At 72.6% G+C, this 56928-nt stretch carries 49 protein-coding genes, 2 tRNA genes, 1 rRNA gene and 2 pseudogenes (1 of these 54 only partly in view); 28 read left to right on the top strand and 26 right to left on the bottom strand.

Annotation, left to right across the window (positions count from 1 at the left end; translation table 11 throughout):
• Positions 1-663: the 5' portion of an IucA/IucC family C-terminal-domain containing protein gene (locus tag ACGFZ2_RS30005; RefSeq protein WP_393260607.1), read on the bottom strand. Its footprint begins 117 nt before the window's first position; 663 of the gene's 780 nt are visible here — the first part of the coding sequence; the start codon lies at positions 661-663; the stop codon falls past the left edge of the window.
• Between the two features lie 282 nt (positions 664-945).
• Here ACGFZ2_RS30005 and ACGFZ2_RS30000 point away from each other — a divergent pair, with 282 nt between their 5' ends.
• Positions 946-2463, top strand: coding sequence for a peptide deformylase (locus ACGFZ2_RS30000; protein WP_393459354.1), 1518 nt, complete (start codon positions 946-948; stop codon positions 2461-2463).
• A 223-nt stretch (positions 2464-2686) separates the two neighbouring features.
• Here ACGFZ2_RS30000 and ACGFZ2_RS29995 read toward each other — a convergent pair whose 3' ends face one another.
• A complete protein-coding gene (locus ACGFZ2_RS29995) occupies positions 2687-3805 on the bottom strand; it encodes a globin domain-containing protein (protein WP_393259347.1) in 1119 nt (372 codons plus the stop codon).
• A gap of 144 nt (positions 3806-3949) precedes the next feature.
• On the opposite strand from ACGFZ2_RS29995, the gene ACGFZ2_RS29990 reads away from it, so the two are divergent.
• Positions 3950-4720, top strand: a complete 771-nt coding sequence (locus tag ACGFZ2_RS29990; protein ID WP_393259346.1) for a CPBP family intramembrane glutamic endopeptidase — start codon at positions 3950-3952, stop codon at positions 4718-4720.
• On the opposite strand, the gene ACGFZ2_RS29985 is transcribed toward ACGFZ2_RS29990, so the two are convergent.
• Positions 4681-6153: a hypothetical protein gene (locus ACGFZ2_RS29985; protein ID WP_393459351.1), complete on the bottom strand. Its 1473-nt coding sequence runs from the start codon at positions 6151-6153 to the stop codon at positions 4681-4683. The genes ACGFZ2_RS29990 and ACGFZ2_RS29985 overlap by 40 nt on opposite strands.
• A 170-nt stretch (positions 6154-6323) precedes the next feature.
• On the opposite strand from ACGFZ2_RS29985, the gene ACGFZ2_RS29980 reads away from it, so the two are divergent.
• From ACGFZ2_RS29980 to ACGFZ2_RS29965, 4 genes and pseudogenes are all read left to right on the top strand, one after another.
• Positions 6324-6414, top strand: a tRNA-Ser gene (locus ACGFZ2_RS29980).
• 36 nt (positions 6415-6450) lie between these two features.
• Positions 6451-6526, top strand: a tRNA-Arg gene (locus ACGFZ2_RS29975).
• Positions 6527-6896: 370 nt separating this feature from the next.
• Positions 6897-7196, top strand: a pseudogene (locus tag ACGFZ2_RS29970) (PadR family transcriptional regulator); the annotation flags it as partial.
• A gap of 198 nt (positions 7197-7394) precedes the next feature.
• Positions 7395-7625 (top strand): hypothetical protein, encoded by a 231-nt coding sequence (locus ACGFZ2_RS29965; RefSeq protein WP_393459440.1) that lies wholly within the window; start codon positions 7395-7397, stop codon positions 7623-7625.
• 801 nt (positions 7626-8426) lie between these two features.
• Here the strand turns inward: ACGFZ2_RS29965 and ACGFZ2_RS29960 are convergent.
• Positions 8427-9146: pseudogene (locus ACGFZ2_RS29960) on the bottom strand (BTAD domain-containing putative transcriptional regulator); the annotation flags it as partial.
• A gap of 183 nt (positions 9147-9329) precedes the next feature.
• On the opposite strand from ACGFZ2_RS29960, the gene ACGFZ2_RS29955 reads away from it, so the two are divergent.
• The 4 genes from ACGFZ2_RS29955 to ACGFZ2_RS29940 all read left to right on the top strand — a co-directional run bounded on the left by ACGFZ2_RS29955 (position 9330) and on the right by ACGFZ2_RS29940 (position 12109).
• Entirely contained in the window at positions 9330-9926 is a 597-nt protein-coding gene (locus ACGFZ2_RS29955; RefSeq protein WP_393259311.1) for a peptidase inhibitor family I36 protein, read from the top strand.
• 679 nt (positions 9927-10605) lie between these two features.
• Positions 10606-11454, top strand: coding sequence for a helix-turn-helix domain-containing protein (locus ACGFZ2_RS29950; RefSeq protein WP_393459348.1), 849 nt, complete (start codon positions 10606-10608; stop codon positions 11452-11454).
• A 69-nt stretch (positions 11455-11523) separates the two neighbouring features.
• On the top strand, positions 11524-11910 hold the full coding sequence (locus ACGFZ2_RS29945) for a VOC family protein (protein WP_393459345.1): 387 nt from the start codon (positions 11524-11526) through the stop codon (positions 11908-11910).
• 40 nt (positions 11911-11950) lie between these two features.
• A complete protein-coding gene (locus tag ACGFZ2_RS29940; RefSeq protein ID WP_393259306.1) occupies positions 11951-12109 on the top strand; it encodes a hypothetical protein in 159 nt (52 codons plus the stop codon).
• Between the two features lie 266 nt (positions 12110-12375).
• Here the strand turns inward: ACGFZ2_RS29940 and ACGFZ2_RS29935 are convergent, their stop codons facing one another.
• Positions 12376-12753, bottom strand: a complete 378-nt coding sequence (locus tag ACGFZ2_RS29935; protein WP_393259304.1) for a hypothetical protein — start codon at positions 12751-12753, stop codon at positions 12376-12378.
• Between ACGFZ2_RS29935 and sigJ the strand changes: the two genes are divergently transcribed.
• The gene (gene sigJ / locus ACGFZ2_RS29930) at positions 12752-13774 is read left to right on the top strand and encodes an RNA polymerase sigma factor SigJ (protein WP_393459342.1); all 1023 of its coding nucleotides are present in this window, start codon (positions 12752-12754) and stop codon (positions 13772-13774) included. The two genes, ACGFZ2_RS29935 and sigJ, sit on opposite strands and share 2 nt — an antisense overlap.
• Before the next feature lie 148 nt (positions 13775-13922).
• Here sigJ and ACGFZ2_RS29925 read toward each other — a convergent pair whose 3' ends face one another.
• Positions 13923-14501, bottom strand: a complete 579-nt coding sequence (locus ACGFZ2_RS29925; RefSeq protein ID WP_393259300.1) for a TetR/AcrR family transcriptional regulator — start codon at positions 14499-14501, stop codon at positions 13923-13925.
• Between the two features lie 88 nt (positions 14502-14589).
• Between ACGFZ2_RS29925 and ACGFZ2_RS29920 the strand changes: the two genes are divergently transcribed.
• Positions 14590-14961, top strand: a complete 372-nt coding sequence (locus ACGFZ2_RS29920) for a DUF4267 domain-containing protein (RefSeq protein WP_393459339.1) — start codon at positions 14590-14592, stop codon at positions 14959-14961.
• A 24-nt stretch (positions 14962-14985) separates the two neighbouring features.
• The gene (locus ACGFZ2_RS29915) at positions 14986-15480 is read left to right on the top strand and encodes a cupin domain-containing protein (RefSeq protein ID WP_357702244.1); all 495 of its coding nucleotides are present in this window, start codon (positions 14986-14988) and stop codon (positions 15478-15480) included.
• A 169-nt stretch (positions 15481-15649) separates the two neighbouring features.
• Here ACGFZ2_RS29915 and ACGFZ2_RS29910 read toward each other — a convergent pair whose 3' ends face one another.
• The 3 genes from ACGFZ2_RS29910 to ACGFZ2_RS29900 all read right to left on the bottom strand — a co-directional run bounded on the left by ACGFZ2_RS29910 (position 15650) and on the right by ACGFZ2_RS29900 (position 18152).
• Positions 15650-16009 carry a hypothetical protein gene (locus ACGFZ2_RS29910; RefSeq protein ID WP_393459336.1) on the bottom strand — a complete coding sequence of 120 codons (360 nt, stop codon included), beginning with the start codon at positions 16007-16009 and terminating at the stop codon, positions 15650-15652.
• A 277-nt stretch (positions 16010-16286) separates the two neighbouring features.
• On the bottom strand, positions 16287-17297 hold the full coding sequence (locus tag ACGFZ2_RS29905) for a LuxR C-terminal-related transcriptional regulator (protein WP_393459333.1): 1011 nt from the start codon (positions 17295-17297) through the stop codon (positions 16287-16289).
• Between the two features lie 285 nt (positions 17298-17582).
• Positions 17583-18152, bottom strand: coding sequence for a hypothetical protein (locus ACGFZ2_RS29900; protein WP_393459330.1), 570 nt, complete (start codon positions 18150-18152; stop codon positions 17583-17585).
• A 213-nt stretch (positions 18153-18365) separates the two neighbouring features.
• Between ACGFZ2_RS29900 and ACGFZ2_RS29895 the strand changes: the two genes are divergently transcribed.
• The gene (locus tag ACGFZ2_RS29895; protein WP_393459327.1) at positions 18366-18989 is read left to right on the top strand and encodes a DedA family protein; all 624 of its coding nucleotides are present in this window, start codon (positions 18366-18368) and stop codon (positions 18987-18989) included.
• A gap of 159 nt (positions 18990-19148) precedes the next feature.
• Here ACGFZ2_RS29895 and ACGFZ2_RS29890 read toward each other — a convergent pair whose 3' ends face one another.
• On the bottom strand, positions 19149-19661 hold the full coding sequence (locus ACGFZ2_RS29890) for a DinB family protein (RefSeq protein ID WP_393459324.1): 513 nt from the start codon (positions 19659-19661) through the stop codon (positions 19149-19151).
• A gap of 563 nt (positions 19662-20224) precedes the next feature.
• Between ACGFZ2_RS29890 and ACGFZ2_RS29885 the strand changes: the two genes are divergently transcribed.
• From ACGFZ2_RS29885 to ACGFZ2_RS29840, 10 genes are all read left to right on the top strand, one after another.
• Positions 20225-24454, top strand: coding sequence for an amino acid adenylation domain-containing protein (locus ACGFZ2_RS29885; RefSeq protein WP_393459321.1), 4230 nt, complete (start codon positions 20225-20227; stop codon positions 24452-24454).
• 151 nt (positions 24455-24605) lie between these two features.
• Entirely contained in the window at positions 24606-25289 is a 684-nt protein-coding gene (locus ACGFZ2_RS29880; RefSeq protein WP_357702258.1) for a class I SAM-dependent methyltransferase, read from the top strand.
• On the top strand, positions 25286-26734 hold the full coding sequence (locus ACGFZ2_RS29875) for a class I adenylate-forming enzyme family protein (RefSeq protein ID WP_393459318.1): 1449 nt from the start codon (positions 25286-25288) through the stop codon (positions 26732-26734). The genes ACGFZ2_RS29880 and ACGFZ2_RS29875 overlap by 4 nt, the downstream gene beginning before the upstream one ends.
• Complete coding sequence (locus ACGFZ2_RS29870) at positions 26734-27534, top strand: alpha/beta fold hydrolase (protein ID WP_393459315.1); 801 nt, start codon at positions 26734-26736, stop codon at positions 27532-27534. Before ACGFZ2_RS29875 ends, ACGFZ2_RS29870 begins: the two co-directional genes overlap by 1 nt.
• On the top strand, positions 27531-28529 hold the full coding sequence (locus tag ACGFZ2_RS29865) for a RimK family alpha-L-glutamate ligase (RefSeq protein WP_393459312.1): 999 nt from the start codon (positions 27531-27533) through the stop codon (positions 28527-28529). The genes ACGFZ2_RS29870 and ACGFZ2_RS29865 overlap by 4 nt, the downstream gene beginning before the upstream one ends.
• The gene (locus ACGFZ2_RS29860) at positions 28526-29686 is read left to right on the top strand and encodes an AMP-binding protein (protein ID WP_393259278.1); all 1161 of its coding nucleotides are present in this window, start codon (positions 28526-28528) and stop codon (positions 29684-29686) included. Before ACGFZ2_RS29865 ends, ACGFZ2_RS29860 begins: the two co-directional genes overlap by 4 nt.
• Positions 29687-31147, top strand: a complete 1461-nt coding sequence (locus ACGFZ2_RS29855) for an MFS transporter (protein ID WP_393259276.1) — start codon at positions 29687-29689, stop codon at positions 31145-31147.
• The gene (locus tag ACGFZ2_RS29850; protein ID WP_393459309.1) at positions 31144-31764 is read left to right on the top strand and encodes a disulfide bond formation protein DsbA; all 621 of its coding nucleotides are present in this window, start codon (positions 31144-31146) and stop codon (positions 31762-31764) included. Before ACGFZ2_RS29855 ends, ACGFZ2_RS29850 begins: the two co-directional genes overlap by 4 nt.
• 49 nt (positions 31765-31813) lie before the next feature.
• Positions 31814-33580, top strand: coding sequence for a 2-isopropylmalate synthase (locus ACGFZ2_RS29845; protein WP_393459306.1), 1767 nt, complete (start codon positions 31814-31816; stop codon positions 33578-33580).
• 223 nt (positions 33581-33803) lie between these two features.
• Entirely contained in the window at positions 33804-34754 is a 951-nt protein-coding gene (locus ACGFZ2_RS29840) for an alpha/beta fold hydrolase (protein WP_393259271.1), read from the top strand.
• On the opposite strand, the gene fxsT is transcribed toward ACGFZ2_RS29840, so the two are convergent.
• The 16 genes from fxsT to ACGFZ2_RS29760 form a co-directional block, all read right to left on the bottom strand.
• Positions 34748-38662, bottom strand: coding sequence for an FxSxx-COOH system tetratricopeptide repeat protein (gene fxsT / locus ACGFZ2_RS29835; RefSeq protein WP_393459303.1), 3915 nt, complete (start codon positions 38660-38662; stop codon positions 34748-34750). The two genes, ACGFZ2_RS29840 and fxsT, sit on opposite strands and share 7 nt — an antisense overlap.
• A complete protein-coding gene (locus ACGFZ2_RS29830) occupies positions 38659-39867 on the bottom strand; it encodes a TIR-like protein FxsC (RefSeq protein ID WP_393459300.1) in 1209 nt (402 codons plus the stop codon). The genes fxsT and ACGFZ2_RS29830 overlap by 4 nt, the downstream gene beginning before the upstream one ends.
• A complete protein-coding gene (locus tag ACGFZ2_RS29825) occupies positions 39854-40534 on the bottom strand; it encodes a TIR-like protein FxsC (protein WP_393259267.1) in 681 nt (226 codons plus the stop codon). The genes ACGFZ2_RS29830 and ACGFZ2_RS29825 overlap by 14 nt, the downstream gene beginning before the upstream one ends.
• 77 nt (positions 40535-40611) lie before the next feature.
• Positions 40612-41415: an aminoglycoside N(3)-acetyltransferase gene (locus ACGFZ2_RS29820; RefSeq protein WP_393459437.1), complete on the bottom strand. Its 804-nt coding sequence runs from the start codon at positions 41413-41415 to the stop codon at positions 40612-40614.
• A gap of 26 nt (positions 41416-41441) precedes the next feature.
• Positions 41442-43787 (bottom strand): FxsB family cyclophane-forming radical SAM/SPASM peptide maturase, encoded by a 2346-nt coding sequence (locus tag ACGFZ2_RS29815; protein ID WP_393459434.1) that lies wholly within the window; start codon positions 43785-43787, stop codon positions 41442-41444.
• 240 nt (positions 43788-44027) lie between these two features.
• Entirely contained in the window at positions 44028-44930 is a 903-nt protein-coding gene (locus ACGFZ2_RS29810; protein ID WP_393459297.1) for a DUF4231 domain-containing protein, read from the bottom strand.
• A gap of 64 nt (positions 44931-44994) precedes the next feature.
• On the bottom strand, positions 44995-45441 hold the full coding sequence (locus ACGFZ2_RS29805; protein WP_393459295.1) for a SitI3 family protein: 447 nt from the start codon (positions 45439-45441) through the stop codon (positions 44995-44997).
• A 12-nt stretch (positions 45442-45453) separates the two neighbouring features.
• A complete protein-coding gene (locus ACGFZ2_RS29800) occupies positions 45454-45876 on the bottom strand; it encodes a hypothetical protein (RefSeq protein ID WP_393260595.1) in 423 nt (140 codons plus the stop codon).
• A 151-nt stretch (positions 45877-46027) separates the two neighbouring features.
• Positions 46028-46555 carry a DUF6244 family protein gene (locus ACGFZ2_RS29795; protein ID WP_393459293.1) on the bottom strand — a complete coding sequence of 176 codons (528 nt, stop codon included), beginning with the start codon at positions 46553-46555 and terminating at the stop codon, positions 46028-46030.
• An 81-nt stretch (positions 46556-46636) separates the two neighbouring features.
• Positions 46637-47821, bottom strand: a complete 1185-nt coding sequence (locus ACGFZ2_RS29790) for a hypothetical protein (protein ID WP_393259259.1) — start codon at positions 47819-47821, stop codon at positions 46637-46639.
• The gene (locus tag ACGFZ2_RS29785) at positions 47818-48330 is read right to left on the bottom strand and encodes a SigE family RNA polymerase sigma factor (RefSeq protein WP_393259257.1); all 513 of its coding nucleotides are present in this window, start codon (positions 48328-48330) and stop codon (positions 47818-47820) included. Before ACGFZ2_RS29785 ends, ACGFZ2_RS29790 begins: the two co-directional genes overlap by 4 nt.
• A gap of 156 nt (positions 48331-48486) precedes the next feature.
• Positions 48487-51585 carry an FG-GAP repeat domain-containing protein gene (locus ACGFZ2_RS29780; protein ID WP_393459290.1) on the bottom strand — a complete coding sequence of 1033 codons (3099 nt, stop codon included), beginning with the start codon at positions 51583-51585 and terminating at the stop codon, positions 48487-48489.
• A gap of 108 nt (positions 51586-51693) precedes the next feature.
• Positions 51694-52167, bottom strand: a complete 474-nt coding sequence (locus ACGFZ2_RS29775; RefSeq protein ID WP_393259253.1) for a DUF6098 family protein — start codon at positions 52165-52167, stop codon at positions 51694-51696.
• Positions 52168-52287: 120 nt separating this feature from the next.
• A complete protein-coding gene (gene trpS, locus ACGFZ2_RS29770) occupies positions 52288-53346 on the bottom strand; it encodes a tryptophan--tRNA ligase (RefSeq protein WP_393459287.1) in 1059 nt (352 codons plus the stop codon).
• Positions 53347-53430: 84 nt separating this feature from the next.
• Positions 53431-53607: a hypothetical protein gene (locus ACGFZ2_RS29765; RefSeq protein WP_350712322.1), complete on the bottom strand. Its 177-nt coding sequence runs from the start codon at positions 53605-53607 to the stop codon at positions 53431-53433.
• Between the two features lie 43 nt (positions 53608-53650).
• On the bottom strand, positions 53651-54100 hold the full coding sequence (locus tag ACGFZ2_RS29760) for a PRC-barrel domain-containing protein (RefSeq protein WP_393459284.1): 450 nt from the start codon (positions 54098-54100) through the stop codon (positions 53651-53653).
• Between the two features lie 285 nt (positions 54101-54385).
• Here ACGFZ2_RS29760 and ACGFZ2_RS29755 point away from each other — a divergent pair, with 285 nt between their 5' ends.
• The 4 genes from ACGFZ2_RS29755 to ACGFZ2_RS29740 all read left to right on the top strand — a co-directional run.
• Positions 54386-54853, top strand: a complete 468-nt coding sequence (locus ACGFZ2_RS29755; RefSeq protein ID WP_393259247.1) for a hypothetical protein — start codon at positions 54386-54388, stop codon at positions 54851-54853.
• Positions 54854-55000: 147 nt separating this feature from the next.
• Positions 55001-55564, top strand: a complete 564-nt coding sequence (locus ACGFZ2_RS29750; RefSeq protein ID WP_393459282.1) for an alpha-ketoglutarate-dependent dioxygenase AlkB — start codon at positions 55001-55003, stop codon at positions 55562-55564.
• A 255-nt stretch (positions 55565-55819) separates the two neighbouring features.
• The gene (locus ACGFZ2_RS29745) at positions 55820-56080 is read left to right on the top strand and encodes an SCO4848 family membrane protein (protein ID WP_393459279.1); all 261 of its coding nucleotides are present in this window, start codon (positions 55820-55822) and stop codon (positions 56078-56080) included.
• 761 nt (positions 56081-56841) lie between these two features.
• Positions 56842-56928 (top strand): 16S ribosomal RNA (locus ACGFZ2_RS29740); the annotation flags it as partial.

The raw sequence follows: 56928 nt of genomic DNA, 5'->3' as shown, positions 1-56928 counted from the left end.
GTCGGCGAGGTCCAGCGCGCCGAGCAGGGTCTCGATCGTCTCGACCGAGGAGCCGGGCAGGCCGTCGGCGGCCCGGAGGATGCCGTGGGCGATGCCGGAGGCCACCGACCCGAGCAGGGTGCGCGCGCCGATCCGGACCTCGGCCTGGATCGCGGCGATCATCGGGGCCAGGTGGGCGTCGAGCAGCGAGGCGCGGAGCACCCGGAGCAGCTCGGCCTCGTCGGCGACGACCCGCACCTCGGGCAGCCCGGAGAGCGCCAGCGGGTCGCCCGGCAGCACCGCGACCGTGGTCGAGCGGCGCAGGCCCAGGGTGAGCAGCGGGCGGTGGTCCTCGAAGTGGATCAGCACGTCGGCCGGGTCGAGCAGCGGCACCCGGCGGGCGGAGGCCCAGCCGAGCACCACGGGCAGCGCCGTCCAGTAGCTGTAGGACTTCCAGGCCAGCGCGGCGCAGGCGTGCGGGGTGCCGCCCCAGCGCAGGGTGGCCGAGTGCAGGAACTCCGGCAGCCGGGTGCCGTCGACCAGGGTGCTGGCCCGACCCCAGCCGAACTCGTCGGCGACCAGCAGGCCGGGCGCGAGGCCGGGCACGTCGTCGGTGCCGAACATGGCCCGCAGGGCGGCGGTGACCGGGGCCAGCGGCGCGGCGGCGACCTGGCGCCCAGGCATCACCGCTGTCATCCGACTCATCCCCCGTTCGAAGCGCCCGTCGCTGAGCTAAGGCTAGCCTAACCACAGCTCGCGGGCTAAGGGAAGCCTCACCTACGCCGGATCGGGAGGTGCGGATCACTCCGCCGCGTGCGGCGTACTACCCGGGCGTCGGGGCGGGAAACGCCGGTGCGCAGTATCGAGAAACATCGCTTTGTCAAGGCTCGTGTCGGCAAGGCGGCACTTCTCGTGTGCGCGTGGCCACAGAACGTGAAACTGATACTCCCGGCCACGAGGAAGCTGATGACGACCTCACCGCTCGATCGGGCTGCCGACTCCTTCGCGGCCGAGCTCGCCCGGCACCGTACGGGGCGGGGGCTGTCCAAGAAGCAGCTCGCCACCCTGATGGGGTTCGACCCGTCGTACGTCAGCCACGTCGAGGGGCGGCGACACCGCCCCACCGAGGACTTCGCGCGCCGCGCCGAGGCCGTGCTGGAGGCCAGCGGCGCGATCTGGCAGCGCTTCCGGGAGTACGACGAGCTGCGCCACGCCCGCGCCGAACGGGCCCTCCGGGAGCCGCCCGTCCCCGGGCAGTGGATGCCGCCCGGCACCGGGCTCATCGTCGAGCGGGAACTCGCCACGCTCACCCATATCGGCGACGCGTACCGCTGCGTCATCCGGCGGGAGCTCTACAACGCCGGCACCGAGCCGGTCACCCGCTACCTGGTGCGGGTCGCCGTCGATCGCTACCCGAGCGACCCGGGGCGCTCCAACCGGCACCACCGGGAGCATCCGCTCACCTTCGCCGAGCTGCGGCTGCGGGCCGTCCGGGAGGACGCGGGCGAGCAGGAGGCGATGCACTGGCGGGCCAAGCACGACCGGGACGCCTTCAAGGAGATCTGGCTGCTCTTCGAGAACGCCGACCGACGCTTCCCGCTCTACCCCGGCGACCGCGCCACCATCGAGTACGCGTACTGCGTCGGGCACGACAAGTGGGGCCCGTGGTTCCAGCGGGCCGTCCGGCTGCCCACCAGGCAGATGGCCGTACGCCTGGATCTCCCGGCTGCCCTCGACCCGCAGGTCTGGGGCGCGGAGACCTCGCTCTCGGCGGAGGAGGGCCCGCTGCGCACGCCGGTGACCCGCCGCGACGACGCCGACCGGGTGATCTTCGACTGGGCGACCGACGATCCGCCGCTCAACGCGCGCTACCGGTTGCAGTGGCGGTTCCGCGGCCGGCCCGACGCCGAGCCGGAGGAGGCCGGGCGGGTCCGGCCCAGCGACCGGATGCGCGGCATCGGCATCGTGCAGCGCGGCGCCGGCCTGCTCCGCCAGCCGGCGCGTCCGTTCGACCTGCCCCGCGAGGAGCAGGCGGCCCGGGACGTGGTCGACCGCCTCTGCGCGGCCCTGGTCCGGCTCGACGAGCTGCACCCGTTCAGCAAGGGCGTGGGCATCGCCGCCCCGCAGCTCGACCTCGGCCGCGCCGCGGCGGTGGTCCGACCCCCCGACCGGTCGGCCGACCCGGTCGTGCTGCTCAACCCCCGGGTGGTCGACACCTCCCCGGACACCGACGAGCAGTACGAGGGCTGCCTCTCCTTCTTCGACCATCGTGGCCTGGTGCCCCGGCCGCTGCGGATCGACGTGGAGCACGCTCAGTACGACGGCAGCCGGATCATCACCTCGTTCGAGTTCGGCATGGCCCGGCTCGTCGCGCACGAGATCGACCACCTGGAGGGGCGGCTCTACGTGGACCGGATGGCGCCGGGCGTGCCGCTGGTGCCCGTCGAGGAGTACCGCGAGACCGGCCACCCCTGGCGCTACTGACGCCCATCCGCGCGTCGTGGCCCTCCCGCCGCCGTGCCCTCTTGCGGTGGTGGCGTGGTGGCGTGCCGGTCGGCTCCCCGGGGTGCGCGACCACGTCCGCCCGGGTGGGAAGGACGGCCGGGCGGACGTGGTCGGGCGGGGCGGTGCCGGTCCGCCCGTCGGGGACCGGGGCGCGTGCCCCAGGGGGCAGGGGCACGCGCCCCGGTTGGGGGGAGGAACGCTTCTAGAGGTCGCCGAAGGTGTCGTAGCGGGTGTTCTGCGGCGGGACGTCGTCCTCGGCGAGGACGCGCAGGGTGGCCCGGACCATCCGGGCGGAACCCGAGACGTAGCAGTCGTGCGCCGTCCACGGCCCGTACCGGCTGGCCACGTCGGAGATGTCGCCCAGCTCGCCGTCGAAGTCCGGGTCCTCGCTGCACGCCGGGGTCACCGACAGCCACGGGTGCGCCGCCACCAACTCCCGGAGCCCGGCCAGGCCGTACAGGTCCGCCTCCGTGCGGGCCCCGTAGAAGACGTGCACCCACCGGGTCCGGTTGTAGCTGGCCAGCTCCTCCACCAGCGCCTTCACCGGGGCGAGCCCGACGCCGCCGGCCACGCAGAGGACGTCCCGCTCGGAGGAGCGGTCCAGCGTCATCGACCCCATCGGCGCCGCCACCCGGAGCAGGTCACCCGGCTTCACCCGGCGGACCAGCGATCCCGAGACCCAGCCGGCGCCCGCCGGCGTACGGACGTGGAACTCCAGCACGTTGTCGTCGTTCGGGGCGTTCGCGATCGAGTAGGTGCGCCACACCCGGGGCTGGTGACGGGGTACCTCGACGCTCACGTACTGGCCGGCCCTCCAGCGCAGCGGGTGCTGCAACGCCCGGCAGGTGAGCACCGCCGTGTCCGTGCCGTACCGCTCGTGCGTCAGTACCTCCGCGTGCCAGAACGGCGGGTTGTCGTCGGCCGCCGCTCCGGCGAGCATCTTCTCCGAGATCGCCGCGTACGCGTCCCGCCACGCCTGGTCGTACTCCAGGTTCCAGCCGTCGCCGGCGGTGCTGCGCAGCGCGTCCAGCAGCGCGACGCCCATGGTCTCGTAGTGCGCCGCCTCGACGTGGTACTTCCGGTGGTCCCGGCCCAGCGAGCGCAGGTACTCGTCGAAGCTCTCCGGGTCGCCGACCGTCTGGCTGGCGGTGACGATCGCCTCCAGGATCCGGTCGCCCTGCCCGGCCATCTGCACCGGGAAGAGCTTCCGCAGCTCGGGGTCGAGGAGGAAGAGCCGGGCGTAGAAGTGACCGGCCAGCCGCTCCCGGTGCTCCTCGACCAGGGTCCAGCTCTCCTTCAGCAGCCGTGCGAAGTCGTCCACGGGGCGCGCTCCTTCTCCTGACGGCGGATCGGGCACCCATAGAATGTCCACGGAGCGTGTCGACCGGTCGCACAGAATGTGCGATCGGCTCGTGAGGTTCGTTCGGCGCTGCCGCCGACCGTCGTCGTCGGGCACAGTGGTGCGGTGACACTTGAGCTGGACCGCCCGGCGACCCGCCGGATGCTCGGCACCGAGACGCTGCTGGTGCTCGGCCTCTCCCTCGGCCAGTCCGCCGTCTACGCGACGGTGTCGATCATCGCGAAGCTGGCCGCCGACGGGCCGCTGTCGAAGCAGACCGCCGCGCTCAACACCTCGGTGTCGCCCCGGCCGTGGCTGGACCTCACGTACCAGCTGCTCGGGATCTTCTTCGCGCTGCTGCCGGTGCTGCTCGCCGTACACCTGCTGGCGCGGGACCCCGGTGACCCGGCGCGGACGCTCGGCCTGGACGTCCGGCGGCCCGGCCAGGACCTGGCCCGGGGCGCCGGCCTGGCCGCGCTGATCGGCCTGCCTGGCCTGGCGCTGTTCTGGGTGGCGGCCCAGCTCGGCGTCAACGCCACGCTGGTGCCGGCCGCGCTGCCCGAACTCTGGTGGACGGTGCCGGTGCTGGTCCTGGCCGCTGTGCAGAACTCGGTGCTGGAGGAGGTGATCGTGGTCGGCTACCTGGTCACCCGGCTGCGTCAGCTCCAGTGGCGGCTCGGTGCCGTCATCGCGACGAGCGCCCTGCTGCGCGGCTCGTACCACCTCTACCAGGGCTTCGGCGCCTTCCTGGGCAACGTGGTGATGGGCGTCGTGTTCAGCCTGTTCTACCTGCGCACCCGCCGGGTCATGCCGCTGGTCGTCGCGCACACCCTGCTCGACGTGTTCGCCTTCGTCGGCTACGCCCTGCTGCCCAGGGAGTGGTTCGACTGGCTGTGAGCCGCTGTCCGCCGGTAGGCGCTGATCGCGCGGGCGGCGAGCCGCTCGGCCCCCGCCGCGTCGCCGGCCGCTGCCGCGAGCACCGCCGCGCCCGGCAGCAGCCGGGACGCCGCCCGCAGCGCCAGCCAGCCACCGGCCTGGGCGGCGAGCGGCGCGGCCAGCCGCCACGCCGCCTCCGCCGCCCGCGGCCACGGCGCCTCACCGGGCCCGTCCGCAGCCCGGGCCGCCGCCAGTGCCGCCCCCGCGCTCCCGGCGTCCGGGTGCACGCGAGTCAGCACCAGCAGCTCCACCGCCCGGTCCGGATGGGCCGGGTCCCGGCCGTACGCCGCGGCCAGGTGCAGCACCAGGTTGGCCTGGGCCCACAGCACCGCAGCCAGCTCGGCCAGCGGCGCGAACAGCCCCGCCAGCGCGGCCGTCGCCCCGCCCGTTCCGGCCTGCCGGACGAACCGTCGGGTCGCGAGCCGGGCCAGCCCGTCGGCACCCGCATCGGGGTACGCGTCGCGCAGCCCCTGCGCCCAGTCACGGGCACGCGGGCCGAGCACCTCGACGGCGGCCAGGGCCAGCAGCTCCGGAGCGAACCCGGGATGGCCGAGCACCCGCGAGGTGATCCCCCGCAGGGCCGGTTCCGGCGTACGGCCCGACGGGGTGCTCGCCGGCCCGGCGTCGGCTGTGGTGCTCGGCACGCCGGCGGCGGACGTGTCTGCTGCTGCGGCCGGCGGCAGGTCGACGGCCTCTCGCGGCTGCTCGGCCGACGGGCTCTTCGTGGCGCCCGTCTTCCTCGCGGGAGTCTTCCTGGCGGTGGCCTTCCTGGCCCCGGTCTTCTCGGCCGGGGTGGCGGTGCCTGCGGTGGCCTTCCGGGCAGGGGCGGTGGCCCGCGCTGCGGTGGCTTCCTCGACCGGGGTTCCGGCGGCAGCCTTCTTCGCGGGGGGCTTGCTGGCGGGGGTGGCGCGGCGCGTTCGCTCCGCGGCGGCCGGCGCGAGCGACCCCTCGCCCGGCGCCTTTGCCGCCACCGGCCCCGCTGACGTGCCCTCGTCCGGGCCGTTCGTCCCCGCCGTCCCGGCAGGGACGTCGGTCGGTGTCCCCAGACTGGTGGCTCCGGTGGTCACGGGATCCGCGCCGCTCGTGTGTGGGACGCCACTCTGCCCGACCGCCCCGGCCCGGTCGGCGCGCTCGCGGGGCGCCGGACCGGCCGAACGATCGGCCTGGCGAGGCAGCGGCGGGTCGTCCGCAGGTGGCTGGAAGAGCACCGCCGGGGCCGGCTTCACCCGCCGGGGGCGCTCCTCGGCATCCTCCGCCGGCCGGGCCGGCGAGGGCGCGGGCGGTGCCGGCTCCGGTGGCGCGGGCGGCGGCGTGAAGGTCGGCTTCGGGGAGCGCCGCCGCGCCCCCTCAGCAGGCTCTCGTCGGGTCGGCTCGCGCGGCGGCTGCTCCTGCATATCGATGGAGCCTAGTCCCGATCGCGCTCGCGCACAGCCGGGATACCGACCGCCTGGCGGCCCCCGAGTGCTCCGGCCTGCCGGGCGGTCGGTCGTACGGGGGAAGTCGCTTTGCTCCCGATCGCTGCGGGCATGTATCCTCGGGCGCGGTGGTCTGCAGGGGCCACCAGGGAGACTTCGCCTAGTCTGGTCTATGGCGCCGCACTGCTAATGCGGTTGGGGTCTTAAAGCCCCTCCCGGGTTCGAATCCCGGAGTCTCCGCGCGAAAGCCGGTTGTGTAGACTGGCCGAGCACCAAGCGCCCGTAGCTCAATGGATAGAGCATCTGACTACGGATCAGAAGGTTAGGGGTTCGAGTCCCTTCGGGCGCACCAGATCGTAAGGGCCTGACCTGCGAAAACGCGGGTCAGGCCCTTCGCTTGTCCGTCCCTTGTGGACGCGTGGCTGCTCGGTGGCTGCTCGTCCGACGAGCATCCCCTACGTCCTGCCCTGTCCGGTGGGGTCCATGGCGTCCGGTCCGGTCCATCGGGGCCCGGGGCAGATGATCACCGGATCAACGCGAACATCGAGGTAGTGGCCGCGGTATTCACCGGGACGCGGCCGTTTGGAGCGTTACCGGCACGTGGTTGGCATGCGACCTAGATCAGCTGGGTTAGGACCTGATTGGCGATTTGCCCCTCCTATACCTTCGCGGTCGATATGTTGCGGGGCGTGGACATACCGCTGCGGGAACCGACCTTCTGAATCCTCACCGCTCTCGCCGGCCCGGCACTGCACGGCTACGGGATCATCAGGGAGGTGGCTGCCCTGTCCGAGGGCCGGCTGTCCATGCGGCCTGGCACCTTGTATGGCGCGCTCGACCGGTTGACGGAAGCGGGCCTCATCGAGGTCGACCGGGAGGAGGTCGTCGACGGCCGCCTGCGCCGCTACTACCGCCTCTCCGCCACCGGTAGTGCCACCCTCGCTGGTGGGACCGAGCGCCTGCGGCGCAACGTGGAGGCAGCGACCGCCCGCCTGGGCAACCCGACGCGCGCCGCCCGGCCCATCGCCGCCCACGGACCTGAGCGCGGCGCTCGACCAGTTGCGACTCGCCGTCGAGCGGATCTGGTGATGGACGTCGAATCTTTGCGCCGCATCTGCGGCGACATGGTGGCGGCGATGACCCGGGCCGCCGAGTTCGCCGAGCGGGCGCCGCACACCGAGTAGGAGGCCACATCCCCGGACGGGGAGGTCACCGTCCGGGTGTCCGGGGCGAAGGAGCTGCTGGAGATCTGGATCAACACGCGGGCGAAACGGACCGTCGACAACCTCACGCTCGGCGAACTGGTGACGCAGATGATCCGCGCCGTCGAGCTGCGGGCCGATGACGCGCGGGCGCAGTTGCTCGACGGAACGTCCATCGGCGGGTTCGCGGTCGGTGACGTCCTGCGCGACCCCGGCCAACTGCTGTCCCGCTTCCAGCCCGGGCGCTGAGCCGCGGAGCTCGGCCTGGCTCGCTGTCGAGCGCGGCGAGCAGCCCTGTGCCCACCGGCCCACCAGCCGATTCCGGCCGACCGCCGCCGGCGGGTTCATTCGGACGATGCCGGATCGAGGCGGGCCAGGTGGGCGCGGACGGCGTCGGTGCTGGTCTCCTCGTCCTCGGTCTGGTCGACCCCGAGCCCGGTCAGCAGGGCCAGGGCCTGCTGCCAGTGGCCGCGGGCCGACTCGAACCGCCCGAGGGGTGGGCAGGGTGTCCAGGGACAGCGCACCGGTGTGGTCGAGGCCGGTCAACCGGTGCCGGCTGGTGATCAGGACCAGGCAGCCGGGCGCACCGGGCAGCAGCGGCGCCACCTGCGCCTCGGTGGCGGCGTTGTCCAGCACGATCAGCATCCGCTGGTCGGCCAGCCGGGTGCGGTACAGCCCGGCCCGTTCCTGGAGCCCGGCCGGGATCTGCGGGCCCGGGACACCGAGGGAACGCAGCAGGTGGTCGAGGACCTCGCCCGGCTCGCGGGGCGACATCCCGGGCGTGTGGCCGTGCAGATCGACGAAGAGCTGCCCGTCCGGGTAGCGGTCGGCGATCCGGTGGGCCGTGTGGACGGCGAGGGCGGTCTTGCCCACCCCGGCCATCCCGTCGATGGCGCTGATCACCACCGTGGCGGCGTCCCGGACCCGGTCGAGGGCGGCCAGCTCGCGCGTCCGGCCGGTGAACGACGGCGGCGGGGTCGGGAGCTGCCGGGGTACCAGCCGGGCGGTGCCCCGCCCGGCCGGCACGGGTTCCCCGCGCAGGATGGCCCGGTGCAGGTTCCGCAGTTCCGGGCCGGGGTCGGTGCCGAGCTGCTCGGCCAGCCGCGCCCGGGTGACCGCGTAGTGCGCCAGGGCCTCGGCGCTCCGGCCGGCGGCGTGCAGCGCCTGCATCGACACCGCGACCAGGGGTTCGACCAACGGGTGGTCGACCACCAGGTCGGACAGTCGCCCGAGGACGGCGTCGTGGTTGCCCAGTCGCAGCTCGGCCCGGGCCCACGCCACCACGCCGGCCAACCAGTGCTGCTGCCAGCCGTCGCGCAACCGGGCGAACCACCCGCCGGACAGGTCCGCCACCGGGTCGCCCCGCCACAGGTCCAGCGCCTGGCGCAGCAGCGTCACGCGTTGGGTGTCGTCGTACCGGCCGTCGCGGGCCTGCTCCACCAGACGTTGGAAGCGGTGCAGGTCGACCCGGTCCGGGTCGAGGTCCAGCAGGTATCCGGCGGGCCGGCGGTCCAGCCGGGCAGCGCCGCCGTCCAGTTCGGCGGCCCGGTCGAGCAGGCGCCGGATCCGCATGATGTGCGCGTACAGCGCGTTGCGGGCCTCGGCGGGCGGCGGATCGTCCCAGACCCGGTCCACCAGGGTCTCCACCCGGACCGGCCGGCCGGCGTCCACGGCCAGCGCCGCGAACACCGCCCGCTGCTTGGGTGGGCCGAGGGCGAGCGGCTGGCCGGCCGCGCGCACCTCCACCGCGCCGAGTAACCGGACCTCCATGCCCTCCTCCGCGTCCTGGGCGACCAGTCGGTACTGGTCAACGCTATGCGGCGCCGGCCACTAAGACCTTCGTAAGGTCGCCAACCAGACCGTGCCGGCAGGGTCGAGGAACAGCAGTCGGCGGCTTCGGGCTCGTACGAGGGGGAGCCCCGGAGCCGCCGCCCGACCCTGAAGGGGGAACCCATGAAACTCGCGACACGAATGATGGCCGCTCTCGGACTGGCCGCGGTGCTCGGTCCGGCGCTGGTGGTCGGCGGGCCGGCCGGACCGGTGTCCGCGGCCGAGCCGGACCGCCCCGCGCAGGCCACCACCGTCGGTGACCGGACCGAGCGGGTCCGCAAGGCCTACCGGATCGATCCGGACGGCACGGCGCGGGAGGTCACGTCGACGGCCGGGGTCGGCCCGACCGGCAGTACGTACGCCTACGTCGTCTACCCCGCCTACGAGTCGGACTGCTGGTCCGGGGAGATGTGCATCTGGACCGGGGACTACTACAGCGGCTGGGGCCTCATCATGGGCGGCAGCTACGCCTCGTGCCAGGGCTGGCGGTTCGAGAACACGGTCTTCCAGGACCACACCTGGTCGATCTGGAACCGGGTGCCCGGCGGAACGTCCTCGATCTGGGACCGGTACGCCGACGGCTCGTACCGCTACACCAAGTACGCGCGGCTGGCCACCGGGTACAAGCACGACACCCGGTTCAGTCTGATCATGGACGCGTGGACATTCGACCCGGCCAACAACTGCCGGAGCCTCAACCTGAGGCACGTGGACTTCTGACCGACAGGGTGCGGTCGCCCCGCCCCGGGCGACCGCACCCGTGCGCGGCGTGCCGGCGACGTGACCTGACCGCAGGGCTCCGTTGCGGCAACACTAACTCCATGCTGCTCCGTGGCTGCTCGGACGTCGGCGAACTGGTCCGGATGCGCAGGGAGTGCTCGGATCCTGGGCCTTATCTCGCGGCGACTGGTGATCGATGAAGGCCGATGTAAAGCCAGATGCGTGCCTCCGCTGTGCGGGCGGAAGGAAACATCTCCGGCGCCACTCGACGACCGACGATGACCTCCGCCCAGAACCCCGACGTGGCCGTCTGCCTCGTGTACCGGCACAGTGGTGGAACCGCCTACAACGCGGATCAAGGTGACTGCGTCCGCGGCGAGTCCGACGACACCATCTGGTCCCTGGAGGAGTGCCGGAACGGCACCTTCGCCGTCATCGCTCGGTTCGAAGGGGAGAGCTCAACCCGGAACTGCGAGGAGGTCCCCGGGTACCAACGGGATCGCTACTTCACCGTGGCGGGCATGCCCGACCTGAACGTACGCCTGTGCTTGAAGCTGAATGGTTCAGGCGGCGGCCGATCCCCCAGGGCCCCGGCAAGAGCGGCACGCGGCGCCCGGGCCTACTACGACGTCCAGCGGGCCAGCGTCGGTTGCACGGCCCACCGCCGTACTGTTGCAGGGTGACCGTGCCTGCCGATCACATGTCCACCGTCTTGGCGCCGTTCGTGGTGACGCTGGAGGCATACGATCTTGGGCCGGGTCCGGTCGGCGTTCATCGCGGGCTGCCATCGTCCACGGTGTCGATCACGATTCCCGAGGAGGACTCGCTCGAGATCGGGTGGATCGGACGGCCCGGCTCGCGCCAGAAGCTACGGGCCGTGGTCGCCGGACTCCACTTGGATGCGGCCGAGCTGAGGCAAGAGCGGTGCACGCGCGGGGTGTACGTGACGCTCAGCCCACTGGGTGCCAGCACACTGCTGGGGCTTCCGGCATCGGCTCTGGCCGGGCAGGTCGCCGACCTCGCCGATGTCGTCCCGGCGATGGCCGACCTGCCGGAGCGCCTGATGGCCTGCCGATCCTGGCCAAGCCGTCGCGCACTCGTCGAGCGCTGCCTGGTCGGTGGCCTGTTTCGTCATGGCGAGCGCGCGAACCACGACGAACTGCGCGCAACGCTGGCGGTCCTGTCCGAGGCCAGCCGGGTGCAGGAGGCCGCTGAGCTACTCGGATGCTCCCGACGGCACCTGAGTAGTACGGTCCGTGCCGAGTTCGGGGTGACGCCGAAGGAGTACCAACGGCTCGTTCGCTTCGAGACTGCCCGGGGTCGGCTCGTGGCCGCCGCCAATGCCGGAAGGCTCAGTCTGGCGGCGGTGGCCGCCGCCTCGGGTTTCGCCGATCAGGCCCATCTCACCCGCGAGTGGCGGGCCATGGCCGTGTGCACCCCGATGGAGTGGCTACGCGCCGAGGGCCTGGCTCCGCGGTGTGTGCCAGCCGATGATCGGCCAACCGGCAAGGAGCGCGCGGGCGGTTGACGACCGGTGTGGCCGGATTCGTTCCCAGATGTTCAAGACTCTGCCGCCGCCCGATCCCATGATGGGGGCATGAAGTCGCTTTCCCCTCGTCTGATCGTCTCCGATCCGGACTCTGCGTCGGCGTTCTACCAGGTTGCCCTCGGCGCCGAGGAAGTGTTCCGGGCCCCACCGGGCGACGATGGCCGACCCACCGTCGTCGATCACCGTATCGGTCGTTGGCCCTTCCGGGTCTCGCCTGCCGTCTCGTCGTGGGGGTGGCTCTCACCGGGTGATATCGGTGGATCCGCGGTCCTCCTCGAGATCGAGGTCGATGACCCGGACGGAGTAGGTGACCGCATGATCGCCCACGGCGCCGAGGTGATCGTGCCTATCGAGAACCGGCCCTACGGCAAGCGCTCGGGTCGCATCCGTGACCCGTTCGGCCATCTCTGGATCATCACAGGCGAGCTACGCTGAGGCCCGACCGGCGACCCGTTGAGCACAGGTCGTCGGCGACATGACCAACAACTGCGTGCCGGCCTCCGCCGCCGAGGCCGAGACCCACGGCCCGGCCGCCGAAGTCCTCTCCGACGCCACCGGAGCGATCAACAGCGCAAACGAGGCCGGCTTCGCCGGCGCCCGCGCGACTGACAACTGTCACCGTGGCGAGGCGTAGTCAAGTACCGATGGACGCTCAGCGAGGACCTGCCATGCCCGGCAGGTCCTCGCTGAGCCGGAAGGCTCGTACGGAAACGCGGGTCAGGCTCTTTGCTTTGTCTGTTCCGTGCGGACGTGTGGCTGCTCGGCGGCTGCTCGCCCGACGAGCATCCCCTGCGTTCCGCCTGATCCGGGCGGTTCCGGGAGCGTCCGGTTCGGTCCAGCGGGAATCCGGGGTTGATGATCGCTGAAGCAACCGACGGATCTCAATATCGTCCTGGTCCGCTATCGGACCTCAGGCCGGGCCAGCGCCAGCACACTCAGGCCGAACATCAAGACACCCAGGGGGAGGTGGACCGACGGGACGTGCGCGATGCCCAGCACGACCTGGACCGAGGCGAGTACGAGGAATCCTGACGCGTGCCAGACAGGCCGGGGCGAGCTGCCGCCGGGCTTCCACGCCAGCACCGCCGCGAGCACGTACAGCATCGACGCCCCGTACATCACACGGGCTCCGACGCTGTGCAGCGTCTCTCCGTAGGACGAGGTCAGCAGCAGTCCGGCGGAGACCGCCTGAAGGAAGATGGTCAGGGTCTGCAGGGCGATCGCGATCTGCAGGAACGAGGAACTGCGTTGTGCGTTCGCCGTCACCTGGGTGGCCATGTCACAGTCCCCTTTTCCGCCCTCGGGCAGTAGGTCGATAAGGTCTCACCAGTCCGACGACGCGGGCCTGCAGAAGGTAAGGCGAGGGGCGGCCGGAAGCATGGGGACTGTCGCGACCAGCGCAGATGAGATAGTCGGCGAGCGACGTCAACTGATCAATGTCGCTTACCGGTTGCTCGGTTCGGTGACCGAGGCCGAGGACGCCGTACAGGATGCCTACGCACGCTGGTACGGGCTGCCGCGAAGCCGGCAGGAGGAGATCCTGTCCCCCGGTGCCTGGCTGACGACGGTGACCAGCCGCATCTGCCTGGACCTGCTCGGCTCGGCGCGGGCCCGCCGTGAACGCTATGTCGGCGCGTGGCTGCCCGAGCCGCTGCCCGACCGCACCGAGTGGGACCACGCAGGCGGCGCCGGCCCCTCCGACGGTGCAGACCCCGCCGACCAGATCGTTCTGGACGAGTCGGTGGCCATGGCCTTCCTCGTCGTCCTGGAGTCGATGACGCCCGCCGAGCGGGTGGCGTTCGTCCTGCACGAGGTCTTCCGGTACCCGTTCGCCGAGATCGCCGAGGTTCTCGGCCGGAGCCCCGCGGCCTGCAAGCAGCTGGCGGCCTCCGCCCGGCGGCGGGTGAGCGCCGCGCGCGCTCGGGTGACGGCGACCGGCCAGGCCGACGTGGTGAGGCACGTCAAAGAGGCATGGGAGGCCAAGGACGTCGCAGCCCTCGTCGGTCTCCTCAACCCGGCTGCCGTGATGACCGCCGACGGCGGCGGCATGGTCGGCACCGTCCTGCGCCCGGTCGAGGGCGGCGCGCGCATCGCCCAGTACATGGTCGCCATTGCCGACAAGGCTCCGGGGCTCGAACTCCTGGAGCGGTCGGTCAACGGTGTGCCGGGCCTGGTGGCCCAGCGTGCGGGCGTCGTCGTGACCGTAGCCTCGTTCGACGTCGCCGACGGGCGTGTCACCCGGATCTGGGCGGTCCGCAACCCGGAGAAGCTGCGGCCGTGGGCGCGGGAGGCTAGCTAGCCCTCGCTCTGCAGAGCGTGCGTCGGCCTCCTCCTCTAACGCCCAGATATGGGAGCCGTCGACCACGGCCCGGGAGAAGTACAGGGCGTTCGTGCTGCGGCGACGGGTGCGTGGTCGGCCATCGGGTGCACTCCTCCCTGCGGTCAGCTCACCCTGGCTGGGTGAAGCGGTCGACCAGCAGGGCCAGCCGCCGCTCGTGCTCCTCCCGCCGGAGCCGGCCGCTGCGCATCAGCGTGACCAGGCCGTGCACTCCACTCCAGAAGGTCTCGGTGAACGTCTCCAGGTCGTCGTCGCCGGCGACCGGGCGCAGGCTCTCGGCCAGCTCGGCGAAAGCCCGGGCCAGGTCCACCGGCACGTCCTGGCTGGCGAAGGGCAGGTCGACGGCGAGGTTGAACATCGCGTCGTAGAGGGCGGGCCGCCGCTCGGCGAACGCGGCGTACGCTGCGGCGACGTCGGCCACGGCCTGCCGCGGGTCGGTTACGGCGGCCCGGGCGGCGGCGAGTTCGTCGGCCAGGTCACCGAAGCCTTCCACGGCGACCGCCGCCATGATCGCGTCCTTGCCCTTGAAGTGGCTGTAGAGGACGGGCTGGCTGTACTCGATCTCGGCTGCGAGCCGACGGGTGGTGACCGCGTCCCAGCCTTCCGACTCCGCCAGCTCGCGGGCCGCTGCGACGATCGCCCGCTCCCGTTCCGCCCGCTCCCGCTCCCGGCGTGCCTGAATCGACATGACCGAAACTCTAGCATCGCTAGTCTATCTGCCGCCGCTCTGCTACCTTCGCTCGCATATCTAGCGCTGCTAGCGTTCGGAGTCGAACATGCTCAGCCCCCTCGCCTACGGGCTCGCCATCGTCCTCAGCCTCTTCGTCGTCCTCATCGGTGCCCGGTTCCTCCTGGCGCCCCTGGCCGCGGCCGCCGGCTACGGCGTCCCGGCCACAGCGGACGGCGACCCCGCCTACCTCACGATCAAGGGCCTGCGCGACCTCAGCTACGGCCTGCTCGGCCTCGCCCTGATCGCCTTCACCACCGCCGACGCGGTCGCCTGGTTCATGCTGATCGTCGCGCTCAACCCGTTGGGGGACACCGTCGTCGTGCTCCGGCACGGCGGCACGAAGGCCGCTGCCTTCGGCATCCACTTCGCCACAGCCGTGGTCGTGGTCCTCGACGCCATCCTGCTGTTCGCCCTGTAGACACCCCCGCGAAGGAGCCGTCCGATGTCCCTGATCACGCCCGAGTTCGACAGGTCCGTCGTCGTTCGCGACGCCGACGCCGAGGTGGTGGGGCGGGCCCCGACCACGATCCGGCTGCTCGCCGACAGCAGTGCCACCGGTGGCGCCCTCTCCACCCAGCGGGTCACCCTGACCGACGGCGCGGACGGCGCCCGGCCGCACCACCACGCCAACTCGGCCGAGCTGTTCTACCTGCTGGACGGCACCGCGCAACTGCTCTCCGGCGAGCAGGTCGTCACCGCCGAGCGCGGCGACCTGGTGATCGTGCCGCCTGGCGTGGCGCACGCGTTCGCCGCCGCCCCGGGCGAGAACGCCGACATCCTCATCGTCATCACCCCCGGCGTCGAACGGTTCGAGTACTTCCGGCACCTGGAGCGGATTGCCTACGGCAAGGTGCCGCCGGAGAGCCTGCTGGAGGTGCAGGAGTTGTACGACACGTACTTTCGGGGCAGCCCCGCCTGGGATGCCGCCCGTCGTTGACCGGCGACCGGACTCGCGACTGTCGACTCTGGTCGCCGGTCCGGCCAGCCGGCGGCCGTATCGGCGGGGCGCGGTGCAGTCATGACGAAGGTGCGCAGGCCTGGCCCAGCGGCAGCCTTGACATCCGGGAGGGGGCGAGACCGCATGTCGCGGTCGCGCCCCTACCGAATCAGTCCCGCGTCTCGTCGACGTCGCAGACCTTCCAGTCGCCGTCCTCTTTGAGGAGGGCCATGGTGATGTTGCCGGTCCTGATCTTGCCGTCGTCGGTTCCGGTGTACTCCGCGGTCACGGTCGCCGAGTTCTCGCGCTCCTTGCTGGATGTGATCTCCCAGTCCAGCAGGCCTTCGTCGTCATCCCACTCGTCGCCGTCGATCCGTCTCTGCTCACTGGCGCAGATCACCGCCCGTAGGTCATCGAGGCTTCTGTCCTGGACGGCGGAGAGGTACTTCTCCGCCACGTCCTCGGCGTCGTCCTTGAACGCGACCCGGTAACCGAAAATGCCGAAGCCGCAGCAGAGCAGGAGCAGCAACGCACCCGCCCCGGCGATCAGCCCATTCCTTGTGTTCTTCAAGATGATTATCGATCCATTGAGAGGTGCGGCATCGCCGGGAGCAGCCCGGCGATGCCAGGCTAATGAGTAGGCCGGGCGACGCCAGGCCTGATGAGGTGTCCGCCTGCGGCCATGACCGCATTCGGACAGGCCGGGCCAGCGCTCGTGGCGACCACGCGTCCCCATCCTCTGCTCAGCACGGTGGCGAACCCGCCGAGCTTGCCTCGTGGCGGCTGGCGGGTTCGCCATCGGCGGCTCAGGAGTGGAACGGCTCGGGTCCCGGTGCCGGCTGGGGTGTGTCGTCGAGCCAGCCGAGGCGTACTGCCCGCACACCGAGCTCGAACCGGCTGCTCGCGCCGACCCGGTCGGTCAGGTCGGCGATCATCCGCCGGACGGTGCGGGCGGACACGCTGAACTGCCGGGCGATGCTCTCGTCCTTGGCGCCCATCGCGAGCAGTTGGAGCAGTTGCCGCTGCTGCCGGGTCAGCTCGCCCGGCGGTTGGGTGGCCTGCAGTTCGATCGGCACCGCGGACAGCCAGTGTCGGCCGAACAGGTCGGCGGCAGCCGCCACGAGGCCCGGGTGGGACACCCGGATGACGCCCCGCTGGTTGTCCGCCGGGTCGATGCCAATCACCACGTACCGGTCATCGACGACGAACGTCCAGACCGGCAGGGTCGGCGTGGTTCGAACCTCCACGCCATTGTCATGAACCCGCCGGGCGCCGGCGGCCAGCCGCGGATCGTTCACGATGCTGTCCAGCAGGATCAGCTGTACCCGGATCCCACGCGCACTGGCGAACTCCGCCAGCCGGTACGCCGGGTCGTAGTCGGTGCTGGTCTCCAGCCCTGGCGGCCCTCCGGCGGCAGCCAGGCACTGGATGCTCGTCGTTGCCTTCGCCGCGATCTCCTCCACGCACAGCCAGGCGGCGTCCCGGTCGTCGAGCAGCTCGACGTCGTGCAGTAGCGCGGGACTGGCCCGGAAGCTGGCCGACATCTCCGCGACGGCTGCCCGGGTCAGCTCCACCGCCCGCGTCTGGCGAGCGAGCCGTGCCTCGGCGTACGACAGCAGCGACGCGAACCCGACGGCCGGGTTCACCGGCCGGATCTGCTCGGCGTGGGGCCGCCGGAGCAGTCCGATTTCCATAAGGCGCTGCACCGCCGTGTCGACCTTCGCCGCCGGCTGGTCCACGGCGGCGCGGAGCTGTTCCAGACTCCACACGGGGCGCCGAAGGGCAGCCCGGTAGACCAGCTCGCACGTTTCGTCCACGCCGAGCTCCGCAAGCATCAACGCTTCTCCCTCTCCCGCCAAGCCATGCTGGGGGAAGAGGTTAGTAGTGCCTTGTGAGGTTGGGACGAGTTGGTGGCAGAGGGGGCAGAAATGAGCACCCTGCCGGGGCCACCATATTCATGAGCCACACCAGCCCGCGATCATGACGCTACGGCTGCGGCGGGCGGCGAGGACCAGGTTGGCGGTGCCATGGCGTAGGTCGTGCTGTCGCACTGGGGGCAACCCGTGCGGTCGGCGAGTTTGTGGGATCGGCACCCAGCGCGATCAGCACTTCATGGCGGCGAGCAGCCCGAGATCCGGATCGAGCGCGCCGGCCTGGCCCAGCGAGCGGAAGTCTGCCTCGACCGCTGCCCGCTCGAGCGCCCCCGCCCGTACCGCGTGGTAGCGCACGACGGACCAGAGGAAGACGTCGAGACTGTCGAAGCGCGTGTTGCCCTCGACGACCTCCTCCTCGTGGAACCAGAGGCCGACCTGCCCGTCGGCGAGCACCACGTAGAGGTTGCCTCCGCCGTCGGCGCCGATCGCGTAGACGTCGTCGTCGGTGAGTTCGGTCTGGTAGTCGGCGTCCAGGATCCCGCAGCCGTTCGCAGCGAAGTCGAATCCGTAGGACCAGTCGTGCACGTCCAGGAATTGCGGCATGCGCCCCGACCGCACCCGCCGGTCGAACGCCGCCAGCGCAGCCGCGCCCGTCGGCGGCATGCGGTCGAGCATCGGCGTCACCGGCCGGGTCTCCTCGGGAACCGTGACCGGTGAACGGTCGGAGAACCACCGTGCGAGGTCGGCGTCGAGGTCGCGCTCGACGTAGCCGGAAAGGTCGTCAAGACTGAGCGTCATCGGCGAAGGCTAACCGCGACCTCCGACGGCGACGACAGCACCAAAGGCTACGCCCGGCAGGCCCACTACCGGCAGAGCCTTGCAAGCAACCGTTAAGCCCGCTCGCCTGGCCGGCGGCTTCACCATCGGCGCGGTCGATGTCGGTTTCGACCGCACGGCGGTGAGGAGGGGTTCTTGGCCGCAAATCAACCGGTTGTGGGCGACAATCAGAGGGTGGACCGGGTGGTGGCGGTGGTTACCGGGTTACCGCCGGTCCTCGTCCTGGCCCTGGTGTTCGTGTTGCCGGCCCTGGAGTCCTCGACCCTGCTCGGGCTGTTCGTACCGGGCGAGACGGCGATCCTGATCGGGGGGCTCGTGGCGCACACCGGTGAGCTGCCGCTGTGGGCGGTGGTCATCGCCGGGACGGCTGGGGCGTGTCTGGGTGACCAGGTCGGCTACGCGCTGGGCCGACGGTACGGCCCGGGGATGCTCGCCCGAGCCTCCGGGTCGGCGCGCCGGCGCGCCGACATCCGGCTTGCCCGCCGCCTGATCGCCCGGCGCGGTGCGTGGGCGGTGATGGTGGGCCGGTGGGTGGCGGTCCTGCGGGCCGTGGTGCCGATGGTCGCTGGCGCCGGCGGGATGCCGTGGCCGCCGTTCCTGCGGGCGAACCTGGCCGGCGGGCTGGTGTGGGCGACGACCGTGGCGCTGCTCGGCTACCTGGGCGCGGCCTCCTACCATCGGCTGGAGCGTGAGCTGGGGATCGGCGAGTGGGCCCTGCTGGCCGTGATCGCCGCCGGCGTGGTGCTGCACTTGTGGCGGCGGCACCGCCAGGTCCGGCAGGGTCGGGCCGACCGCTGACCGGTGCGCCAACTGTCCACGGGGCGCCCACGGCCGGGCTGTCTGGGCAGCGGGCCACCGACCTGCTGCGTGACCACGGAGCCAACCGGATCGAGGTGAGCGGCAGGCGGGGATGGCGGCTGCCGCTGTGGCCGCCGTGCCAGCCAGCCGGGGGTCCGACTACTCGCCGGCCTGCCCGTCGATGCTTTCGCGCAGCAGGTCCAGGTGGCCGCAGTGGCGCGCGGTCTCCTGGATCATGTGCGCGAGCGCGTACCGCAGCGTGAAGGAAACGTCGGCGGCCCGGGCGCGGTCGTCGAGCGCCGCGCCCGCTACGACTGCGGAGGACCGCGCGCACTCAGCCAGGTACGCCTCGACGATCTCAGCCAGCGAGTCCTCGGGGGCGAGAGCGAACGCACCGGGCTCGTCGTCGGTCCACGGCGGGGGCAGCTCGTGACCGGCGAAGTCGATGCTGAACCAGTACCGTTCCACCCCGGTCAGGTGCTTGACCAGCCCAGCGGGGGTGAGTCCGGACGCGAGCACCGGCCGACCGAACGCCTGCTCGTCGGTGAGCCCGGCGACCTTGTTCACGACCGAGGCACGCAGGAAGTCAAGCAGGCCGGACAGGATCTCGCGCTCGCCTCCGTCCTCTGGAGGGCGGATGCGGACCACGGGTGCGACGGATACATCGGTCATCGGGGCACCGTAGTGTCGGACACCGACACTTTCGGGCGTCGGGACATCCAGGCCCCTTCGACAGTCGCCGTCGCGCACCGGCGTAGCTGAGGGGGCTTCGTTCCATCTGGAGCGGCGACACGCCGCAAGCCACCAAATCCCTGCTTATCCGTCGATGCGGCACGATACCTCCCCCTGTCGGCACTCATCGGGCTGCCGCAGCGGTTCGGTCGCGCATTATGCGCTACCCGGGATTCCTGCGCCACCCCGGCCCGCCAGCGCCACTGCCGGGTGGGTGACATTCCCATGCCATCGTCAGGCGTCAGTGACAGAGTGATTACCTGCAAATCGGGTGCGGCCTGCGAATTTGCGTATCAATCGCGCCCGTCCTGACGCTCGGTGATGCCGAAAATTGCCCTGTGATCCAGATCACTGATCATCCTGAGTGTTCGGGTCGACTTGGTCAACTACAGTCGGGAATCGCAAATCCGGTTTCTGATGAGCTGTTGTCCGGCATGGCGTCGGACGGAAATCATTGGGGGGATTGCCGAATGCCTGTGTTCCCACGGGGGGAAGCGGCTTTTTTGTCAAGCACTCGGAATGGGCAGTCAAATCCACCATCGCTCGACGAACAATCAAGAGCGGTAATCAAGGCATGCATCGCCGAACTCGTTGCGCTGCTCGGCGAGGACGGGTCCACGGGCGGGTCCGCACCGGGCGGCACGCTCGCCGGCGGCCCGACCCACCTGCCGCTCACCGACCTCCAGCAGGCGTATCTCATCGGTGAGCAGGGGGTGGCGGGCCATGCCTCGCCGGCTCTCTACATCCAGGAGTACGCGTTCCCCGCCGCCACGCCGCCCGACCCGGAGCGTTTCGCCGATGCCCTCGCCCGGCTGCGACAGGTGCGTCCCGTGCTCCGTACGCGCGTGATGCCGGAGGCCACGCAGCATTTCGCCCCAACAGTGGACGACCGGCCGGAATTGCTCGTGGACGTGCGGGATCTGTCGGCCTGCCGCATCGACGAGATGCCCGAAAAACTGGAGCGACTGCGCCGCGAAATAGTGTCGGACATACCGCCGCACGATGCGGGTCGACCCTTCCTTTTCCGATTCGTCCGACTGCCCGACGGCGGGACCCATCTGCAGGTCGCGCTACGACTGACGGTGTTCGACGGAGCCACGATCCAGTTGTTCTTCGCCGAGCTGGCCCGTTGTTACGCCGATCCCTCCCATCGGCCCGCGCCGGAGGCGGAGAGTTTCGCGGATTACCTCGTCGAGCAGGAACGCCGCAGGTCGCTGCCAGCCCGCCGGACGGCCGAGCGGTACTGGCGGTCCCGACTGGACAGCCTGCCGCCCGCCCCCGATCTGCCGCGCGCCCTGGACACGCAGGCCGCCGAGCGCGACCGGGACGTGCCGCTGCACCGCGTCGCGCACCAACTCGACGTGGACGACTGGAAGCGGTTCCGACACCACGCCGCCGAGCAGGGGGTCTCGGCCGGCCTGGCGCTCTTCGCCCTCTACGTCGAGTGTCTGCTGCGCTGGTCCGGTGGTCAGCCCGGCACGGTGTCGGTGCTGTCCTCGGACCGGGTGACCGGCGCGCCGGGCCGGGAACGGATGTGGGGCAACGCCGCCAGCACACTGCTGGTGACGTACGACGACGTGCCCGGCTCCTTCGTCGATCAGTGCCAGGCGCTGCAGAAGCAGTTGTACGACGACCTCGACGCGGGCGAGTTCTCCGGGGTCGCGGTCGGTCGGGAGCTCAATCGGCGCGACGGCAGTGTCGGCAACCCCGTGCCGGTGGTGTTCAGCAGCGGCCTCGACCTGGTGCCCGGCATCTCCGACGGCTTCCGGCTCGCGTTGCCGGCCGCCACGCTGGCGCACAGCGCCATCGCCACCCCCGAGGTCCTCCTCGACCACCAGGTCTTCGAGTTCGACGGCGCGCTGGTGTGCAACTTCGACCACGACCGGTCGTCGTACCCGCCGGGCCTCGTCGACGACCTCGCCGAATACCACCGGCACCGGTTGCGGCAGCTCGCCGCGAACGCCGACGCGTGGACCGGGACGGGCCGGCAGCCGCTGCCCGACCGGCAGCTCGCCGACCGCCGGCGGGCGAACCGCACCGAGGCGCCCGGCCTGGCGGGCGAGCTGCACGAGGCGGCCCTGGACCAGATGCGCTGCCGGCCGTACGCCGTCGCGGTCGTCGACGCCGAGCGGAGCCTGACCTACGGCGAGCTCGACCGCCTGTCGGCGGCGCTGGCGGTCCGGCTGCGGGAGGCGGGTGTGGGCGCGGATCCGGGGCGCACCGACCTGGTCGCCGTGCGGGTGCCCAAGTCGTGGCAGCAGCCGGTCGCCGTGCTGGGCGTCCTGCGGGCGGGCGGCGCGTACCTGCCGGTCGGTCCGACCTGGCCCGAGGCGCGGGTCGGCGAGGTGCTGCGGCAGAGCGGCGCGACCGCGGTCGTCGCCGTCGACGCCGCGCCGCTCGATGGGCTGCCCGACCTGCCCGTCGTCGCGGTGCCGACGGACGGCGGCACCGGCCCCGGCGGCACCGGCCCCGACGGCCTGGGCGGCGACCTGCGACGCACCGCCTACGTCATCTACACCTCCGGCTCCACCGGCGCCCCGAAGGGCGTGGTGATCTCCCACGGCGCGGCGACCAACACCCTGCGGGACCTGACGCGGCGGCTGGCCCTGACGTCGGCCGACCGGGTGCTCGCGGTGTCCTCGCTCGCGTTCGACCTGTCGGTCTTCGACATCTTCGCCGTCCTGGGCGCCGGGGGCACGGTGGTCGTGCCCGACCACAGCGACGTGCCCGACCCGGAGCGGTGGGGGGAGCTGTGCCGCCAGCACGGCATCACGCTCTGGAACTCGGTGCCCGCCCTGTTCTCCGTCACGCTGGAATACCTGGCCGGCCGGGCGCCGGAGATGCTCCGGGCGCTGCGGCTCGTCATGCTCAGCGGCGACTGGGTGCCGCTGCCGCTGCTCGACCGGATCGCGGAGGCGTGCCCCACGGCGCGGGTGATGGCCGCCGGCGGGGCGACCGAGGCGTCCATCTGGTCCAACTACTTCTGGACGGAGGACCTGACGCCGGGCTGGTCGAGCGTCCCGTACGGCCATCCGCTGGCCAACCAGACCATGCACGTGCTGGACCGGCAGCTCGCCGACGCGCCGGCGTGGGTGCCCGGCGACCTCTACATCGGCGGGGTCGGGGTGGCCGACGGCTACCGGAACGCACCCGAGCTGACCCGGGCGTCCTTCTCCGCCGACCCGGTGACCGGCGAGCGGCGGTACCGCACCGGGGACCGGGCGCGGTACTGGCCCGGCGGCATCCTGGAGTTTCTGGGCCGCCAGGACGACCAGGTGAAGGTGGGCGGGCACCGCATCGAGCTCGGCGAGATCGAGATCCGGCTGTCCGACCATCCCGACGTGCGCAAGGCGGTCGCGGTGGTGGCCGTCGGGCGGGGCGAGTCGTATCTGGCGGCGTTCGTCATCCCGGCACCGGGTTGCGCCGCTCCGGACCCGGCCGCGCTGCGGGCGCACCTCGCCGCCGAACTGCCTTCGTACATGGTGCCCGCCGTCGTCACCGTGGTCGACACGGTGCCGCTGACGGCGAACGGCAAGGTCGACCGCAAGGCACTGGTCGCGCGGCTCGCCGCCGGTCCCGTCGTACGCGGAACGGACCAGGCGGTCGTCGCGCCGCGCACGGCGGACGAGACCCGGCTGCTCAGCCTGTGGCAGGAACTGCTCGGTCCGGACGTACGCGGGGTCACGGACGACTTCTTCGCCCTCGGCGGCAACTCCCTGCTCGCGGTCCGGTTGTTCCACCGGATCAGGGCGAGCTTCGGCCGGACCCTGCCCCTGGCGTCGCTGATGCGCAGCCGCACGGTCGCCGACCAGGCGGGCCTGCTGCGGGCCGAGCAGCACCCGCACGGCGGTACGCCGCTGGTGCGCATCAAGGACGGCGACCACGCCCGCACCCTGGTGCTGGTCCACCCGGTGGGCGGCGACGTGCTCTGCTACGAGCCGCTGGTCGAGGCGCTCGACCGGCACGCGATCACGGCCGGGGCCACCGTGTACGGGCTGCGGGCCGCCGGCCTGCAACCCGGCGAGGAGCCGCCGGTCGACATGACGGAGCTGGCCGGCCGGTACGGCGACGCCCTCTGCGACGTGCTGCCGGAGGGCGCGAACGTGCACCTCGTCGGCTGGTCGATGGGCGGCACCGTGTCGGCGCGCGTCGCCGGGCTGGTGGCGGAGCAGGGGCGGCGGGTCCGCTCGGTCACCGCGATCGACTCGTTCACGGGCCGGCCGGAGGCCGCGGCCGTGAGCCTCCGACAGCGGCTCGCCGGCTTCTTCACCGACCTGGCGCAGGGCGAGGACGTCAGCGGCCACCTGCCCGCGGAGGTGCCCGCCGGCGAACTGCCGGCGGCCCTGTGCGCCCTGCAGGACGCGCTGGTCCGGGCCGGTCTGCTCGCCGCGCCGCTCGACGCCGACGACCTGGGCCGGCTGTTCGGCGTCTACCGCCGCAACTCCGAGATCCTGGAGGGACACCGGCCGGGCACGCCGCACGAGCGACTCCTGCTGCTGCGGGCGCGGGAAACCCGGCGGGACGCCTTCCCCGGCCTGGTACCGCTCGACGAGATCCTGCCGGGTGCCGCCGACCCGCACCTGGTCGACGGGACCCACTACTCGGTCATGCGCCCCGGTCGGGTCGCCGAGGTCGCCGCCCTCGTCGCGGCGCACATCGCCGCAGCGGAGGAGCCCCGGCCCGACGAACCCGACGCCGAGCCGTACTACCTGCGCGGAAAGCTCTGGTGCTGACCCGGCCCGGCCCGGCCCTCCGACGACAGCCCGGCGGCGTGTCTCACCGGAACACCGACGAGGCAGGCGAGGCACCCGGACACAGGGCGGCCGGACACCACCTGGCCGACCTTGACCAACTGTTCAGCTCACGAAGCGAAGGGACCACGCGATGACCAGGACCGACAGCAAACCCGAGATCTGGAACTCCGGCACGTTCGACGTGATGCGGCGCAAGCTCATCCCCTCCTTCGACCTCATCTACGCCAGCGCGGTGCACGCGGTCGTCGAGACCGTCCCGGAGACGGCCCGCGTCCTCGACCTCGGCGCCGGCACCGGACTGCTCGGCGGCGCCGTCCTGGAGCAGCTCCCGCAGGCCGAGTTGACCCTGGTCGACCACTCGGACGCGATGCTCGCCAAGGCGCGGGAGCGGTTCGCCGGCAACCCCCGCGTCACGGTGCTGGTGTGCGACATGAAGGACCCGCTGCCGGCCGGCCCCTTCGACGCGGTCGTCTCCGGCCTGGCGATCCACCACCTCACCCACGAGGACAAGCAGGACCTCTTCCAGCGCATCCGCGAGGTGCTCACCCCCCAGGGCGTCTTCGTCAACGTCGAGCAGCTGGCCGGTCCCAACCCGCAGGTCGAGGCGATGTACGACTTCCAGCACGAGGCGCACGTGCAGCGCGCGGAGTGCCCGCCCGACGAGTGGGCCGCCGGCCGCGAGCGGATGAAGCTCGACATCTGCGCCACGCTGGAGGACCAGCTGGAGTGGCTGCGCAAGGCCGGGTTCGGGCAGGTCGACTGCCTGGCCAAGGACTGGCGCTTCGGCACCTACGCGGCGTGGGTGGCGGCATGACCGCGGTGCTCTGCCAGGCGGTGGCCGACGTCGCGGCGCGCCGCCCGGACCACGTGGCCGTCGTCGACGTCGACGGCAGCCAGATCCGCTACCGGGAGCTGGTCGCGCTCGGCGAGCGGCTCGCCGCCGGGTTGTACGCCAGGGGGGTCCGGGCCGGCGACACGGTCGCCTTCGCCCTGCCCAACAGCGTCCGCTACGTCGCGCTGATCATGGCCGTCGCCCGGGTCGGCGCCCGGTACGTGCCGCTGATGCGCAACTTCACCGCCGCAGACACGGAACAGGCCGTCGGGCAGGCACGACCGGTGCTCCTGGTCGCCGGACGGGAGCACCACGTCGCCCCGGGGACGGTGCCGGTCGTGTCGCTGGACGACCTCGACGTCGACGCGCCGCCGGCGCCCGACGAGCCGTACGCCGGCCTGTTCCGCCAGCTGTGGACCTCCGGCTCCACCGGCTTTCCGAAGATGATGGTGTGGCGGCAGGACAAGTTCGTCGCCGAGCGGCGGCGCTGGCTCGCCGACACCGGCATCGTGGCCGACGACGTCTTCTACTGCCGGCACCCGTTGGACGTCGCGCACGCCACCGACCTGCACGTCTTTGCCGCCCTGCTCAGCGGCGCCCGGCTGGTGCTGGCCGATCCGGACGACTCGCCGCAGGCGTACCTCGACCGGTTGCAGCGGGAGCGGGCGACGGTGATGAGCGCGCTGCCCGCGCACTACGAGATGCTCGTGCGGGCCGGCGCCGACGCACAGGTGGACCTGTCGAGGTTGCGTCGCCCACTCTGCGGCGGCGCCTACCTCAGCCCGGACGTGGTGCGCGCCGCCGCGGACACGCTGGGCGTCCACATCCGGCAGATCTACGGTTCGACCGAGTTCGGCCTCGCCCTCGGCAACATGGCCGACGAGTTGCAGACGAGCGGGGCCATGCCGCCCGTACGCGGCGTCGGCGCCCGGCTCGCGCCGCTGGTGGACGGGCACGCGGGCATCGGCGAGCTGGTGCTGCGTTCCGACTGCACCAGCGAGGGTTACCTCTTCGCCGACGCGGCGAACGCGCGCACGTTCCGGGACGGGGAGTTCTGGACGGGCGACGTGGCGCAGGAGATCGGCGACGGCGCGTTCCGGATCATCGGCCGGGTCTCGGAGGTGCTGTCCACGCCGGGCGGACCGGTGCTGGCCCCCGTGCTGGACGCCGAGTGTCGCGCGGCCAGTCCCGGCACGCAGGTGGTGAGCCTGCCGCTCGATCCGGGTGAGCTGACCGACCGGGTGCTCGTCGCGGTCCGCCCCGGCCACGGCGTCGACGCCGAGGACGCCGTCCGGCAGGTCACCGCCGTCCTGGACGGGCACCGGCTGGCGGCGACGGTGCGCCTCGTGGACGAGATCCCGCACACGCCGGTCGGCAAGATCGACAAGCCGGCCCTGCGTCGCCAGTTCGCCCTGGTGAGCCGATGATGCGCGCCGAGATCCACGGCGCCGGGCCGACCCTCGTCCTCGTCCCGGGCCTCGCCGCCAGCCGACACTTCTTCGACACCACCGTGGCGGACCTCGGCCGCGACCACCGGGTGGTGACCGTCGACCTGCCGGGGCACGGCGACGCGCCCGCCCCGGCGCAGCCGCCCACCCTGCCCGACTGCGCCGCCGCGCTGCACGAGGTCGTCGATGGCCTCGGCTCCGACGACGTGACGCTGCTGGGCTGGTCACTGGGCGCGACCGTCGCCTGGACCTACCTGGAGACGTTCGGCACCCGGCGGGTCCGCCGGTTGATCAGCGTGGAGCAGACGCCGTGGCTGCTCGCCGACGACGGCTGGCCGTACGCGGCGTTCGGCTCTCTCGACCGGGCCGGGGCCACGGCGCTGCTCGGCGACGTGCGCGGCGACTGCGGGGCGTTCGCCGAGAACCTGGTCCGCGGCTCCTTCGCCGTCGACGGCCCCGCCCCGGACGCGGCGCTCGTCGCGGACCTCGTCCGGCAGGCCCGTGGCGCAGACGCCGGCGCGGTCGCCGGCCTGCTGTCCGACGTGCTCACACAGGACTGGCGGGACCGGGTGAGCGCCCTGCGGCTGCCCACCCTGCTCGTCCACGGCCGCCGCAGCGCGGTCTACCCGCCGGAGGTCGGCGACTGGCTGGCCAAGGCCATGCCGGACGCCCGCGTGGAGTTCCTCGACCACTCCGGCCACCTGTGTTTCCTCGAGGAGCCCGAGGCGTTCGGCGCCGCTGTCCGCGGTTTCCTGACCAGTGAGGAGAAGCAATCATGACGCCCGCCCGCACCCAGCTGGCCCGCCGGCTCTGCTGGATCTACCCCGACCGCGGCACCGTGCGCCAGCGGGCGGCGGAGGCAGCCGCCATCTGGACGACCTACACGGAGATCGCCAAGGACTGCGGCCTCGCCATGTCCCTGCACAAGGCGGAGGCGCTGGCGGTCGAGGCGGTCGGCGACGAGCCTCGGGTGTTCCTCGACGGCGAGCGGATCACCCCGGAGGACACCATCCTGGTCACCTCGCTGTGGTCGCTGCCGCACCAGGTGCAGGAGGTCTGCAACCAGCTGTTCGCGTACTCGATCGTCGAGCAGGCGGGCTTCTACCTGCCCATTCATCCGCGCATGTCGTACATCACGACGGACAAGATGGCCACGATGCTCTACCTGCGGGACTGCCCCGTCCCGCGGGTGCCCACCGTGCGCATCGGCACCGGCCGCGACTCGATCAGCCGGCACTACGAGCCGGTGCTGGAGAAGCTCGACTTCCCCATGCTGGTCAAGCCCGCGTACTGGGGCATGGGCCAGGGCGTCTGCCTCGCCAACAACGAGCACGAGCTGCGCGGGCTGATCGGCCTCGCCGGCGGCGCCGACACGGCCGTGGTCGTCCAGCCCTATCTCGGCACCGGTGTCAACGACTTCCGGGTGTACGTCATCGACGGCAAGGCACACACCGTGCTGCGCCGGATCCCGCAGGGGGAATCGCTGACCGCGAACCTGGTCAACGGGGGACGGCTGGAGTACCCGCCGCTGCCGGAGGAACTGGAGAGCTCGATCGACTACATCGCCGAGAAGCTCCAGATGCCGTACTTCGCGGCCGACTTCCTCTGGAACGGCAACCAGTTCTGGCTGTCCGAGGTGGAACCGGACGGCGCGGTCGGGTACGCCACCACCGAGGAGATCGCCAAGATCCAGCGACCGGTGATCGAGTCGCGGTTCCGCGCGTACGTCGCGGCGCACGCCGCGTGGATCGCCCGCGAGGGAGACGCGGCATGACCGCGACGATCGGGAACCTGCCCTGGGCGGACGTGCTGGCCCAGGCGCGCGGCCTGGACGGGCGCGGCGGCGCACCGGTGCCGCCGGACGCCGCCGCCCTGTCCGACCTGGCGGTGAGCGGCCCGGCGGAGATCGTGGCGGTGACCCGGGAGCTGGCCCGGGAGACGGGCAGCGCGCTGATGTCCAGCGGCGGCACAACCGGCAAGCCGAAGCTCACCTACGTGCCGTACCACCAGGCGGTGGATCGGGTGCTGCGGGAGTGGCGGCCGCTGCGGCCCGACAACGTGCTGCTCAACCTCTTCAACCCGGGCCGGCTGTGGGCGTCGCACTACTACATCCACGCCCTCGCCGAGCGGTCGCGCTGCACGGTGCTGCCGTCTGGCGCCTACGCGCCCGAGGACGTGGGCAACTGGGTCCCGATGTTCCGGGAGATCGGCCTCGACGCGCTCACCGGCACCCCGAGCGCGCTCGCCGACTTCGCCGAGGGCCTGATCGCGGCGAACGAGACGCTGCCGATCCGCACCATCATCTGGCTGGCCGAGCCGTGGACCGACGCCAAGCACCGGGTCGTCCAGAAGGCGTTCCCGGAGGCGGAGTACTGGGCCAACTACGGCTCGGTGGAGACGTACATCATCGCCACCAACACCCCCGCGTGCGACCTGCAGACCCTGCACGTCATGCCCGACCAGATGCTCGAGTTGGAGGAGGAGGGCGCGCTGCTGACCCGGCGTGGCACGGGCTGGACGATGCCGGCGGTGCGTTACCGTCTCGGTGACCGGCTGGCGTCCGCCGAGTGCCGATGCGGCCGTCCCGACGGCCTGCGGGTCCTGGGACGGGCGGACGACGCGGTGAGCCTGCGCAGTGCCCTGTTCAGCGTCGGTGAGGTGGTGTCGTCCGCGCGCACCCTGCCCGGCGTCGAGGAGGCCCAGCTCGTCCTGACCCGCGACACCGAGTCGCCGAGGGCCGCCACCGCGCTGACGCTGGAGTATTCCGGGGGCGCCGACGCCGAGGACGTACTGGCTCACCTGACCGCCCAGTTCTACCACCTGGCAGCGGTGCACCGGCAGGTTCCGGGGGCGATCACCGCCCGCCGGGTCGACAAGGTGAGTCGCGTCGAGCGCACCAACAAGGTGCCGCCCGCAATCTGGAGGCAGTGAGTGACGTCCGAAGCCCTGCAGCAGGAGGCCGCCGCCCGTGGGGGATGGCGGGAGAATCCGTGGGTCAGTCTCGTGGTGCTGGCCCTCGGGTTCTTCCTGACGATGCTCGACGTGTCCATCGTCAACATCGCCATCCCCGACATCCGCGCGGACTTCGGCGCCTCGCTGCCGACGGTGTTGTGGTCGGTCAACGCGTACGTGCTGGTGGTGGCCGTACTGCTGATCACCGCCGGCCGGCTCGGTGACCTCTTCGGTCCGCGTCGGCTGTTCGTCGTGGGCATCGCCGTCTTCACGGTGTTCAGCCTGCTCTGCGGGCTGGCCCAGAGCCCGGGCCAGCTGATCGCGGCCCGGGCCGTGCAGGGCCTCGGCGCGGCGCTCCTGCTGCCGCAGACGATGGCCATGATCGTGAGCCTGTTCCCGCCCACCCGGCGGGGCCTGGCCATGGGCATCTGGGGTGCGGTCGGCGGCGTGGCGGCCGTCGCGGGCCCGTCCGTCGGCGGCCTGCTGGTCACCACCCTCGACTGGCGGTGGATCTTCCTGGTCAACGTGCCGATCGGGGTCGCGGCGGTGGTCCTGGCCCTCGTCGCCGTGCCGGACCTGCGCTTCGACCGCCGGCACCGGCTCGACGTCGGCGGCATCGTGCTGGCCTCCGCCGCCCTGTTCTGCCTGGCCTTCCCGCTCATGGAGGGGGAGCGGTTCGACTGGGCACCGTGGACGCTGGTCATGATCGCGGCGGCGGTCGTCCTCGGGCTGGCGTTCGTCTGGCACGAGCGCGGTCGCCAGGACCGGGAGCCCCTGGTGCCGTTCGTGCTCCTCGGCATCCGCTCGTACTCGACGATGGTCGTCGTGGCCGCGGCGGTCTCCTTCGGGATCATCGGCTTCATGCTGCTGATGACCCTGTTCTTCCAGTCGGTGCTGGGCTTCTCCGCCCTGGCCGCGGGCCTGGCGCTGGCACCCCCGGCGCTGATCTCCACCCTGCTCGCGCCGTTCGCCGGGAAGATCACCGACCGGCTCGACGGCCGGGTGGTCCTGCTCGGCGGGTTGCTGTTCACCGTCGCCGGCATGGGCTGGGCCGCCGGGGTGATGCGGCTCGACGCGGCCTGGCTGACCTTCCTCGGCCCGATGGTGGTGATCGGGCTGGGCAACGGGCTGCTGATCGCGCCGATGGCCGCGGTGGCGATGCGCGAGGTGCAGCCGGCCCTGGCCGGTGCCGCGTCGGGCCTGCTGAACACCGTCCGCCAGCTCGGGCCGGTCGCGGCGGTCACGCTGGTGGGCCTGCTGCTGGCGCAGCGGTTGTCGGCGTGGGCGGACGGCGCCGCGCCGGTGGACCGGTATGCGGAGGCGTTGCGGCTGGGCATGGTGCTGCCGGTGGCGGCGGTCCTCGTCGGCGTCCTCGCCTGCCTGCCCGGCGCGCTGCGCACGATCCGTGGGACCGGCACCGCAGGAGGAGGATCGGCATGAAGGTGGGCTTCTGGTTCGACCCGCTCTGCCCCTGGGCGTGGATCTCGTCGCAGTGGCTGGTGCAGGTGCAGCAGGTCCGCGGGATCGAGCCCTGCTGGGACCTGATGAGCCAGGCGATCCTCTACGAGAACCAGGACCTGACGCCGGAGCAGTGGGACACGGTCCGGCAGATGATCAAGCCGCTCCGGGTGCTGGCCGCCGCCGAGCAGCGCTACGACGGCGAGGCCGTGCCGCTGCTGTACGCGGCGCTGGGCGTGCGGTTCCACGACCGGGGCCTGCGCCATCGCCTGGACGTGCTGCCGGAGACGGTGGGCGACGCGCTGCGGGCCGCCGGCCTCGACCCCGCGCTGGCGGCGGCGATGGAGAGCACCGAGTTCGACGGGCGGATCCGCCAGTCGCACGAGGAGGCGGTCAGCCGGGTGGGGCCCGACGCGGGAACCCCGGTCATCGAGGTGGACGGGCCGGCCGGGCGCGTCGCGTTCTTCGGTCCGGTGGTGTCGCCCGCCCCGCGCGGCGAGGCCGCCGGCCGCCTCTGGGACGGGCTGGTCCTGATCGCCGGTACGCCCGGCTTCTCCGAGCTGAAGCGCTCCCGCACCCAGGGGCCGATCTTCGACTGACCCCTTTTCGCTGATCCGAAGACCTTTTCGCTAGGACGGGGGAGGCTCCATGGCAAAGGCGACTTTTCCGGTAGGACAGGTGAGGCAGCGGGCGAGCCGGCTGCCGTACCGGCGGTACGCGCCCGCGCCCGCCGTGGATCTGGCCGACCGGTCCTGGCCGGCGAGGCGGATCACCACGGCACCGCGCTGGTTGTCGACCGACCTGCGGGACGGCAACCAGGCGCTGCCGCACCCGATGGATGTCGACCGCAAGCTCCGGTTGTTCCGGCTCCTCGTCGCCATGGGCTACAAGGAGATCGAGGTCGGGTTCCCGGCCGCCAGCCGGACCGAGTTCGAGTTCACCCGCAGGATCATCGAGAACGGCGAGATCCCGGACGACGTCCTCATCCAGGCGATCGTGCCGGCGCGCGAGGAGCTGATCCGGCGCACGTTCGACGCGCTCGCCGGCGCGCCGCAGGCCATCGTGCACCTGTACAACTCGACGTCGCCGACGCAGCGTCGGGTCGTCTTCCGGGCGGACCGCGGGGGCGTGCTGCGACTGGCGGTCGACCACGCACGCCTGTGCCGGGAACTCGCCGACGCGCACCCCGGCCGGATCGGGTTCGAGTATTCTCCCGAGTCCTTCTCACAGACCGAGCTGGACTTCGCGCTGGACGTCTGCGCGCGGGTCACGGACGTCTGGGACCCGGCGGACGACCGGGAGATCATCATCAACCTGCCGGCGACCGTCGAGTGCGCCGGGCCGCACGTCTTCGCCGACCAGGTGGAGTGGATGAGCCGCAACCTGCCCCGGCGGGAGCACGTCTGCCTGTCGCTGCACCCGCACAACGACCGCGGGACCGGGGTCGCCGCCGCCGAGCTGGGCCTGCTGGCCGGCGGCCAGCGGATCGAGGGCTGCCTGTTCGGCAACGGCGAGCGCACCGGCAACGTCTGCCTGGTGGTGCTCGGCCTCAACCTGATGAGCCAGGGCGTCGACCCGCAGATCGACCTGTCCGACATCGACGCCGTCCGGCACGAGGTCGAGCAGTGCACGGGGATGCGGGTGCCGGAGCGCTACCCGTACGCCGGCGACCTCGTCCACACCTCGTTCTCCGGGTCCCACCAGGACGCCATCAGCAAGGGCCTGCGGGCGTTGTCCGAGGACGCGGCGGGCCGGGGCGTGGCGTTGTCGCAACACCGGTGGGACGTGCCGTACCTGCCCATCGATCCCAAGGACATCGGGCGCTCGTACGAGGCGATCATCAGGTTGAACAGCCAGTCCGGCAAGGGCGGCGTGGAATACCTGCTGCGGTCCTGCCACGGGCTGACCCTGCCGCGCAGCCTCCAGATCGAGGTGTCCGGGCTGAGTCAGGCGGTGTCCGACGACGAGGGCAGAGAGGTGACCGCGGAGGAACTCTGGGCGGTCTTCCGCGCCGAGTTCCTGCCGGCCGCCCTCGACGTGCAACTCGTGTCGTGCGAGCTGTCGGCGGGCGCGCCGGGGCCGGGCGCGGTCAAGGTGGAGCTCGCCGTGTGCGGCGGGCCGCTCGTCGTCGGCGGCGACGCCGGCCACGGGTTGCTGCCGAGCATCGCGCGGGCCCTCGCCCAGTCCGGCCCCGCACCGGTCGTCCTCGACCACGTCGAGCAGGCGTTCACCCTCGACGAGGAGCCCGGCACGCTGGCGTACGTGCGGTGCCGGGTGGACGGTCGGGCGGTCTGGGGGTGCGGCTTCGACCCGGACCCGACGGCCGCCTCGCTGCGCGGTCTGTGCGTGGCGCTGCACCGGGCCGGCTGGCGCCCGTCCGCCGTCCTGCCCTCGGCGCAGCCGTCGCAGGGGTGAGTCCACGCCGCCGGGCCTCTGCCGACGGCCAGCCGGAAGTTCCAGCCGAGGTGGGCCGGTAGGTGTCGTTTCCGACAGATCCGGCCGGTTGTTGAACCTCGCCATAGCGGCGCGACCGGGCCGACCATTAGGCTCATTTGCTGAGTGGGGCCGCCAGACATCGCCTTCACTCGATGCCGGGTTACGAGTATTGGCTGGTTGCGGCACCGAAGGGCAGGATGGTGTGACCCGAGACGGCGAGCCAGGGGCCGACTTCGCCACACGCGAGGACAGCAGACGCGTGGCGTACGAGGTGACCGGCGCGCCCGACGGATTCCCCGTCTTCCTGCTCCACGGCACACCCGGCAGCCGCCGTGGCCCGAAGCCCCGCAGCATCGTGCTCTACCGCATGGGCGTCCGGCTGATCGCCTACGACCGCCCCGGCTACGGCGACTCCGACCGGCGCGAGGGCCGGGACGTCGCCGACGCCGCCCGCGACGTCGAGGCGATCGCCGACCACCTCGGCGTGGAGCAGTTCGCCGTGGTCGGCCGTTCCGGGGGCGGCCCGCACGCCCTCGCCTGCGCGGCGGACGCCGAGCTGCGCGGCCGGGTGACCCGGGTGGCGGTGCTGGTCAGCCTCGCCCCGTGGAACGCGATGGAGCTGGACTGGGTCGGGGGCATGAACACCGGCAACGTCCGAGGGTTCGGGGTGGGCACCCCCGACACCGCCGCGGTGGTGGAGGAGATCCGCCAGCGCGCCGAGCGGGCCGCCGCGGATCCCCGGCTCCTGCTGGCGGATCTGCGGACGGAGATGAGCGCGGCGGACCGTCGGGCGGTCAACGACCCCGCGCTGCGCCGGTTGATCACGGACACCTACGAGGAGGCCCTCCGCGCGGGCCCGTACGGGTGGATCGACGACGTGCTGGCCTTCCGCCGCAACTGGGCGTTCGACCTCAAGGCGATCGACACCACCGTGACACCCGTCCGGCTGTGGCACGGCGCCGACGACAACTTCGCCCCGGTCAGCCACGGCCGTTGGCTGGCCGCGCAGATACCCGGCGCCGAGATGGAGATCCGGCCCGGGGCGGCGCACTTCGACGCGGTCGAGGAACTGCCGCGCATCCTGCGCTGGCTCACCGACCCCGCCGCGGCGCTGAGCGGCGACCTGCTGATCGGGGCGCGGCCCGGTCAGTAGGGGTGCGGGTCGAGGACCCGGCGCACGTACCGCCCGTCCCGCAGCAGCACGACGCTGGGGTGGTGCTGCCCGATCCGGTTGGCGAGCCGGTCGGCGATCCGCATCCGGCCGATGCTCACCCGCCCGCCGGAGGCCGCCTGGTTGGCGGTCTCCAGGTTGCCCCGGCTGCGCAGCGTGTCGGGATGCTCGGGCCCGAGCACCTCGGCCAGCCGCTCGACCACGGCCCGCAGCCGCTCGCGCCCCTCCTCCGGGTCGCCGGCGAGGATGGTGAAGACCGCCACGTTGTTGGACGCGGCCATGGCGAACGGATGCCGGTCGCCGAGCGTGGCGAGCAGCGCCGCCGCCGCGGCATCGGTGAGCGACCGGCTGGCGTCCGTGTCGCCGGCGTCCCACAGGGCCACGCCCAGGTTGACCCGGCAGACCAGGGAGTACGGGTGCTCGGGCCCGAACACCCGGACGAACATCTGCTCCACCTCGCCCAGCTCCGCCAGCGCCTGGGCGCTGTGGCCCTGCAGCATCAGGTTCGCCGTCCGGCTGAGCCAGCTGAACAGGGTGTCCGGGCTGGCCGGCCCGAGGGTGGCCAGCAGCCGCTGGTAGGTCTCGTCGAGCAGGTGGGCCGCCTCGTCGATCTCCCCGGTGCTGCGCAGCGACACGGCCAGGTTGGCCTGGGCGGTGAGCACGTCGCGGGAGTGGTCGCCGAAGAGGTTGCGGTAGCCGGTCACCACCTCGCGCAGCAGCGCCACGGAACCCTCGTAGTCGCCGGTCTCCCGCAGGTCGCGGGCGAGGTTGTTGGCCGACGCCAGGGTGTTCGGGTGCTCCGGACCGAGGACGACCCGCAGCCGGCGGTTGGTGGCCTGGTCACCGTCGAGGGCCCGGTCGAACATGCCCATCAGCCGGTAGGAGGCGGCCAGGTTGTTCGCCGCGGTCAGCGTCCGCCGGTGGTCCTCGCCGAAGACCTCGACCGACGCGGCGTACGTCCGCAGGTCACGCTCCAGTGCCTCCCGGTAGCGGCCCAGCGTACGCAGGTCGGCGCCGAAGCCACCCGCGGTCATCAGCGTGTACGGGTGGCTGTCGCCGATCAGCTCCTCCTGCTGGCGCAGGGTGTCCTCGTCCAGCCCGTGGGCCTCCTCGAACCGCCCGAGGCGGCGCAGCAGGTTGGCCAGGTTGAACCGCAGGTGCAGCAGTTGGACGCGCAGCTTGCGGTGCTCCGGCCCGTCCGGCGGCAGCTCCGCCAGCAGCGCCGACCAGACGGCGTCGGTCTCCCGCGCGTACCGCTCGCCCTGCTCGTAGCCGCCGTTGACGTAGATGTAGCGGACCCGGTCGATGACGAGCTGCCGGACGTCGTCGTCCTCGCAGGAGATGGCGTCGGAGCCGTCGAGGTGGGGCCAGAGGATGCGGAACCGCTGCTGGTTCGCCGGGTCCTCCACCTCGCCGGGCGGGCGGGATCCGGCGAGGATCTGGTGCACCTCGTGCTTGGCCGCGACCAGCTCGTCGTCGGACATCCGGGCGCGCAGCGCGGCCTGCAACAGCCGGTGCACCTGCACCCGGTGCGCGTGCGGGTCGAGCTTGATCAGCGCGAGCTTGTTCATCCGCTGCACCAGTGCCGCCGCGATGTCGCGTTCGGACACCCGGTCGGCGACCCGGGCAGCCACCACCGGGTCGTGGGGGGCGATGACCCGGGCGACCTGGTCGCCGTAGAGCAGGTCGAGGGAGATCTCGGGGGCGAGCACCGACGCGAGCTGCAGGAGACGGTACGCCCCCGGCGAGCCCTCCTTCAGCCGTTGCAGCGGGAGGTCCCAGACCTCGGTCTCCAGGCCGGTGCGGCGGAGCCCGGCAAGGTACTCGTCGACCGGCGTCCGGGTGTCGGCCAGCCACGCCCCGACCGTGGCGACGAAGATCGGCACGTTCTCCACGGCGTCGGCGACCTGCTCGGCCTCGGCGACGCTCATCAGGTGCTCGCCCAGCCGGGCGCGCAGGTGCGCCACGCTCTCCGCCCGCTCGAACGCGTCCACGTCCACCGCCCGCGCCAGATCGCCCCAGTCCGGGTTGCGGGTGGTGACCAGCACGTGGCCGTTGCCCTGCGGGAGGTAGGGCCGGACGTGCTCGTACTGGTCGGCGTTGTCGAAGATCAGCAGCCAGTGCGGCGGCGCGGTGCCGTCCGCGCGGCGCTCGGTCTGGCTCAGCCGCTGCCGCAGGGCGCGGTTGGTCTCCGGCATCGTCGTCTGGGTCGGCAGGCCCAGCTCCTCGCTGAGCTCCACCATGCGCACGTCGACGAACTGCGGCGGGTCGGCGGCGACCCACCAGATGATGTCGTACGCGCCCCGGAACCGGTGGGCGTACTCGATGGCGAGCTGCGTCTTGCCGAGGCCCGGGCCGCCCCGCAGCGCGACCGGGGTACCGCCGCCGCCGGCCGCCTTCAGCTCCTCCCGGAGCCGGCGCAGCAGCTCCTCGCGCCCGGTGAAGCGGGCGTTGCGGGCCGGCGCGTTGAACACCGCGGCGCGTACCCCGGGGAAGCGGGCGGGACGCAGACCGGCCGTGCCCACCGTCCGCCCGACCAGCTTCAGCAGGTGCGCGGCGGCCTCCTCGGCCGTGAGGTCGTGCACGGCCGTCCAACTGCCGATCGGGACGTCCGGGACGGGCGGGGTGTCGTCGACGTACACAGCCAGCCAGGCCGGCGCGCCGCGGTCGCTCTCGGGCACGCCGAGGGCGCGTCGGGCCGCCTGGTAGGACCGGGAGACCAGGCGGAGCTCGCGGAACGCCGTGCCCGACGGCACCGGCGCCGGATCGTCGAGCGGGGCGGTCACCACCCGCAGGTCCGCCGAGTTCAACACCGACTGCGCCCACTCCGCCCAGACGTGGTCCTCCGGCACGTGGCGCAGCACGACCAGCTCGTCCACGACCGCCGGCTTGCGCTCGAAGCGCTGCACCGTCTGCCGGCGCAACTGGTCGTCCATCCGGGGCAGCCCGGTGATCCTGCCGTTCGTGATGTGGCTGGTCAGCGTCTCGTACGCGCTCAGCAGGGTGGTGCGGCCACCCGGCTCGTCGCCGAAGGTCGCCAACGTCTCCTCGTACGCGTAGTACGCCCGGTAGGGCACCTCGACGGTGAGCCAGTAGTGCTGCCGCTCGGTGTCCGTCATGCCACCGGGCAGGCCGGCGAACCGCTGCATGGCCAGCGCCCGGCCGGCGTCCCGCTTGCCCTTCTCCCCGTCGTCGACCCGCATCGGCACGGGCAGCACCCGCCGCGCCCGCCGCCCCTCGTAGTCGCGGACCCGGGCGGCCACCGCCGCGGCGCCGTCGATCCCCTGGTCGCTGAGGGTGAAGCAGTCGACGAGGACGTCCGGCAGGTGGATCGTGCAGATCTCGGCGACGTCGCTGATGCCGGTGCGGCTGTCGATGAGCGCGTAGTCGTAGTGCCGCTTCATGTCCTCGCGCAGCGCGTCGAAGAACTGCGCGCCGCCCAGCCGGTTGTAGAAGTTGTCCCAGTTCAGGCCGGTCACGCTGGTGGCGTAGTCGGGGTTGTGCCGCCCGGCCAGGAGCAGGTCGAGGCTGCCGCCGCCGGGGAACTCCCACCCCACCGAGAACGCGTACCGGTGGACCCGGGCGTACTCGCGGTGCCAGTCGCCGGGGCGGGTGCTCTCGGCGCCGTCCTCCTTGCGCCGGCGGGCGTTCTCCCACTCGTAGTCGAGGATCAGGTCCATCACGCCGCCGGTGGTGGCGACCTGTTCCGGGTCGAGGAACGGGGCGTAGAACCGGTGCAGGCCGGGGGACTCCAGGTCCCAGTCGGCGACGAGCACCCGCTGGCCGTTCGCGGCGAGGATCCACGCGGTGTTGGCCAGCGCCATGGTGCGGCCCGTGCCGCCCTTGTAGGAGTAGAAGGTGACGACCTGGCCTTCGCGCGATGGCGTCATCGTTCGTCCTTCCCTCGCGTGACGTCGAACGGCCGCACGGGCGGCGTCGGGCTGCTTCCTGGCGGTGCCCCGGTCGGCCGGCCCGGCCGCAGGCTCGGCTTCGGGGTGGCCGGCCCGTCCGGCGGGTCGACCGGGCCGTGCCGGAGGAACTGCTTGCGGGCCTCGGTCACCAGCAGCGGCGCGCAGCGCTCGAACTCGTCGATCGCGCGTGCCGGCAGCACCCGGGGGAAACCGGCGTCCTGCAACGTACCTGCGATCGACTCCGGGACCGGCTCGCCACGCTCGTGCTCGGCGGCGATCACCAGCGGGACCACCCACCGGGGCAGGCCCGCCAGCGCCGACCGGGCCGCGGCGGCGCCGGTGGCGGCGTCCACCAGCACGACGGTGGGGCTCCCCGGAGCCAGGGCCCGGGCCTGCGCCAGGTCGACGACCCGGGTCGGCAGGCCGAGCCGCTCGGCGGTCGCGGCCACGTAGTCGGCCACCGCCAGCTCGTGCTGCCCCGCGTAGGGCCGCCACCGCGCGTGGTCGGTGAGGGTGGTGACCACCAGCGCCGGGCCGCCGCTGTCGGTGACCGGATGGCTGGCCAGCGTCGCCGCCCGGGAGCGCGGCAGCGGCTGGGTCTCCGTCACCGTGACGATCCGCTCCGCCAGCGCGGTGAGGACCCGCTCGTACTGCCGCCGGTAGGCGCTGAGCTTGCAGAGCGCGCGCAGGCCGTTCTCGGCGTAGTCGGCGCGGTCGTCGGCGTCGGCGACCAGGTCGAGGGCCTGCGTGGTCTCCGGCCGGTCGCCCCAGGACGGCAGCGGCAGCCACAGCACCGGCAGGAGGTGCCGGTCGGCACGCGCCGGGCCCAGCCGGGTGAGTCGGCTGCGGAACGACTCGCGCTCGCCCAGGGCCCAGGCGTTGCGGAAGTAGTTGGGCGAGTGCAGGGGCACGAAGACGTGCGTGAGGCTGAGCGCCTCGGTGAGCGTCTGCCGCAGATCCGCCCCGGGGTTGACCAGACCGTCGAAGAAACCGGCGTCGAGGTCACCGGTCCTCGTGGCGCCGCGCCGGACGGCCGCGGCCAGGTCCTGGAAGAACCGGCTGACCCAGTAGTCGGTGTCCGGCCGGGGTGCGGCCGACAGCGGCACCGAGTGGGCGTAGCTGAGGAAGAAGTAGGTTTCCCGGCGGGGGACGGCGCGGGACTGCGGGAGGTCAGACCACGTCATGCCCGACCTCCTCGAACGTGTCGCGCAACTGCCGCACGTCGCCCGGGACCTGCGCCCGCACCCAGTGCGTCTGGTACGCCCGCGCGATCCGCTGTGCCAGCCGCCAGACCACCGCGTCGTAGGCGTCCTTGCCGTTCTTGCCGAGGCTCAGCAGGCCGTAGATGCCCTCGTCGTGGTACTGCGGGGCGATGTCCGAGGGTAGCCGGGTGGGGGTGAACATCTGCCGCCGCGACACGACCTCCGGCAGGCGTCGACGGTCCACCACCGACCAGTTGACCGGGATCACCGGCGTCTCCCCCGCAGACGGATCGGCGCCCGGGCGGGTCAGCATCCGCCGCCGGGTGAAGGCGTCCCACTCCCGCGCGCACCAGGCGCTGTTCAGGTACTGCGGCGAGATCAACGGGATGAAGACCTGGCAGTGGCCGGCGGCGAAGGCGAGGTCCTCCGTCCACACCTGCCCGCCGTCGAGCATCCGGTCCATGAAGCCCGCCGTCCGGCCGGGGCCGAGGCCGAGCAACTCCACGACGTGGTCGGAGAGGTCGACGAAAAGTTGGAAGACCTTCTGGTTGGTGTCGCGCGGCGGCGCCGCCACCCGGTTCTTCGTGCGGGCGTAGCTGAGGAAGAACACGGGGGCGCTCTCGTCCTCCCAGTACGTTTCCTCTGTCACCTACCGCTCCCGACCGGCGCAGCGAGTCCCGGCTGCCCACAGTATCGACAGCCGCCAACTCTCGGCTGCCCGGCCCGTCACCCCCGGTGTTCATCCATCCACCCCCGGGCGAAGTCGACCGCCGCCCGGAGGCCCACCAGCCGGCACTCGGCGCCCCCGACCCGACCGGTCCGCACCCCGCCGGCGTCGGTCAGCGCCCGGCCGATCAGCGGGAAGTCGGCGTCGTCGAGGTCCGAGGCGCGGAAGTCCCGCCGGACCCGCCGCCCGTCGGGGCCGCGCACGTAGCACCGGTACGCCCGCTCGGCGGGCGGCCGGCGCAGCCGGTACTCGGCCAGGTGGAACGCGGTGCAGGCGGACCAGTCGACGCCGAGCAGCAGCACGACGGCGTCGGCGGCGTAGAGCGCGCCGAGGGGCGAGCGTTCGCCGAGGTGGCAGGCGAGGTCGTGGACGGCGGTCAGCCGGGCCGCCCCGGGACCGAGGGCGGCGAAGGACGTCTGCGGATGCCGGCTGCGCAACGCGCCCGGCTGCCGGCGTACGTGCTCGGCGAAGATCCCCATCCCCTCGGACGGGCTGCGGTCCGGATCGAACGGCGCGATCGCCGCCTCCACCGCCGCCACCTCGGGGCCGGTCAGCCCGGCGGTCGCCGCCCGGAACGCCCGCGACGTGACGGAGTTGCTGGCCGTCTGGGCCGGTACGACCACCGTGCCGCCTTCTCCCAGCACGTCCCGCAGGGCGCCCAGCAGGGCCGCGGGGCCGCCCTCGACCGGCCCGACCCGGGACAGTGCGCAGTGCACCAGCACGGTGGCACCCGGCGGCAATCCCAGCTCGCGCAGGTCCCCGGCCAGCGCCCCGCGCCCGAGGGCGGCGTCGGCCCGGCGCATGCTCGGCAGTGCGGGGCCGACGCCGGTCACGCCCACCCGTCCACCGTCGCGCGCATCCGTCGGACGAACCGGTCGCCGGGGGCCGTCAGGACGCCGAGGTCGAGCAGGGCGTCGATCGCCCCGTCGGTCCAGTCACGGTAGCGGCGGAAGTGCCCCTCCGCGACCGGCCCGGGCCGCCGCCGCCACACGTCGGCCACCGCCAGGTGGGCGTAGACGCCGTGCAGCGCGCCCTCGACCGGCCGGGGATCGTCGCGCCACGGCACGGTCAGCGTCCGGGTGTCGTCGCGGTCGAACAGGTCGCAGACGTCCAGCGCCGCGCTGAGCTTCAGGTGCTGCACCTCGTGCACCAGCAGCACGGCGAGGGTGGCGTCGTCGGGTACGGCGGTGACGGCCACCGCGCCGAAGGCCGCGCCGGCGGCGGCGCTGCGGAACCGGCCGGTGCCGTCCGCGCGCAGCGGCACGACGGCCCGCAGCAGGGTACGGACCCCGGCCGCGTAGTCGGGCGCCTCGACGTCGATCCGCCGGACCGCCCGCGCCAACTGCCGCGTCCACCCCAGGGCGGCGGCGCCGGTCAGCCGGGGCTCCACCGGGACGTCGTAGCAGTCCCGGTGCGGGTCCGTGTCCTCCAGCAGCAGCCGGTGCCCGTCGACCCCGACCGCACGCACCGGCAGCCAACCGTCCGGGCCGTCCGCCCGCGCCGGGTCGCCGTCCCGGCCGGCGTCGGGGATGACCCGCCGGCCACCGACCCGGACGTCACCCTCGTCGGTGGCGAGCCGGACGACGCCCCGCTCGGCGCGCCCGGCGATCGCGCCGAGCGTCGGCAGGCCGACCAGCCCGTCGCGTACCGGCACGGGCAGGTCGGCCCGGACCCGGGCGTGCACCGCGGCGGCGGCCGCCACGCAGGCCAGGTACGACAGGTCGGCCGCCCCGTCCCGGCACCGCCGGGCCCAGCGCCGCACGAACGGGTGGGTCAGCACGGCGCGGACCGCCTCCGGGCGCCGGTCGTCGAGGTCGACCAGCAGCCGCCATCCCTCCGCGGCGACCGGGTCGGAGCCGACCCGGTCGCTGAGGGCGACCAGCAGGGCGCGCACCAGCGCCAGGTGGATCGCGGCGAGCTGCTCCGCCGAGCCCGCCGTTCCCGGCCCGGCGCCGAGGTCGTCGAGCACGTCCGGGCTGAGCGAGTCGGCCGGGCGGGCCGGCTCGTCGACGGCCGGGGCCGCCGTCACCACGCGGACGAGCTCCAGCAGGTCCGGGCAGTAGACGGACGGGTTGTCGAAGCCGTTGCCCGCCCGGTACCGGTGGGCGTAGAGCCCGCCGCCGCAGTGCCGCACCACCGGGCACGCCCGGCACGTCGCGCAGAGCCCCGCCAGACCCGTCTGCCGGACGGCGATCCCGGGGTGGGCCGCGGCGTCGTCCACCCGGTGCCGGAACACGTCGAGGCCGGTGGCCGCCGCGCCCTCGAAGGCCGACTTGAGCGAGTCGACCTGCTCGAAGGTGCCGTCGGTCTCGACGACGACCAGATCGGCCGGGCCGAGCCCGACCGCCTCGCTGCGGCTGCCGTGCCCGGACGCGGTGGCGATGAGGGACTCCAGCAGGCGGATCGGCACCGGGCGCCCGTCGGCCAGCCAGCGCCGGTGCACGGCCAGCAGCCAGTCGGCGTACGGCGTGGCGCGGCCGTCGGGGCGGGCGGGCGGGTTGTCCCAGTTGGCGTGCGGCAGCAGGAAGTCGACGTGCGGCGGCTCCTCGGCCAGCAGCGCCTCGTACACCCGGATGGGGTCGTTGGCCACGTCGACGGTGCAGAGGATGCCCGCGTAGGCGGACCGGTAGTCGGGACTGCGCAGCAGCGCCAGGGCCCGCAGCACCTGGCGGTGGCTGCTCGCCCCGTTGGCGTGCCGGCGGTGCCGGTCGTTGGCGGCCCGGTCCCCGTCGAGCGAGATCCCGACCTTGATGTCGTGGGCGACCAGCACGTCGCAGATCGCCGGGGTGAGCAGCACACCGTTGGACTGCATGCGCAGGTCGAGCCGCGCCACCGGGTCGACGGCGCGGCGCAGGGCGGCGGCGGTGGCGTCGAGTCGGGCGGCGCCGGCGAGCAGTGGCTCGCCGCCGTGCAGGACCACCCGGACGCCGTCGAGCCGGTGCGCCGCGGCGTGCTCCGCGATCCGCCCCGCGACGGCCTCCACCGTCTCGGGCGCCATCATCCGCGGCTGGCGTCGCCACGACTGGTCCGGGTGCTCGTAGACGTAGCAGTGGTCGCAGGCGAGGTCGCAGCGGCTGACCAGCTTGAGCACGTACTGCGACAGCGGGGCGACGCGCCCCGTCGGCTCGCCGCCCGCCCCGGCCGGGTCAGATCGCAGAGATGAAGGCCGCGACATCGACACGGGCCGGACGGTCCTCCCTGCGGGTGGTCACGCGGGCGACGGACCGGGCCCGGTCGAGGGAGATCCGGCCGAGCGGGGTGCGCCGGAGGTCGTCCAGTGGCGGCGGGGTCGGATCGGGCTGGCGTACGGTGCGATCCACGTCGGTTCCCCCATTTGGGTCGGGAGTGGACGGACGCCGTCCACGGCGACGGTCAACGACACTATCGACGATGCTATATGGCACAGCGCGTGATGTCACTGCTGCGCAGCGCCATCTTGCTCGATCATCTTCGCCATCCACCCCTCGTTGGACAGCGAGATGATCCGTTCCGTCTCCGCGACGAACGCGTCGTCGTCGGTCCAGCCCCGCCCGGCCTCCCGGGCCACCCGCAGCCGTGTCAACTGGTCGGCGGTGCGGGCGTACTCGATCTGGTGGTGCTCGTACTGCTGGGCCGACCCGTAGCCGACCAGCGCCGTGGTGACGGCCGCCGCGACGCCGATCCAGGCGGTGAGCCCGAGGTTGTCACCGAGCACCCCCACCGTCGCGGACATCAGGGCGGCGGCGACCGTCAGGGCGGTGGTGGCGTACCGGATCCGGCGCGCCGCCCGGGCCGTCCGGCGGGCTCCCGGCAGGTAGTAGTCGTCGACCTGCCGCCGCAGCCGTTCCGTCAGGTACGTGGCCACGTCCGAGACCGCAGGCAGCGGCCGGGCGGCCGGCGGCGCGTCGAGGGTACGGCCCACCAGATCGCCCGCGTCGTCCATGAGCGCGTCGAGTCGGCCGAGCAGGACGGCGTCCCGGTCGGCACCGCCGAACGGGGCGACCCCGGCGAGGTAGCGGTGAACGTCCGCCTTCAACGCCTCCGAGACCGAGCGGAGCCGGGCCCACGCGTGCACCGCGTCGCGGCCGGCCCACCGGGCCGCGACCGGCACCAGGAGCAGCGCCGCCGCCGCGACGATCGCGAGCGCCCGGCCGGCGCCGCGGTGGGTCTGCCCGAGCTGGTTGGCGAGGGTGCCGCACACGGCCGCGCCGACGGTGAGCGCGGCGACGGCCAGGCGCGCCCGGGTGATCACGCGCTTGGCCCCGACGGCCGCCCGTGACCAGGCGGCCTGCCGCTGCCACACCGTCTCGACGACTGGCGAGGTATCGAAGTTGGCCACGATCGGATGGTAGGACGCCGCCGCCCGTTCCCGGCGCGGCGCAGCGCCGGTCGCGGCGACCGGGTCAGCGGGGCAGGAAGCTGTCGTACGCCTCGTCGTACCAGTCGGCCTCGTTGTGCCGGCGGATCGTGCCGTCGACGCGGGTCAGCATCAACCAGTTGTCGTTGAGGACCAGCGCGACGTCCTCGGGCCGGTCGGCCAGGATCCGGCCCACGGTCCGCAGCATGTTGGGCCTTCCCCGCTCGGTCAGGGTGTCCTTGCGCATGTGGAAGTCGACGTCGACGTAGGTTTCGGGCTCCCACATCCACAGCCCGCCGTCGTTCTCCGCCTCGTAGTAGCCGTGACTGCCGGCGACGACGGTGACGACGTATCCGCACTCCTCGTTCAGGTTCGCGCGCAGCATCCGGTTGCCGGAGAGCGTCGACGTCTCGGTCGCTCCGGGAGCGGCCAGCTCCGCCACCGGCTCCAGCGGGACGTCACCCGCGAGCGTCAACCGGTACTCGATCGCCATTGATGCCCCTTCTCAGTACCGCCGGACGATCTGAATGATCGCACCGCCAGGTGTGACCGCTGCCAGCTCCTTCAGCTCGGGCATCGGCCAGTCGTCGAACTGCTTCTGCAGTGCGGCGAGATCACCCTGCCAGTCGTGGAGGTTGAGCACCACGCGTTGGGTCTGCTTCCGGTCGATCTTCCTCGCCACGGAGCTCCAGACGGATCGCGGCGACACGAAGGGCGTGGGAGAGTAGCAGTCGAAGACGTGGCCCTCGATGAGATAGTCCGGCGCCCCTTCGTCCCTCCCGGCGTCACCGGTGTCGAGCCGAGCCTGCGAGATCTCCTGCGTCGTCGGGTTCTGGTGGACCCGGTAGCCCCTGTCGGCGAGGGTTTCGGCACAGTCGTTCTCCAGTTCCAGCGATCGTCGCTCGGTTGGCCTCTCGTTGGGTGGGATGCGGGTGCGTGGGCCGGTCGGTGCGCCGCCGGGAACCCCGGTGGGTTGCCTGGTCCACGGCACGAGGCCGGAGGCGTCGCCGCCTGCGGCGGGGACGGTGGAGGCGTGGTCCGCGGGGGTGGGGCCGGTCGGCGTGGCACCGCCGGCCCCGTCAGTTTCCCGACGACCCCAGTTGCCGCGCCTCGGCGATCGCCGTGTCGACGAACTGCCGGGCGGTGCCGGTGCGCTGCACCGTCAGCACCAGCACCTGCTTGACGTTCTCCAGCGCCTGCACCAGCGGCCCCGGCTGCCCGCCCTGCAGGACGGTGGTGACGAGTCGTTGCGCCTCGCCGACCTGGGCGATGGTGGCGGCGGCCGCGCCGCGCATGCCGTCGATCGCGGTGCCCACGGGGGTCAGCCCGGCGGTCGTCTCGTCCGGCGTGGCCTCCTGCGGGACGGCTGCGGTCGCCTTCGCGGCCTCGCCGAGCGTGGTGGCGAGGCCGCCCAGGCCGCCCCGGATTCCCGCGATGGCGTCCCGCACGCGGGCCAGGCCCGCCGCCACGGCGGCGAAGCCGGCGCCGGCGGCCCGCAGGGCCACCTCCTGGGCCTGCTTGTCGGCGGCGGCCGCCAGCCCCTGGGCCCTGTCGACGCCGGCCGTCAACGCACGAAGCTCCCCGGTGATCTTCTCGATTTGCGACACGGCGTCGACTTCCCCGATCGAAGGCAGTAAGGATGCTCGAAGCTGCAACGTAGCGACAACCGTCCGTCGCCACCAGACCGGTCACCCGGTCCGCAGCCACCACAGCACGTGGTTGTTGCCCGTTTCGGGATCCGGTCGGTCGGTGCGGATGTCCGTGGTGAAGCCCCAGTCGGTCACGCAGGCGTCGATGTCGAACTCGAAGGTCAGGTCGACGCTCTCGCCCGGCCTGAGTCCCCGGTGCCCGCCGTCCTGGGCGGGATGGCCGGGGGTGTCCAGCCAGTAGGGGCCGTCGTACGAGCCGTTCGGCAGGAACGCGCCGCCCCGCCACTCCAGGTGGAACCGGTCGGAGACCTGCCTGCTGTGGTTCGTGACGGTGAACGTCACGGAGACGTGGCGCGTCGCTCCCTCGCACGGCCCCGAGACGGGCCCGGCGACGGGCGTGGCCACGGTCAGGCCCAGGTCGACCGGGCGCTGTCTCACCGGGAAGCTGGTGTCCCCGCCCACCTGCCCGTAACCGTCGCCGTTCCAGGCGTACTGCCGCTCCTGGCGCTGCTGGTCGACGGCGGCGCGGGAGTCGGCGACGGTGGCCGTGAGGCCGCCGCGCGGGCGGGGCCCGATGCCGACGATGGCCGGCATCTCGGCGGTGGTCGCGACGACCTGGCCGAGGGTGGCGACGCGGCCGGCGGCGTCCCGGTCGAACGCCACCACCTGCTCCGCGCCGTGCCCGCACCGCAGCAGGGCGGCGGTCTCCAACTCGGCGTCCCCGTCGAGGTCGGCCTGGCGCAGTTCCACGACGCCCACCCTGGCGCCGCTGACCTTCGCCGACGATGCCAGCCGGACGAGGCCGTCGGCGCAGGTCGCGCCGGACGGACCGGTCCAGGGCCAGCCGGGTACGGCGACGGGCGCGGCGGTCAGCTCCGCCAGCGTGAGGGGGCCGCCGCCGCGGGCCGGGACCGTCCTCGACGAGGACGCGCTCGGTGACGGCGTGGCGCTCGCGCTCGGGGCGCTCGGCAGGCCGGTGGTGTCGACGCTGGCACCGACCGTGGCCGGGTCCGGGCCGGGCTGGCCGCGGCCTGTGCCCATGAACGCCGCCACCGGCAGCACTGCCACCAGTCCGGCGGCGACGGTCGCCGTGGTGACTCGCGTCCTGCGCCGTCGGGCGACCATGTCGCGTACGCCACCAGGGGGACGGACCGTGGGTCCGAGGTCGGCGGTCAGCTGGTCGAAGGCGTCGTCGATCAGCTGGACGTCGTCGTGCTCGCTCATGACACGTCTCCTCTGAGTTGGCTGGCCAGCGCGGCACGCCCGCGGCTCAGCCAGGACTTGACGGTTCCCTCGGCGACGCCCTCCTGGGCAGCGATCTCGGCGACGGAGAGCTGGGCCATGTGGTGCAGCACGACGGCTCGCCGGTGCTTCGGCGGCAGCGTGGAGAGGGCCCTGACCAGGGCGACCCGGTCGGGGTCGGGGCCGTCGACGACCGTCATTCGCTGCCTGCGGAGGAAGTTTGCCGCCGTCCGGCGGCGCCGGAAGCGGCTCGTGGCCAGGTTCCACGCCACCTGCCGCACCCACTGGGCCGGGTCGTCGTAGTCCCGGATCTTCTGCCAGCGGACGTACGCCCGGCAGAAGGCTTCCTGCACGAGATCCTGCGCCTCGGCGAGGTCCCCGGCGTACGCGTACAGCTGGAGGGTGAGCGACTGGAACCTGGCCCGGTAGAACTCGTCGAAGTCGGTGGCACGGGCGTCGTCCGGCGTCACGACCATCGGCTTGACCGGCATGGCATCACGTCGCCTCTCATCCCCGTGGCTGCGGCTGGCGTCAGCCGCCACAGGCACACGCGCGAGCGGACCGGTGGGTTGCACCTGGTTCCGTCCGGAGACGGGACCGCCCCCGGTCGCCGTGGGCGTCCGGGGGCGGTCCGTGGTGGGGTGCGCTCAGATAATGATCTTGAACATGTTCCAGCCGCTGCCGGCCTGGACCCGGGCGGCGAAGGAGCCGTTGCCGAGCCCGGAGTAGCGCCAGAGGAGGCCGCCCGCGTCGCGGGCGACGAGGTCGTTGCGACCGTCCTCGTCGAGGTCGCCGACGGCCACCACGCTGTTGTAGATGTTCCAGCCGGCGTAGACCTTGACGCGCGCGCTCCAGCCCTTGTTGCCGTTGCTGAGGTAGTGGTACATCACGCCGTTGGCGTCGATGCCGAGCAGGTCGCCGTGGCCGTCGCCGTTGAGGTCGCCGGCGCCGGTCACGCGCGGGTACATGCCCCAGCCGGAGCCGACCTGGACGCGGGGGTTGATCCCGCCATGGCCGGTGGTGGTGTAGAGCCACAACTTGCCGTCGGAGTCGATGCCGAGGATGTCGTGGTGGCCGTCGCTGTTGACGTCACCCGGCGCCAGGATCGACCGGTACATCATCCAGCCGCCACCCAGGCTGACCGTGTTCGTGCCGCCGAAGCCCAGGTAGCCGGTGCCCAGGTGCGCCTTCATGTACCCGTTGCCGTCGCGTACGAGCAGGTCGGGGTACGCGTCGCCGTTGTAGTCGCCGAACGGCACCAGGGCCGAGGTCCGCTCGGCGCCCGAGCAGCTGAGGCACCAGTTCTCGGAGTACCCGTTGCTGTAGAGCTGGCCGCGCGGGGACGTGGGCAGCGTTCCGTACCAGTGGCCGTCGCCCGTGGACTTCACGCCGAGCAGCGCCGGCCCGCCAGCACAGGAATAGCCGCGGAAGGGGAAGGTGCCGCAGTGGACGAGCAGCTCGCCGGAGCCCACCGTGACCGGCGCGGCGGACTCGGTGGGAGTGCCGCTCAGCGTCCAGGTGTACGCCCCGTTGAGCGCCGACTGCCCCGACGGCAGCTTGCCGTCCCACCGCAGGTAGACGGACGTCCGTGCCTTGCCGCCGCCAGCGCGGTGGACCAGCTCACCCGTCCACTTCCGGGTGATCGTGAGCTCCCAGCTCCAGAGCGGACGGCTGGGCCGGACGTCCGCCTGCCAGGGAAGGCCGGAGGAGCGCGGATAGACGGAGTCGTCCGCGATCAGGCTGCCGAACTCGGGCGCGGTGCCCGGCACTCCGGTGTCGAGCACGTGCACCGCCCGGTCGGCGTCGACGTACGCGACGCCGGAGCCGTGCCGGTCGACCGCCCAGCGGACGCCGCGACTGTCGGCGGGGGTGCCGGCGGGCAGCTCGGCGAGCGTCACCGGGGTGTGCAGGGCGCCGTCCTGGAAAGCGGTCATCCGCAGCGCGCCGGTCTCGTGCCGGACGAGGAAGCCGTCCCCGAGCAGGGCCGGCCCGGCCGGCACCGTGAATTGCGTGTTGCTCCGCAGGTCGCGGACGCCCGCGGGGCCGGTGTCGCCGCACGCCCAGTAGAGCCAGCGGGCGCTGGTCTGCACCTCGGTCGGGATGCAGGCCGTGCCGGTCGAGATCGTACGCGTGGCCTTCCCGGTCGACAGGTCGATCGCCATGAGCTGGCCGGCGGTGGTCGTCGCGCTCCACAGCGTGCCGAACCACAGGGCGGCCCCGGTCTTCGGCATGGTCTTGAGGACGTGGTCCGAGGTCATGCTGACCACGTACTGGTTGTCCGACGCGCCATCGCTCACGAGGAGGTGCGTGCCGGAGACGTCGAGGAGCCGCCCCTTGCTGGTGGGCAGCGGCGTCTGGTCGTAGCCACCGGTGGCCCGGTCCAGCGTGAGGGCGGTGTCCGTCGTGTCCGACGAGACCAGGTACGCGGCGCCGGCGTTGGTTCCGTCGACCAGGCGTACGCACGCCACGTCCGTCGCGCACGACACCGGGGTCGAACGGAGCACGACCCGCTCCCCGGACGTGTACTGGGGGTCGGGGAAGACCGGGTGGTTGGAGGCGACGTACTGGGTGGCACCGGTCTTCGGCGACACCTCGGAGTGCACGTGCCGCAGCAGGCCCTGCCGGTAGCTGATTCCGGCGTTCGCCACCGGGTCGCGCACGGGGAGCACCGGCGTGAGGCTCGGCGTCTCACCGGGCCGCCCCGTGATCCGGTGTACCGCCCAGTCCTTCGGGCCGGAGCCGCCGACCACCAGGGCCGTGCCGTCCGGTCCCTGCACGAGCGCCCGGAGATCCCAGGAGATCTTCGGCAGCAGCGTGGGGCGGGGCGCGGTGGTCTGCACCGGCACGTAGGTCGCCGGGAAGTACTCGCCGGTGTCGTTGTTCTGGCTTCGGCTGATCACCAGCCCGCCGTCCACGACGACGGTCCGGAGGAGGCTGTCCTGCGGGACGGTCACCAGCCGGGCCGAGGTGTCGGTGCCGCTGGTCAGCCCGCTGCGGGAGTAGAGGTGGTACTGGCCGCCGCTCGACATCCAGCCCACGGTGTCGCCCGAGAGGCGCCAGAAGGTCGAGGGGACGCCGTTCGGGATCCGCTTCACGGCCGCGGTGGCGAGGTCGAGCAGCCCCATCCGCTGCCCACCGTCGGCCAGGTAGCCGACCACCACCGAGGTCTCGTCCCCGGCGGGCGGCAGCCCGCTGGGCTTGGCGTCTGCCGGGATGCCGGTCACCGGCGTCGTCGTCCAGGTGCCGCCGGCGGCGGGGGTGCGCAGCTCCAGCTCCACACCGGTCAGCGGCGGCTTGCGCAGCAGCATCCGCTGCCCGTAGACGCCCCAGAGGACGTGGTCGGTGGGGATCTCCCACTGCTGCCAGCTCTGGTCGGCGAGGTCGAGCACGCTGACCTTGCCCGGCGCCGGCCTCGCCGGCACCTGGGCGGTGGTGAAGACGCTGTCGCCACCGGCCGGCTTCAGCGCCGACGGCTGGACGCCGGCCAGGTCCTCGACCACGACCGTCGCGCCTGTGTCGTAGCGCGTCCAGAGGTAGTCGAGGGAGTTGTTGTGCCGGTGCAGGAAGCCGGTGCGGCCGGCGAAGAACACGGCCTCGTAGGCGGGAACCGTGGCGTCCGCGGGCGGGATGACGGCGATCTCGCGGGGAGCGGTGCCGGGGTCGGCGGCGGCCGGCGTGGCCGGCGCGGTCAGCAGGCCGAGGGCGAGGACGGTCGCCAGGGCGCCTGCCGGGAAACTGCGGCCCAAAGAAGTTCCTCCTGGGTGGGGCTGCGCACAGATGCGCGCAGCCTACCGGCCGGGCAGCTCGTGGACGTGCCGCCGAACGGCTGATCCTCGCGCCGCCGGGCGGGCGGCTCAGTCCGCCCGGTGCAGCGGCCCCCACTCCGGTGACGCCTGCGCCTCGACCGCCCGGTCCGCCTCCCGCAGCGCCCGCTCCGACACCCAGGCGACGGGCCGGTGACAGTGCACCAGCGGCTCGTTGTCCGGCCCCCGGCCGCACTGCTCACCGACCAGCACCCAGGGGCGTACGCCGGGGCCGCGCAGCCGGCGCAGGTGGCGGTAGTCGTAGAGCCGCCGGGCCACCCACAGGCGCACCGGTCGGTCGCCCCACCACGACTCGACCGCGAGCGGGTTCGCGGAGAGGCCGGGCAGGTCGATGCCGGTCAGCGCGTCCTTGCTGGACTGGCCGGACCCACGCTCCCCGGCCAGATCCGCGCCGGGGCCCAGGGACCACCGGACGTACAGCTCCTCGTCGGGGTCGGCCCGCCGAAGCAGGTCGACGAGCTGGTCGAGCCCGTCGACGACCGGCATCACCACCTCGTTTCGCACGCCGCCCATGATGCTTCACTTGCCCCGCTCGGCGCCGGCCATGCACGACTTCGGCGGTGCGCCAGCCGGCCCGGAACCGGGCGGTCCCGGTTCCGGGCCGGGCGCTGTGCGTACGACCGCTCAGGCCGGCGTGGCCCGGGCCTTGCGGCGCCGCTCGGCCCGCCGCCGCACCTGGGTGTACGCGCTCGTCAGTCCCATCGCCCGGCGGGCCTCGACGACCGTCTGCCGCACCTCGCGCCGGGTCCGTTCGGTGCCCTCGACGATCAGCTCGTCGACCAACCCGGGGTCGGCCTCGAACCGCGCCCGGCGCTCGCGGATCGGGTCCAGGAACCGGTTGAGCGCGACGGCCAGCTTCTCCTTGACCTCCACGTCGCCGACCCGCCCGGCCCGGTACCGCTCCTTGAGGTCGTCGACCTGCCCTCGGTCTGGGTTGAAGATGTCGTGGTACGCGAAGACCGGGTTCCCCTCGACGGTGCCCGGCACGTCGGCGCGGACCCGGTTCGGGTCGGTGTACATGCCCATCACCGTGCGGCGGACGGTCGCCGCGTCGTCGGAGAGCGAGATGGCGTTGCCCAGGCTCTTGCTCATCTTCGCCCGGCCGTCCGTGCCGACCAGGGTCGGCGTCTCGGACGCGATCATCTCCGGCACGGGGAACACCTCTCCGTAGAGGTGGTTGAAGCGCCGGGCGATCTCCCGCGTCACCTCGACGTGCGCCGCGTTGTCCTTGCCCACCGGGACGACCTGCCCCTTCACGCAGAGGATGTCGGCGGCCTGGAGGACCGGGTAGCCGAGCAGGCCGTACGGCATCTCCTCCTTGCCGGAGTCGCGGGCCATGTCCTTCAGCGACGGCACCCGCTCCAGCCGGGGCACCGTGACCAGGTTCTGGAAGAGGGTGTTCAGGTCGCCGACCTCGGGGATGGCCGACTGGAGGTAGAAGGTCGCCCGCGCCGGGTCGACGCCGGCGGCCAGCACGTCGGTGACCATCTCCCGGGCGTTGACCGCGACCCGCTCGATGTCCTCGCGGGTGTTGCGCGTGGTGAGCATGTGCAGGTCGGCGATGATGAAGAAGCTCTCGTAGCGCTGGTGCAGCCGCACCCGGTTGGCGATGCTGCCGACGTAGTGGCCGAGGTGCAGCCGCCCGGTGGGGCGGTCCCCGGTGAGCATTCGTGGAACAGACACGGTGGTACGCCTTTCGTGCGTGACGGACGAGGTGCGCGCGGTCGCGCGCCGACCGGGAGGGTCCCGGGATCGGTCGGGGTCGGCTCAGTGAGCCGACCGCCATCGCCCGCCGTCGCGGAACCGCAGTCCGCCGGCACGAAGGAGGTCGATCATCTGCTCGCGGCCGTCGCCGGAGCTGGTGGGAAAGGTGGTCACGACGCCGAGCGGGAGGCCGTCGACCGGGTCGACGACCCCCGGCGCGTAGCTGATCGGCCGGACCATGCCTCCCACCGTAACCGGTCGCCCGGCGCGTGACCCGCCCGGCTCAGGGCTGCCGGTAGGTCTCCCGGTAGTAGTCGCCGACCCGGTCCCGGTAGTCGGTTTCCCGGTGGGCGTCCGGGTCGAAGGCCGGGGACTCCTTGACCTGCTCCCGGGTGCGGTCCACGTGCACGGTGCGGTCCAGGTGGTCGACCCGCGTCACCGTGCCGACCGGCAGCAGCACCTTGCGGCCGAAGATCCACGGCCCGGTGTCCACCACCAGCCAGCGAGCGTCGGTGTCGTCGCTGGCCGCGTCGACCGAGCCGATCCGCCCGTCGGTGGCCTCCACCCGGTAGCCGACCAGGTCGACCGGAGTGCCGGGGCCCGGGGCGTCGGGTCCGTCGCCGGCGCCCTCCGGTCCGTCCGGCGGCGCGGTGTCGGGGCTCGCCCCGGCGTACCCGCCGGCGAGGGCGGCCGGGTCGCGCCAGGCCCAGGGGTTGAACGTCGACGGCTGCACGGGCCACCTCCGATGACGGTCGTTCGCGGTCGGGGAATCATTGCCCAACCCGCGCGACCGGGAAACGATTCGGCAATTTTCGGTTCACAGAAATGTCTCGTGCGAAATTCGTCATAGTCGTCGATCGCCGATGAGTGGCGGTGCCTCTTCCCAGGTGGCGCCGGTCGGAATTGGGCGACCGCACATCGAGGCGCAATGCGGAGTGTTCACCCGGCACATTCGTTCCGTGACCGCCGCCGACCATTCTGGTCCCGCATTCGTAGCAGGAAGAAGAGGGGGACGCAGATGTACCGCACCATTCGTCGGATCGGGCTCGTGCTCGCCGTCGCGGTCGGGCTCGTCGCCGGGGCCGGCGCCACCGCACAAGCCGCCGTCGTCAACCCGGTCACGCCGCAGGCGCTCTGCGGGCTCGGCTACACCGTCCAGGACCAGGACCCGATCCACCACGCGCAGACCGGCGTGCGGCTCGGCACCGTCTACCTGATGTACAACCCCGTCGTCGGGTACGGCTGCACGGTCACCATCAAGTCCGCGTACGCCGGCTCGCTGACCCGCACCCAGGTCTACCTCGCCGCGCAGTACCTGCCCACCCAGGTCGACGACGGCAACAGGCTGTGGGCGGCCGGCCCGGCCAGGGCGTACGTCAAGGGTGGCTGCACCATCTGGGGCGGCTTCATGGCCGACCCGACCGGCACGATCCACCACCACGACCGGGCGAACCCCGCGATCGGCGGAATCGGCACCTGCTTCTGACGGAGCTGGGGAGGCCCCCGGCCCGAGGTGGGCCTCCCGTTTCCGCGGCCACCCGTTCGGTGCCCGGTCCCGCAATCGTGGGAAATGGCGGAACGGATGCGCCGGATGCGCCCGAGCCGGCCTCGCTCCGCCGTTACCGTCGGGCTGATGGGACGGATGCGCGGCGTCCACGAGCGACCGGCGGGTCTGACGTACCAGCCGGACCTGGTCGACCCCGACGAGGAGCGGTCACTGCTCACCGCGCTCGCCGCGTTCGACTTCCGGGAGATCCGCATGCACGGGCAGATCGCCCGGCGGACCGTCCGCCACTTCGGCTTCGACTACGACTACGGCTCGTTCCAGCTCACCGAGGCCGAGGCGTTGCCGGTGGAGTTGCACGGGGTCCGGCAGCGGTGCGCCGCGCTCGCCGGCGTCCCGGCGGCCTCGCTCGCGCAGGCCCTGGTCACCCGGTACCCGCCGGGCTCGGTCATCGGCTGGCACCGCGACGCCCCCGCGTTCGGGCCGACAGTGGTCGGGCTCTCGCTGGGCGCCGCCTGTCGGTTGCGCTTCCAGCGGGGCACCGGCGACGACCGCAGGGTGTACGAGGTGGAGCTGGCGCCGCGGTCGGCGTACGTGCTCGCCGGCGCGGCGCGGACGAGCTGGCAGCACAGCATCCCGCCGGTGCCGGCCCTTCGCCACTCGGTCACCTTCCGGCAACTCGGCGGCAGGTGACCGGGCACGCCCCCCGGGCGGCCCGTTCCTGGCCACCGTCGGCCTGCGGGTGGAGCCCCGGACTCCGCGGAGCCTTCCGGCCCCGGCCCCGGCCCCGGAACAGCATCTTGTTCGGGCCGTCAGGGTCGGCAGCCGGACCGCGGGCGCCCAGTGCCGACCGGGCGGAACCGGCCGCCGCGACGGGTCGTGACCTGGGCCTCGGCCGGCCCGCCGCCGCACCGGCCGGCCCGCTCGGCGCTGGCATACTCGGCACTCATGGTGCTGTCGCGGGGTTGGGCGCTCTTCCTCACCGGGGTCGGGATCTGGACCTGGGTGATCTGGCCGAGGTTCGCGGTCGCCATCTGGAAGGACCCGCGGTCCTGGTCCACCGGCACGGTCGGCGAGTTCCCCGCCACCGGCTTCCTCTGGATCCACGCCCTGTTGATCGCGGCGTCCCTGGCCATCGGCACCACCGTCGGCGTGCTCGGCGTCCGCGCCTGGCTGGCCGCGCGGCGTACCGACCGGTCGACGCACTGACGGAATCGCCGCCCGACCCCTCCGCACATCCGGGGCACGGGGCGCCGTGCGCGCGGGGGCGCGACCTCCCGGAAGGACCCGAGCGTGCCGCACCGCCGCCGACCAGGCCGGATAGCCGGGCGGGAATGGTGTGACGGGGGACGCCACCCCCGGATTTGACGTGCAAACCCGCAGACGCGTAACTTTCTCTCTGCCAGCGCGGAACGGGGCGAACAGGGCGAAAGACCTGGAGTTCCCACCACACTGGTGTCGGGTCGGTCGGGAGTCAGCTCCCGGACGGCACGGGCCGGGCGGGGCCCGCCGGATCTGCCGCGAGGCGGATTTGGTGGAGCGGAGCCGACCGGGTAAGGTTTGACGCCGGCAGGAAACCGGGCGAGCTCGCGGGAAACCGCAGAGCGGCCGGTCTGCCGAAATCCGATGATCAGGTGTGGCGGTTCGCCGATGCGCACGTTCGTCGGCGCCAACCCGCACGAAGCACGACAGACCGGGACAAACGGTTTGACACGGCGGAGACGGTGAGGTAACGTAGTAAAAGTGCCCGGCGCGAGAGCGGCGGGGATGTGAACGAAATGCCCCGGGTCGGGGGCTCCACGGTGTGGGGTTTCCGGGCGGTGTGTGGTTGTTCTTTGAGAACTCAACAGGGTGCTTGATAAGCCAGTGCCAAATTGATTTATACCCCGGGCTGGCAGGTCTTTATGGCTTGTTGGTCTTGGATTCCTTTGGCAACACATGTTGTCGGGATGACTGTTTCAGCAAAGTTTTTGTTGGAGAGTTTGATCCTGGCTCAGGACGAACGCTGGCGGCGTGCTTAACACATGCAAGTCGAGCGGAAAGGCCCTTCGGGGTAC

This window comes from Micromonospora sp. NPDC048063 (genome assembly GCF_043202855.1).
Taxonomy (GTDB): Bacteria; Actinomycetota; Actinomycetes; order Mycobacteriales; family Micromonosporaceae; genus Micromonospora.
The sequence above is the reverse complement of the archived record's forward strand: the minus strand, read 5'-3'. Positions and strand labels throughout refer to the sequence as shown.

Excerpts from the sequence above, each read along its gene's own strand:
- ACGFZ2_RS30000 (WP_393459354.1), top strand. The coding sequence starts at position 946 with ATGACGACCTCACCGCTCGATCGGGCTGCCGACTCCTTCGCGGCCGAG.
- ACGFZ2_RS29985 (WP_393459351.1), bottom strand. The coding sequence starts at position 6,153 with ATGCAGGAGCAGCCGCCGCGCGAGCCGACCCGACGAGAGCCTGCTGAG.
- ACGFZ2_RS29955 (WP_393259311.1), top strand. The coding sequence starts at position 9,330 with ATGAAACTCGCGACACGAATGATGGCCGCTCTCGGACTGGCCGCGGTG.
- ACGFZ2_RS29945 (WP_393459345.1), top strand. The coding sequence starts at position 11,524 with ATGAAGTCGCTTTCCCCTCGTCTGATCGTCTCCGATCCGGACTCTGCG.
- ACGFZ2_RS29940 (WP_393259306.1), top strand. The coding sequence starts at position 11,951 with ATGACCAACAACTGCGTGCCGGCCTCCGCCGCCGAGGCCGAGACCCAC.
- sigJ (WP_393459342.1), top strand. The coding sequence starts at position 12,752 with ATGTCACAGTCCCCTTTTCCGCCCTCGGGCAGTAGGTCGATAAGGTCT.
- ACGFZ2_RS29935 (WP_393259304.1), bottom strand. The coding sequence starts at position 12,753 with ATGGCCACCCAGGTGACGGCGAACGCACAACGCAGTTCCTCGTTCCTG.
- ACGFZ2_RS29925 (WP_393259300.1), bottom strand. The coding sequence starts at position 14,501 with ATGTCGATTCAGGCACGCCGGGAGCGGGAGCGGGCGGAACGGGAGCGG.
- ACGFZ2_RS29920 (WP_393459339.1), top strand. The coding sequence starts at position 14,590 with ATGCTCAGCCCCCTCGCCTACGGGCTCGCCATCGTCCTCAGCCTCTTC.
- ACGFZ2_RS29915 (WP_357702244.1), top strand. The coding sequence starts at position 14,986 with ATGTCCCTGATCACGCCCGAGTTCGACAGGTCCGTCGTCGTTCGCGAC.
- ACGFZ2_RS29900 (WP_393459330.1), bottom strand. The coding sequence starts at position 18,152 with ATGACGCTCAGTCTTGACGACCTTTCCGGCTACGTCGAGCGCGACCTC.
- ACGFZ2_RS29890 (WP_393459324.1), bottom strand. The coding sequence starts at position 19,661 with ATGACCGATGTATCCGTCGCACCCGTGGTCCGCATCCGCCCTCCAGAG.
- ACGFZ2_RS29880 (WP_357702258.1), top strand. The coding sequence starts at position 24,606 with ATGACCAGGACCGACAGCAAACCCGAGATCTGGAACTCCGGCACGTTC.
- ACGFZ2_RS29875 (WP_393459318.1), top strand. The coding sequence starts at position 25,286 with ATGACCGCGGTGCTCTGCCAGGCGGTGGCCGACGTCGCGGCGCGCCGC.
- ACGFZ2_RS29870 (WP_393459315.1), top strand. The coding sequence starts at position 26,734 with ATGCGCGCCGAGATCCACGGCGCCGGGCCGACCCTCGTCCTCGTCCCG.
- ACGFZ2_RS29865 (WP_393459312.1), top strand. The coding sequence starts at position 27,531 with ATGACGCCCGCCCGCACCCAGCTGGCCCGCCGGCTCTGCTGGATCTAC.
- ACGFZ2_RS29860 (WP_393259278.1), top strand. The coding sequence starts at position 28,526 with ATGACCGCGACGATCGGGAACCTGCCCTGGGCGGACGTGCTGGCCCAG.
- ACGFZ2_RS29850 (WP_393459309.1), top strand. The coding sequence starts at position 31,144 with ATGAAGGTGGGCTTCTGGTTCGACCCGCTCTGCCCCTGGGCGTGGATC.
- ACGFZ2_RS29845 (WP_393459306.1), top strand. The coding sequence starts at position 31,814 with ATGGCAAAGGCGACTTTTCCGGTAGGACAGGTGAGGCAGCGGGCGAGC.
- fxsT (WP_393459303.1), bottom strand. The coding sequence starts at position 38,662 with ATGACGCCATCGCGCGAAGGCCAGGTCGTCACCTTCTACTCCTACAAG.
- ACGFZ2_RS29830 (WP_393459300.1), bottom strand. The coding sequence starts at position 39,867 with ATGACGTGGTCTGACCTCCCGCAGTCCCGCGCCGTCCCCCGCCGGGAA.
- ACGFZ2_RS29820 (WP_393459437.1), bottom strand. The coding sequence starts at position 41,415 with ATGCGCCGGGCCGACGCCGCCCTCGGGCGCGGGGCGCTGGCCGGGGAC.
- ACGFZ2_RS29815 (WP_393459434.1), bottom strand. The coding sequence starts at position 43,787 with ATGTCGCGGCCTTCATCTCTGCGATCTGACCCGGCCGGGGCGGGCGGC.
- ACGFZ2_RS29805 (WP_393459295.1), bottom strand. The coding sequence starts at position 45,441 with ATGGCGATCGAGTACCGGTTGACGCTCGCGGGTGACGTCCCGCTGGAG.
- ACGFZ2_RS29790 (WP_393259259.1), bottom strand. The coding sequence starts at position 47,821 with ATGAGCGAGCACGACGACGTCCAGCTGATCGACGACGCCTTCGACCAG.
- ACGFZ2_RS29785 (WP_393259257.1), bottom strand. The coding sequence starts at position 48,330 with ATGCCGGTCAAGCCGATGGTCGTGACGCCGGACGACGCCCGTGCCACC.
- ACGFZ2_RS29765 (WP_350712322.1), bottom strand. The coding sequence starts at position 53,607 with ATGGTCCGGCCGATCAGCTACGCGCCGGGGGTCGTCGACCCGGTCGAC.
- ACGFZ2_RS29755 (WP_393259247.1), top strand. The coding sequence starts at position 54,386 with ATGTACCGCACCATTCGTCGGATCGGGCTCGTGCTCGCCGTCGCGGTC.
- ACGFZ2_RS29750 (WP_393459282.1), top strand. The coding sequence starts at position 55,001 with ATGGGACGGATGCGCGGCGTCCACGAGCGACCGGCGGGTCTGACGTAC.
- ACGFZ2_RS29745 (WP_393459279.1), top strand. The coding sequence starts at position 55,820 with ATGGTGCTGTCGCGGGGTTGGGCGCTCTTCCTCACCGGGGTCGGGATC.